Source organism: Lawsonella sp., from assembly GCF_011525565.1.
Taxonomy (GTDB): Bacteria; Actinomycetota; Actinomycetes; order Mycobacteriales; family Mycobacteriaceae; genus Lawsonella; species Lawsonella clevelandensis_A.
The window spans coordinates 57672-115342 of sequence record NZ_WVRS01000003.1 but is presented as its reverse complement, the minus strand read 5'-3'; the positions used below and the strand labels follow the sequence as shown (position 1 = coordinate 115342).

Annotated in this window: 53 protein-coding genes, 3 tRNA genes and 1 other RNA gene (2 of these 57 cut by a window edge); 35 read left to right on the top strand and 22 right to left on the bottom strand. The window is 52.3% G+C overall.

Annotated elements, in window-relative coordinates:
* Both QZV76_RS03400 and QZV76_RS03395 read left to right on the top strand, forming a co-directional pair.
* Nucleotides 1–604: the 3' portion of a DUF3043 domain-containing protein gene (locus tag QZV76_RS03400; RefSeq protein ID WP_290598384.1), read on the top strand. It extends 140 nt beyond the left edge of the window; only the last 604 of its 744 coding nucleotides appear in the window; its start codon lies off the left edge, out of view; it ends in the stop codon at nt 602–604.
* Between the two features lie 127 nt (nt 605–731).
* The gene (locus QZV76_RS03395; protein ID WP_290598383.1) at nt 732–1535 is read left to right on the top strand and encodes an adenosylcobinamide-GDP ribazoletransferase; all 804 of its coding nucleotides are present in this window, start codon (nt 732–734) and stop codon (nt 1533–1535) included.
* A 121-nt stretch (nt 1536–1656) separates the two neighbouring features.
* On the opposite strand, the gene QZV76_RS03390 is transcribed toward QZV76_RS03395, so the two are convergent.
* On the bottom strand, nt 1657–2763 hold the full coding sequence (locus QZV76_RS03390; RefSeq protein ID WP_290598382.1) for a branched-chain amino acid aminotransferase: 1107 nt from the start codon (nt 2761–2763) through the stop codon (nt 1657–1659).
* A 216-nt stretch (nt 2764–2979) separates the two neighbouring features.
* On the opposite strand from QZV76_RS03390, the gene sucB reads away from it, so the two are divergent.
* The 7 genes from sucB (at nt 2980) to QZV76_RS03355 (ending at nt 11274) form a co-directional block, all read left to right on the top strand.
* The gene (gene sucB, locus QZV76_RS03385; RefSeq protein WP_290598381.1) at nt 2980–4809 is read left to right on the top strand and encodes a 2-oxoglutarate dehydrogenase, E2 component, dihydrolipoamide succinyltransferase; all 1830 of its coding nucleotides are present in this window, start codon (nt 2980–2982) and stop codon (nt 4807–4809) included.
* On the top strand, nt 4796–5557 hold the full coding sequence (gene lipB / locus QZV76_RS03380; RefSeq protein WP_290598380.1) for a lipoyl(octanoyl) transferase LipB: 762 nt from the start codon (nt 4796–4798) through the stop codon (nt 5555–5557). The genes sucB and lipB overlap by 14 nt, the downstream gene beginning before the upstream one ends.
* Nucleotides 5554–6561, top strand: a complete 1008-nt coding sequence (locus QZV76_RS03375) for a lipoyl synthase (protein ID WP_290598379.1) — start codon at nt 5554–5556, stop codon at nt 6559–6561. Before lipB ends, QZV76_RS03375 begins: the two co-directional genes overlap by 4 nt.
* Before the next feature lie 149 nt (nt 6562–6710).
* The gene (locus QZV76_RS03370; RefSeq protein ID WP_290598378.1) at nt 6711–7487 is read left to right on the top strand and encodes a DUF4191 domain-containing protein; all 777 of its coding nucleotides are present in this window, start codon (nt 6711–6713) and stop codon (nt 7485–7487) included.
* A 178-nt stretch (nt 7488–7665) separates the two neighbouring features.
* Nucleotides 7666–9102 carry a type I glutamate--ammonia ligase gene (glnA, locus tag QZV76_RS03365; RefSeq protein ID WP_290598377.1) on the top strand — a complete coding sequence of 479 codons (1437 nt, stop codon included), beginning with the start codon at nt 7666–7668 and terminating at the stop codon, nt 9100–9102.
* Between the two features lie 172 nt (nt 9103–9274).
* The gene (locus QZV76_RS03360) at nt 9275–10351 is read left to right on the top strand and encodes an ABC transporter ATP-binding protein (protein WP_290598376.1); all 1077 of its coding nucleotides are present in this window, start codon (nt 9275–9277) and stop codon (nt 10349–10351) included.
* Nucleotides 10348–11274 carry an ABC transporter permease gene (locus QZV76_RS03355; protein ID WP_290598375.1) on the top strand — a complete coding sequence of 309 codons (927 nt, stop codon included), beginning with the start codon at nt 10348–10350 and terminating at the stop codon, nt 11272–11274. Before QZV76_RS03360 ends, QZV76_RS03355 begins: the two co-directional genes overlap by 4 nt.
* 108 nt (nt 11275–11382) lie before the next feature.
* Here QZV76_RS03355 and QZV76_RS03350 read toward each other — a convergent pair whose 3' ends face one another.
* From QZV76_RS03350 to QZV76_RS03340, 3 genes are read right to left on the bottom strand one after another with little or no spacing between them, the layout of a single operon-like run.
* Nucleotides 11383–12189, bottom strand: a complete 807-nt coding sequence (locus QZV76_RS03350; RefSeq protein ID WP_290598374.1) for a heme ABC transporter ATP-binding protein — start codon at nt 12187–12189, stop codon at nt 11383–11385.
* On the bottom strand, nt 12190–13254 hold the full coding sequence (locus QZV76_RS03345) for an iron ABC transporter permease (RefSeq protein ID WP_290598373.1): 1065 nt from the start codon (nt 13252–13254) through the stop codon (nt 12190–12192).
* Complete coding sequence (locus QZV76_RS03340; RefSeq protein ID WP_290598372.1) at nt 13251–14342, bottom strand: ABC transporter substrate-binding protein; 1092 nt, start codon at nt 14340–14342, stop codon at nt 13251–13253. The genes QZV76_RS03345 and QZV76_RS03340 overlap by 4 nt, the downstream gene beginning before the upstream one ends.
* A 243-nt stretch (nt 14343–14585) precedes the next feature.
* Here QZV76_RS03340 and QZV76_RS03335 point away from each other — a divergent pair, with 243 nt between their 5' ends.
* Nucleotides 14586–15062 (top strand): hypothetical protein, encoded by a 477-nt coding sequence (locus tag QZV76_RS03335; RefSeq protein WP_290598371.1) that lies wholly within the window; start codon nt 14586–14588, stop codon nt 15060–15062.
* 82 nt (nt 15063–15144) lie between these two features.
* Here QZV76_RS03335 and QZV76_RS03330 read toward each other — a convergent pair whose 3' ends face one another.
* From QZV76_RS03330 to ald, 5 genes are all read right to left on the bottom strand, one after another.
* Nucleotides 15145–18246, bottom strand: a complete 3102-nt coding sequence (locus QZV76_RS03330; protein ID WP_290598370.1) for a bifunctional [glutamine synthetase] adenylyltransferase/[glutamine synthetase]-adenylyl-L-tyrosine phosphorylase — start codon at nt 18244–18246, stop codon at nt 15145–15147.
* On the bottom strand, nt 18186–19526 hold the full coding sequence (glnA, locus tag QZV76_RS03325; RefSeq protein ID WP_290598369.1) for a type I glutamate--ammonia ligase: 1341 nt from the start codon (nt 19524–19526) through the stop codon (nt 18186–18188). The genes QZV76_RS03330 and glnA (QZV76_RS03325) overlap by 61 nt, the downstream gene beginning before the upstream one ends.
* An 86-nt stretch (nt 19527–19612) precedes the next feature.
* On the bottom strand, nt 19613–21229 hold the full coding sequence (locus QZV76_RS03320; protein WP_290598368.1) for an alpha/beta hydrolase: 1617 nt from the start codon (nt 21227–21229) through the stop codon (nt 19613–19615).
* A 247-nt stretch (nt 21230–21476) separates the two neighbouring features.
* Nucleotides 21477–21707: a hypothetical protein gene (locus QZV76_RS03315; RefSeq protein WP_290598367.1), complete on the bottom strand. Its 231-nt coding sequence runs from the start codon at nt 21705–21707 to the stop codon at nt 21477–21479.
* A gap of 186 nt (nt 21708–21893) precedes the next feature.
* Complete coding sequence (gene ald / locus QZV76_RS03310; RefSeq protein ID WP_290598366.1) at nt 21894–22997, bottom strand: alanine dehydrogenase; 1104 nt, start codon at nt 22995–22997, stop codon at nt 21894–21896.
* A 150-nt stretch (nt 22998–23147) separates the two neighbouring features.
* Here ald and QZV76_RS03305 point away from each other — a divergent pair, with 150 nt between their 5' ends.
* Nucleotides 23148–23621 carry an Lrp/AsnC family transcriptional regulator gene (locus QZV76_RS03305; protein ID WP_290598365.1) on the top strand — a complete coding sequence of 158 codons (474 nt, stop codon included), beginning with the start codon at nt 23148–23150 and terminating at the stop codon, nt 23619–23621.
* A 47-nt stretch (nt 23622–23668) separates the two neighbouring features.
* Here the strand turns inward: QZV76_RS03305 and rnpB are convergent.
* Nucleotides 23669–24068: RNase P RNA component class A (gene rnpB / locus QZV76_RS03300), an RNA gene on the bottom strand.
* 84 nt (nt 24069–24152) lie between these two features.
* On the bottom strand, nt 24153–25025 hold the full coding sequence (locus QZV76_RS03295; protein ID WP_290598364.1) for a Nif3-like dinuclear metal center hexameric protein: 873 nt from the start codon (nt 25023–25025) through the stop codon (nt 24153–24155).
* Nucleotides 25026–25141: 116 nt separating this feature from the next.
* Between QZV76_RS03295 and QZV76_RS03290 the strand changes: the two genes are divergently transcribed.
* Nucleotides 25142–25843: an HAD hydrolase-like protein gene (locus tag QZV76_RS03290; protein WP_290598363.1), complete on the top strand. Its 702-nt coding sequence runs from the start codon at nt 25142–25144 to the stop codon at nt 25841–25843.
* 102 nt (nt 25844–25945) lie between these two features.
* On the opposite strand, the gene QZV76_RS03285 is transcribed toward QZV76_RS03290, so the two are convergent.
* A complete protein-coding gene (locus QZV76_RS03285; RefSeq protein WP_290598362.1) occupies nt 25946–26266 on the bottom strand; it encodes a hypothetical protein in 321 nt (106 codons plus the stop codon).
* Nucleotides 26267–26451: 185 nt separating this feature from the next.
* Between QZV76_RS03285 and QZV76_RS03280 the strand changes: the two genes are divergently transcribed.
* The 15 genes from QZV76_RS03280 to nuoN all read left to right on the top strand — a co-directional run bounded on the left by QZV76_RS03280 (nt 26452) and on the right by nuoN (nt 42408).
* On the top strand, nt 26452–26904 hold the full coding sequence (locus QZV76_RS03280; RefSeq protein ID WP_290598361.1) for a response regulator: 453 nt from the start codon (nt 26452–26454) through the stop codon (nt 26902–26904).
* Between the two features lie 76 nt (nt 26905–26980).
* Complete coding sequence (locus QZV76_RS03275; RefSeq protein ID WP_290598360.1) at nt 26981–27340, top strand: NADH-quinone oxidoreductase subunit A; 360 nt, start codon at nt 26981–26983, stop codon at nt 27338–27340.
* Between the two features lie 50 nt (nt 27341–27390).
* Complete coding sequence (locus QZV76_RS03270) at nt 27391–27987, top strand: NADH-quinone oxidoreductase subunit B (protein ID WP_290598359.1); 597 nt, start codon at nt 27391–27393, stop codon at nt 27985–27987.
* Nucleotides 27980–28681: an NADH-quinone oxidoreductase subunit C gene (locus tag QZV76_RS03265; protein WP_306558915.1), complete on the top strand. Its 702-nt coding sequence runs from the start codon at nt 27980–27982 to the stop codon at nt 28679–28681. Before QZV76_RS03270 ends, QZV76_RS03265 begins: the two co-directional genes overlap by 8 nt.
* Nucleotides 28681–30051, top strand: coding sequence for an NADH-quinone oxidoreductase subunit D (locus QZV76_RS03260; protein ID WP_290598358.1), 1371 nt, complete (start codon nt 28681–28683; stop codon nt 30049–30051). Before QZV76_RS03265 ends, QZV76_RS03260 begins: the two co-directional genes overlap by 1 nt.
* A complete protein-coding gene (locus QZV76_RS03255) occupies nt 30048–30746 on the top strand; it encodes an NAD(P)H-dependent oxidoreductase subunit E (RefSeq protein ID WP_290598357.1) in 699 nt (232 codons plus the stop codon). Before QZV76_RS03260 ends, QZV76_RS03255 begins: the two co-directional genes overlap by 4 nt.
* 1 nt (nt 30747) lies before the next feature.
* The gene (gene nuoF, locus QZV76_RS03250; protein WP_290598356.1) at nt 30748–32058 is read left to right on the top strand and encodes an NADH-quinone oxidoreductase subunit NuoF; all 1311 of its coding nucleotides are present in this window, start codon (nt 30748–30750) and stop codon (nt 32056–32058) included.
* Nucleotides 32058–34388: an NADH-quinone oxidoreductase subunit G gene (locus QZV76_RS03245; RefSeq protein WP_290598355.1), complete on the top strand. Its 2331-nt coding sequence runs from the start codon at nt 32058–32060 to the stop codon at nt 34386–34388. The genes nuoF and QZV76_RS03245 overlap by 1 nt, the downstream gene beginning before the upstream one ends.
* Nucleotides 34381–35670, top strand: a complete 1290-nt coding sequence (nuoH, locus tag QZV76_RS03240) for an NADH-quinone oxidoreductase subunit NuoH (RefSeq protein WP_290598354.1) — start codon at nt 34381–34383, stop codon at nt 35668–35670. Before QZV76_RS03245 ends, nuoH begins: the two co-directional genes overlap by 8 nt.
* Complete coding sequence (gene nuoI, locus QZV76_RS03235) at nt 35667–36206, top strand: NADH-quinone oxidoreductase subunit NuoI (protein ID WP_290598353.1); 540 nt, start codon at nt 35667–35669, stop codon at nt 36204–36206. Before nuoH ends, nuoI begins: the two co-directional genes overlap by 4 nt.
* Before the next feature lie 2 nt (nt 36207–36208).
* Nucleotides 36209–37066: an NADH-quinone oxidoreductase subunit J gene (locus tag QZV76_RS03230; RefSeq protein WP_290598352.1), complete on the top strand. Its 858-nt coding sequence runs from the start codon at nt 36209–36211 to the stop codon at nt 37064–37066.
* Between the two features lie 4 nt (nt 37067–37070).
* A complete protein-coding gene (gene nuoK / locus QZV76_RS03225) occupies nt 37071–37370 on the top strand; it encodes an NADH-quinone oxidoreductase subunit NuoK (protein WP_290598452.1) in 300 nt (99 codons plus the stop codon).
* 80 nt (nt 37371–37450) lie between these two features.
* The gene (nuoL, locus tag QZV76_RS03220; protein WP_290598451.1) at nt 37451–39304 is read left to right on the top strand and encodes an NADH-quinone oxidoreductase subunit L; all 1854 of its coding nucleotides are present in this window, start codon (nt 37451–37453) and stop codon (nt 39302–39304) included.
* Between the two features lie 14 nt (nt 39305–39318).
* Complete coding sequence (locus tag QZV76_RS03215; RefSeq protein WP_290598351.1) at nt 39319–40848, top strand: NADH-quinone oxidoreductase subunit M; 1530 nt, start codon at nt 39319–39321, stop codon at nt 40846–40848.
* Entirely contained in the window at nt 40849–42408 is a 1560-nt protein-coding gene (gene nuoN / locus QZV76_RS03210) for an NADH-quinone oxidoreductase subunit NuoN (RefSeq protein ID WP_290598350.1), read from the top strand.
* A 77-nt stretch (nt 42409–42485) separates the two neighbouring features.
* Here the strand turns inward: nuoN and QZV76_RS03205 are convergent.
* Together QZV76_RS03205 and QZV76_RS03200 are read right to left on the bottom strand one after the other, a co-directional pair.
* Nucleotides 42486–42560, bottom strand: a tRNA-Val gene (locus QZV76_RS03205).
* A gap of 43 nt (nt 42561–42603) precedes the next feature.
* The gene (locus QZV76_RS03200) at nt 42604–43038 is read right to left on the bottom strand and encodes a DUF3052 domain-containing protein (protein ID WP_290598349.1); all 435 of its coding nucleotides are present in this window, start codon (nt 43036–43038) and stop codon (nt 42604–42606) included.
* A gap of 179 nt (nt 43039–43217) precedes the next feature.
* On the opposite strand from QZV76_RS03200, the gene QZV76_RS03195 reads away from it, so the two are divergent.
* Both QZV76_RS03195 and QZV76_RS03190 read left to right on the top strand, forming a co-directional pair.
* Nucleotides 43218–44462, top strand: a complete 1245-nt coding sequence (locus tag QZV76_RS03195; protein ID WP_290598348.1) for a CdaR family transcriptional regulator — start codon at nt 43218–43220, stop codon at nt 44460–44462.
* Between the two features lie 141 nt (nt 44463–44603).
* A complete protein-coding gene (locus tag QZV76_RS03190; RefSeq protein ID WP_290598347.1) occupies nt 44604–44861 on the top strand; it encodes an acyl carrier protein in 258 nt (85 codons plus the stop codon).
* Between the two features lie 25 nt (nt 44862–44886).
* On the opposite strand, the gene QZV76_RS03185 is transcribed toward QZV76_RS03190, so the two are convergent.
* Complete coding sequence (locus QZV76_RS03185; protein WP_290598346.1) at nt 44887–45399, bottom strand: DUF3145 family protein; 513 nt, start codon at nt 45397–45399, stop codon at nt 44887–44889.
* A 351-nt stretch (nt 45400–45750) separates the two neighbouring features.
* On the opposite strand from QZV76_RS03185, the gene QZV76_RS03180 reads away from it, so the two are divergent.
* From QZV76_RS03180 to QZV76_RS03155, 6 genes are all read left to right on the top strand, one after another.
* Nucleotides 45751–45824, top strand: a tRNA-Ile gene (locus QZV76_RS03180).
* Between the two features lie 155 nt (nt 45825–45979).
* Nucleotides 45980–46828, top strand: coding sequence for a hypothetical protein (locus tag QZV76_RS03175; protein WP_290598345.1), 849 nt, complete (start codon nt 45980–45982; stop codon nt 46826–46828).
* Between the two features lie 215 nt (nt 46829–47043).
* Nucleotides 47044–47304 carry a hypothetical protein gene (locus tag QZV76_RS03170; protein ID WP_290598344.1) on the top strand — a complete coding sequence of 87 codons (261 nt, stop codon included), beginning with the start codon at nt 47044–47046 and terminating at the stop codon, nt 47302–47304.
* A 32-nt stretch (nt 47305–47336) separates the two neighbouring features.
* On the top strand, nt 47337–47540 hold the full coding sequence (locus QZV76_RS03165; protein WP_290598343.1) for a hypothetical protein: 204 nt from the start codon (nt 47337–47339) through the stop codon (nt 47538–47540).
* Between the two features lie 215 nt (nt 47541–47755).
* A complete protein-coding gene (locus tag QZV76_RS03160) occupies nt 47756–48142 on the top strand; it encodes a transcriptional regulator (protein WP_290598342.1) in 387 nt (128 codons plus the stop codon).
* 217 nt (nt 48143–48359) lie between these two features.
* On the top strand, nt 48360–49292 hold the full coding sequence (locus QZV76_RS03155) for a cation diffusion facilitator family transporter (protein ID WP_290598341.1): 933 nt from the start codon (nt 48360–48362) through the stop codon (nt 49290–49292).
* Nucleotides 49293–49304: 12 nt separating this feature from the next.
* Here QZV76_RS03155 and QZV76_RS03150 read toward each other — a convergent pair whose 3' ends face one another.
* From QZV76_RS03150 to QZV76_RS03120, 7 genes are all read right to left on the bottom strand, one after another.
* Nucleotides 49305–49934: a bifunctional 2-polyprenyl-6-hydroxyphenol methylase/3-demethylubiquinol 3-O-methyltransferase UbiG gene (locus QZV76_RS03150; RefSeq protein ID WP_290598340.1), complete on the bottom strand. Its 630-nt coding sequence runs from the start codon at nt 49932–49934 to the stop codon at nt 49305–49307.
* Between the two features lie 64 nt (nt 49935–49998).
* Entirely contained in the window at nt 49999–51753 is a 1755-nt protein-coding gene (locus tag QZV76_RS03145) for an ABC-F family ATP-binding cassette domain-containing protein (protein WP_290598339.1), read from the bottom strand.
* 105 nt (nt 51754–51858) lie between these two features.
* Nucleotides 51859–51931 (bottom strand) — tRNA-Asn (locus QZV76_RS03140).
* Between the two features lie 114 nt (nt 51932–52045).
* Nucleotides 52046–54025, bottom strand: coding sequence for a DNA primase (dnaG, locus tag QZV76_RS03135; RefSeq protein WP_290598338.1), 1980 nt, complete (start codon nt 54023–54025; stop codon nt 52046–52048).
* Between the two features lie 61 nt (nt 54026–54086).
* On the bottom strand, nt 54087–55439 hold the full coding sequence (locus tag QZV76_RS03130) for a deoxyguanosinetriphosphate triphosphohydrolase (protein WP_290598337.1): 1353 nt from the start codon (nt 55437–55439) through the stop codon (nt 54087–54089).
* 100 nt (nt 55440–55539) lie between these two features.
* The gene (locus QZV76_RS03125) at nt 55540–56349 is read right to left on the bottom strand and encodes a trimeric intracellular cation channel family protein (protein WP_290598336.1); all 810 of its coding nucleotides are present in this window, start codon (nt 56347–56349) and stop codon (nt 55540–55542) included.
* Nucleotides 56350–56496: 147 nt separating this feature from the next.
* Nucleotides 56497–57671, bottom strand: the 3' portion of a protein-coding gene (locus QZV76_RS03120; RefSeq protein WP_290598335.1) for a glycine--tRNA ligase. It continues 211 nt past the right edge of the window; only the last 1175 of its 1386 coding nucleotides appear in the window; the start codon falls outside the window, past its right edge; its stop codon occupies nt 56497–56499.

Below are 57671 nucleotides of genomic sequence, written 5' to 3'. Positions count from 1 at the left end.
CCCGGCTCCTATGACGCGTAAAGAAGCTCGCGCACGCGAAGATGCCCGCTACGCCGGCATGACGAAAGAAGAGAAAAAAGCCGCCAAGGCACGCGAACGCGAAGAGCGCCGTATGCAACAGGAATATCGTCGTGAGCGGATGGCTGCTGGTGACGACGATTACGTTCTGCCACGCGATAAAGGCCCTGTTCGCCGGTTTGCACGCGACTGGGTGGACTCCAACTGGACGCCTATTTCGTGGCTGTTCCCCGTCGTTCTTTTCCTGCTTATTTTCACAATGATTCCGAATTATTCGATTCAGCGCTTTGTGCAATACCTTATGTATTTCTGCTTCATTGTGCTTCTTGTGGAAACATTCCGCATTTGCATTACGGTTTCCCACCGGGCAGAGAAGGAGTTTCCGAATAAGGGGAAGAAAGAAACCGGGTTCCGTCTGGGATGGTATGCCTTCATGCGTGCTACTCAGCCACGCCATTGGCGTAATCCAGTTCCGCAAACTGCACCCGTTTTTCCCTGGTCAAAGTCCACTGACGGGGAAGAAACTGATACTTCCGCTCCTGCATCTGAAGAAGAAAAACCCTCACGGAAGAAGAATACTGACTAGTTAACGAGCGAAAATCCTTCGGACGGAGCTGTAAAAAAGATACACTCACGTTTAACGAGTACCTACTTGTACTCCACTGGAACATATTTCCCAGCATGGCTAAGTGTATCGATACGAGTTCGGAGGTATGGCGGTAATGATTGGATTCCGTACAGCTCTCTCATGGTTGACTATCTTCCCAGTGAAGGCCCCGGACGACGTTAACCGACACGTAGGAGCTCGTGTTGTGAAAGCCACTCCCTTGGTTGGTGTTGTACTGGGGTTACTGTGCGGACTGGTATCGTGGGGACTCTCCGCCGCTGCTATACCATGGCCCATTACCGGCATCATTCTTACCGTACTGCTCGTTATTCTTACCCGCGGTATACATGTGGACGGTTTAGCCAACACTTTTGATGGATTGACGTCCTACAGGGAGCCGAAAGAAGCCCGTCGAATTATGCATGATGGGCAAGTGGGATCTCCTGGCCTAACCGCCGTTGTCTTAGCTCTTATTGCGGAAAGCCTTGCATTTGGCTTATTGAGTATCCATAACGGTCATATTATGACGGGTACCGTTATTGCCGTGGCCCAATGGAGTACACCACTTATGTGTGCGTCGGGGGCTTCACCAGTACCGCGTGACGGTTTCGGCTTCCTCATGGTGAGCACACAGCGCCCCCTTTTCGGCTGGATAATGTCTAGCATGGGAGCTTTACTGTTTACCGGGGCAGCAGCAGTAACGTCAGCACTGTGTGGACAGATGCCGGATGTATCCGTCGTCATCGCGCTACTGTATAGCGCCATAGCAGTGGGTGTCACGGTATTCTACCGCCAGCAGTGCGTCCGCATACTTGGGTGTGTAGACGGCGATGTGCTTGGGGCAAATGTAGAGTTGCTCCAGTCCTGCGGTGCTGTTATGGCAGTTTGTGCAGTAACGGCGCTTCTCTAGATTACTTCGCACACAATAATTATCGCCCCCGCTGGGTATAGCGGGGGCGATAATATTCTCGTAACAGTGCTTATGGCTCGTCACAATAATTTATTGCATGTGTAATTGTTGTGGTCCGTCACTAGACCAATTTGTACAACCAGTGATGGCTATCGGGACGTTCACCACGCTGAATACCTGTGAGAGTTTCGCGCAGCTGCATGGTAATAGCACCGGACTGACCGTCATTAACAGTAAATTCACCATCGCGGGATTTGAAGGAACCAATGGGGTTAATAACGGCGGCTGTTCCACAGGCAAAGGCCTCCGTAATTTCTCCCTTTGCTACTCGATCAGTGAGTTCGGTGAACGTAATAACGCGTTCTTCCATGGTGTAGCCCAAATCGCTGACCACAGTCTTCAATGAATCTCGCGTAATACCGGGAAGAAGAGAACCTGATAGAGCAGGCGTAATGACGGTAACATCATCACCGTCCTGGGCCACGAACATAGCGTTCATACCGCCCATCTCTTCAATATTTTCGCGCTTAATAGCATCCAGCCACAAAACTTGATCACAGCCTTGTTTGGATGCGGCATCCTGCGCAGCCAATGAAGCAGCATAGTTACCGGCGAATTTAGCAGCACCGGTACCCCCCGGGCAGGCACGCACATACTCGTGGGAAACCCACACCGTTACCGGCTTTATGCCTCCCTCGGAGAAATATGCGCCAGCTGGAGACGCAATAAGAACATAGGTGAACTTCTTCGCAGGATGAACTCCCAGTCCATTCTCTGTAGCAAACATGAAGGGACGCAGGTAGAGGCATTCCTCGCCACCCGGCTGCGGAACCCATTCCTGGTCGATAGTGACAAGTTCCTTGATGGAATCGATGAAATCTTCTTCGGAGAGTCTTGGCATGGCCATACGGTCAGCAGAGGACTGGAAACGGGCGGCGTTAGCGGTGGGACGGAACGTGACAATTTCGCCATCAGCATGACGGTACGCCTTCAGCCCCTCGAAAATGGCTTGTCCATAGTGCAACACCATGGAGGCGGGTTCCACAGAGAAGGGAGCATAGGGGACGACACGGTGATTGTGCCAGCCTTTACCCTCCTCATAATCAATAACCACCATGTGGTCAGTGAAATGAGAGCCGAAGCCAGGATTGGCAAGAATTGCTGCACGTTCCTCATCGCTATGCGGATGGGGAGAACGGTGAATAGTAAAAGTAGAGTGTTGAGCCATGGGCATTATGGTACCTTACTTTGCAGCTAGCGCTGCTGAGACTAGCTTTTTCTTCACATAGTGAGCAAAATTCAGCAATCTCCACTGCGATCTCTAGTGCGATCTTCTTGTGCGATAGCAATGCGAATACTTCACCACACTATGAAGGAGAAAGGAGCCATTCGAATCAACAGGGTAGTCTAAGGACATACGTACCCCTCTATAAGGAGTTGTGGCATGGCTGTCTCTGTAACACTTCCCGAACTCGGTGAATCAGTAACGGAAGGAACCGTTACACGCTGGCTAAAAAATGTTGGAGATACTGTTGCACAAGACGAGCCTTTAGTTGAGATCGCTACAGACAAAGTAGATACCGAAATCCCCTCCCCGGAAAGCGGTGTGCTCGTAGAGATTTGCGCCTGGGAAGACGATACTGTCGAAATTGGCGGGTTGCTGGCACGTATTGCCAGCAAAGATGACGTTACGGAAACCGCGGAACCTGTCTCAAACTCTGCCGCAGAGCCTGTACCGGCGGAGGAAATATCTGCCGGCAGGCACTCACGAAATAGCGAACCGGAAGAACCAAAAGAACCAGAAAAGGAAGACACACCAGACGCAAGCGACGTGCACTACTGTGAAGTCCTCATGCCGGAAGTGACGGAATCTACGGCAGACAGTTCTACTGCCGACTCTACTACCAGCACCATTATTCGTTGGTGCACAAAACTGGGAGACCACGTTCATACACATGATCCCCTTTTGGAAGTCTCTATTAGCACAACTGCTCAAACAGTCACGAAAACAATCCCTTCTCCCGCTAACGGCATACTCGTCCAAATTTGCGCGCGTGAAGATGGCACCATTTCTACCGGGCAAGTATTAGCAGTTCTCCAGACTGATGATGCCGCAACCGCCAACACCAGCGCAGCACCAGCATCAGTAGAGTCCACGACAATAGAGTCAGAGTCAGAGACCCCGAAGCCAGTAGCGACTCCTGTTGCTGAGAAAGCTACTCTGAAGGTTCCGCAAACGTCCCCCAGTTTTCACAATGTTCCCGGCATATCCACTTTTGGGGAAGAACCGTCACACACAAACACTGCGAGTACTGACCGTAGTTATGTCACTCCACTTGTGCGGAAGTTAGCTGCGGAAAAACATGTCGACCTTGCACACGTACACGGCAGCGGACTCGGCAGACGCATCGTGAAGAAAGACATTCTTGACTATGCGGCCACGCAGGAACACCGTCAGGCCTCTGCACAAACACAAACAGTTGGCATAGACTCCGGAGTATTAGGCATTTCTCCTTCTGCTTCTACTCCAATGGGTGACGCCGCTAACCTCCGTGGGACTACTCACCCTGCTTCCCCCATACGGCAATCTGCTGCCGCTGCAGCTCTTGCGGCGGGACAGAGCACTGCGCAAGTTTCTCAAGTATTCGACACGGATGTGACAAATCTTCTGCGTCGCCTAACCTCAATTCGTACGGAGAGCCCTTCCACTACACTGTCTTTGCGCGCATGCGCTATCTATGTGGTATCCCGTCTGCTGCGTCGTCATCCGGCTCTTAACGCCAGCTATGACAAGCAGAATCAGCAGATTACCTACTATGAGGATATTGATCTTTCCATTGGGATTGATACGCCACAGGGTCTCCTCTCCCCCGTTCTTCACCATGCTGACCAGTACAGTCTTAATGAAATTGGACAGCATGTGCAGAATATGGAAGAACGCTGTTTAAACGGCACTCTTACCCCTCGCGATCTTAGTGGTGGTACGTTCACGTTATCCCACCCCACGTCTATGGGTGCCTTATGGGAGACTCCCCTTGTTATTCCACCGCAATCAGCAGCACTGTCTATTGGTACTCCAGTACAGCGTCCCGTTGTTGTGGATGGCGCGGACGATAGCGCTATCGCTATCCGCGACATGGTATATCTCACGCTGAGCTACGACGCATGTCTTATCGACTCTTCCGCGGCGAGCTGTTTCCTTCACGATTTACAGCATGCCCTCCGTGAGGCGAGTTTCCTCGACGATACCGATGATGACAATGGCCTCGCCTAACCCTCAGCCACCACACGTAGCTCCTGTTTCTTCCCGCGCCTCCCACCTACCCTTCGATTTTCAATGGTTAGGAGAGGTTGACTACGACGCATCTTGGCGTCGCCAAGAAGAGGAGACAGCCCGACGCAAAGCTAGTGCGCAAGATCCTCACCAGGCTGAGACTGCGCGAGATGTTGTTCTCCTGTTGACGCATCCGTCCGTTTACACGGCGGGGCGTATGACGGAGGATAGCGATCTTCCCGATAACGGTGCACCAGTTGTTTCTATTAACCGGGGTGGGCGTATTACGTGGCATGGGCCGGGTCAGTTGGTGGGGTATCCCATTATTAAGCTGGCGGAGCCCATGGATGTTATTGCCTTTGTGCGGCGAACGGAGGAAGCCCTTATTCGGGTCGTTAACGATTTTGGTGTGACGGCAGGGCGAGTTGCGGGACGTTCTGGTGTGTGGGTTCCCAGCGATGCGGCAGTGGGGTTGCCGGGTGGTCGTCCTGAACGCAAGATAGCGGCGTTGGGTTACCATCTGACCGGTGGGGTAAGCCAGCATGGTTTTGCGGTGAACTGTTGCAATTCTGTAGAGCCATACAGCCATATAGTGCCGTGTGGGATTAGTGATGCTTCAGTGACGACACTGTCGTTGGAGGTAGGCGAAACTATTACTCCTACTGATATTCTTCCCGCTGTACAGCACTATTTTCAGTTGGCGTTGGATGGTGAGCTGGAGCTGGCGGAGGGAGAGATTCCCCGATGAGTGATCTCTCTGCGGGAAGAAAATTGCTTCGTATTGAACGGCGCAATGCAGAGCATCCTATTGAGAAGAAACCTGCGTGGATTCGTACAACTGCGCGAACTGGCCCGCATTTCCAGGATATGAAGTCGCTGGTAAAAGGGGCTTCTTTGCATACTGTGTGCCAGGAGGCTGGCTGCCCTAACGCCTATGAGTGTTGGGAAGATCGGGAGGCTACTTTTCTGATTGGGGGAAGTCGCTGTTCACGACGGTGTGATTTTTGCCAGATTGATTCTGGTAAGCCGCAGCCGCTTGATCCTGATGAGCCGCGTCGTGTTGCGGAGAGCGTACGACATTTACACTTGCGCTACTCTACCATTACTGGTGTCACCCGTGATGATCTTCCCGATGAGGGGGCATGGTTGTATGCGGAAACTGTGCGAGAGATTCATCGCTTGAACCCTGGTACTGGGGTGGAGAATCTCATTCCGGATTTTCATGCTGATCCGCAGCTTTTAGAGGAAGTGTTTGCGGCACGTCCGGAAGTGCTTGCCCATAATGTGGAGACAGTGCCGCGGGTAATGCGGAAGATTCGACCGGCTTTTACATATGAGAATTCCCTGTCCGTTCTTACACAGGCACGGGATTATGGGCTTGTGACGAAGTCGAATCTCATATTGGGGATGGGTGAAACCCCTGCTGAGGTTGAGGAGGCGCTTGTTGATCTGCGGAACGCCGGATGCGACATTATTACTATTACGCAGTATCTACGCCCGTCTCCGCTCCATCACCCTATTGATCGGTGGGTGCGCCCGGAGGAGTTTCTCCACTATGCAGATTTAGCCCATCAGCTGGGTTTTCCCGGTGTCATGGTGGGACCACTGGTGCGGTCAAGTTACCGTGCTGGGCAGCTCTATGCGCAGGCTATGCATAACTTAGGGCGGGACTTACCTCCTTCTCTAGCACACCTTTCCACGAGTAAAGGAGCATCGCAGGAAATACATAATGTTCTGCATCGCCTACACTAGAGCTAGCGTGTTATACGTCGACCTGCTCAAATGATAGATAGTTGGGTAGGGGAAGTCGGTAAAGGAAGTCAGTAAGAAGTAACTCGCTCATTCCGTTCTATAAATGGCACTATGAATAGAACTGCACCGCACTATCTCAAGGGAGAGTAATGGCGAAGAAGGAAAAATCATTAGCCGAAATGACACGGGAAGAACGCAAAGAAGCTCGCCAAGCTAAGCGTAAGTCCCGTCAGGCAACACTGAAGCAGGTGTGGACTGCCTTTAACGTGCAGCGTAAAGAAGATAAGAAGCTGCTCCCCATTATGATTGCGGTCCTGCTGGTAGTGCTGGTCGCTATTATTCTTATTACGTACTTCTGCATGAATGGCTCGTGGGTGACGTGGCTCTTCATGATGATTGCGGCAATTCTTCTGGCCCTTGTTATTGACATGGCAATCTTTACTCGCCGCATGACCAATACTCTCTACGCCAAAGCCGATGGCCAGCCTGGTATGGCGGGGTGGGTGCTGTCTCAATTAAAGGGGACCTGGCGTGTGCAGCAGACGGTTGCCGGTAACACCAACTTGGATGTTGTTCATCGAGTAGTGGGCCGTCCTGGCATCATTTTGGTGGGTGAGGGCAACCATTCTCGTTTACGTAGCCTTATGCAGAGTGAAAAACGTAAACTTGCCCGCGTTGTTGGCGATACTCCTATCTATGAAATCTATGTTGGGCATGGGGATGACGAAGTGGAGATGAAAAAGCTTGAACGCACCATTAAGCATCTCCCGAAAAACATTGACCGCGATAAGGTGGATTTCATACAACACCGCCTCGATTCTCTTGCCGCTAAATCCGGCGTGATGGGTATTCCGAAAGGCCCTGTTCCTAATGGTGCAAAAATGCGTAACGTACAGCGTTCAGCGCGGCGGCGTACGCATCGTTAAATATTAAAGCCACCCCTATAAGTTCATATTTAGACAACCATCGTTGCTTAACACATGTTGTTAACGGAAAAAGCCATCGTGTAACACGTCGGAAACACGATCTTGACTCCTAAGCAACACCATTCCTCTAGAGTGAAGACATCACCGGATAAAACGGTCTCAATCAAGGAGAATCACCGTGGGATTTACCAGTCCTCAAGAAGTAGTCGATTACATCAAAGCTGAAGAAGTCGAGCTTGTCGACATCCGATTTACCGATCTCCCCGGTATGGAGCAGCACTTCACTATTGACGCTGCCGACTTCACTGTAGACGCCATGGAAGAAGGACTCGCTTTTGACGGCTCCTCCATTCGCGGTTTTGCCACCATTGACGAGTCCGATATGTCACTACTCCCGGATCTCTCCCGCGCACGTATCGATCCTTTCCGCAAAGTAAAAACCCTCAACGTAGAATTCTTCGTCCACAACCCGCGTACCCGCGAGCCCTACAGCCGCGACCCCCGCAATATTGCCCGCAAGGCTGAAGAATACCTGGTCTCCACTGGCATTGCCGACACCTGCTACTTCGGTGCAGAGGCAGAATTCTACGTATTCAACAGCATTCGCTACGCTACCGAGATGAATACGTCCTTCTACGAGATTGATTCCGAAGAAGGATGGTGGAACCGCGGTAAAGAACTAGACGTGGATGGTACTCCCAACCGCGGATACAAGACCCGTATTAAGGGCGGCTACTTCCCTGTTGCTCCTTACGATCACTACCAAGACCTCCGCGACGAGATGTGTCACTACCTGCGCGCTTCTGGTTTTACTCTGGAACGCGCCCACCATGAGGTTGGCAATGGTGGCCAGATGGAGATTAACTACCGTTTCAACACTCTCCTTCACGCCGCGGACGATGTTCAGCTTTTCAAGTACATTATTAAGAACACCGCGTGGATGAACGGCCTCACCGCCACCTTCATGCCAAAGCCGCTCTATGGCGATAATGGCTCCGGCATGCACGCCCACATGTCCCTGTGGAAAGACGGTGCGCCCCTCTTCTACGATGAGAATGGTTACGGTGGCCTCTCCGATCTGGCACGCTACTTCATTGGCGGTATCCTCGAACATGCCGCCGCAGTATTGGCTTTCACCAACCCCACTATTAACTCCTACAAACGCCTGGTGAAGGGCTACGAAGCCCCCGTCAACCTGGCTTACTCGCAGGGCAATCGCTCTGCCTGCGTTCGTATTCCGCTAACGGGTAATAACCCCAAGGCGAAGCGTATTGAATTCCGCTGCCCGGACCCCTCCTCCAACCCCTACTTGGCTTTTAGTGCCATGCTGATGGCTGGCCTGGATGGTATCAAGAACCGTATTGAGCCAATGGCCCCCATCGACAAGGACCTCTACGAGCTACCTCCTGAGGAAGCGAAGAACATTCCGCAGACACCCGCCACCCTTGATGAAGCTCTCGATGCTCTTGAAGAGGATCATGACTTCCTCACCGAAGGCGACGTCTTCACTGAGGATCTCATCTCCACCTGGATCAACTACAAGCGGGATGTGGAGCTTAATGCTGCACGCCTACGCCCCACCCCCGTCGAGTTTGAACTCTACTACGACTGCTAAACAATACGTGCTAGGTAACACCGCACACTATGGAGCGCCGCTCTTTCACACAACATCTATAACAGAATAACCAGAATAATTGTGATGATGGTCCCGGTTTCTTACACACGGAAACCGGGATCATTGTCAAAAATAGTAGATATATCAGCACGTATAGGGTAACATAGGGGTCATGGTTAGTATGGGCGCTACTGGCGCTGCCATTTCTGTTTCTGGCGTGACCAAACGCTTTGATGACATTACTGCCGTTGATAATGTCAGTCTCACTATTCACCCCGGTGAAGTCATTGCGCTTCTAGGTCATAATGGTGCTGGCAAAACTACTCTGCTGGATATGATATTGGGCTTTACTACGCCAGATAGTGGTTCTATTACTGTGCTGGGTGGTGTTCCTGCCGAGACTGCTCACTCTGGCCGTATTGGAGCAATGCTGCAAAGTGGCGGGTTACTGAAAGACCTTAGCGTGCGCGATACTTTGGCGTTTGTCGCCAAGTGCCACGTTGACCATCTCCCCATTCCACAAGTCATTGAACGTGCTGGTCTTAGCGATTTCGCTGACCGCAAGGTTGGCAAATGCTCGGGTGGGCAAGTACAGCGACTGCGATTCGCCCTCGCGCTCCTTTCCGACCCCGATATTCTCATTCTGGACGAGCCCACTGCAGGACTCGATGCTGCCGCCCGGCGCGATTTTTGGGAAACGATGCGTGGTGAAGCCCAGCGTGGCCACACTGTTATCTTCGCTACTCATTATCTGCAAGAAGCGGATGATTTCGCGGATCGCCTCGTTCTTATCCGCTCTGGGAGAATAGTGCTCGATGGGGCCACCACGGATCTTCTCTCCTCCTCCACGCGGCATTTAACGGGTACATGGTGCAGTACTACATCACCTATTGAGGTCGCTGCTGGTCTTGGTCTTCCCCCCACCGCAGTTACTTACTCGGCGGATCGCGACGGCACCACCAGCACTACCACCATCGATACTGTCGACAACACAGATGCTGCCACCGCGGATTCGCACGCTACCTCGCCCGATCCGCACGATCAGTTAGTCACCTTCACATGCGCTGATACTGACGCGCTGGCACTGGAGCTGCTACGTCGGGGTTGTATTCGCGATATCACCATAGCCACTAGTTCCGTCGAGGACTTGTTCTTTGAATACGGTATTGGCGATACGCCAGCGGACAGTTCTGGCGCTACTGCTGATACTGCTGTTACTGTCGACTCTGGTAAGGAGAGCGCACAATGACCAGACGTTCTCAACGCTCTACCCACCGTTCGCGTCAATCCGCCGCTGCATCTTCTACCGTGCACGCTGATAGTACTCCCCTTGTTGACTCCCCTGTACAGCATTCTTCTGTACAACATTCTTCTGTGACGGCAACTACCACGCTCACCCCACCGCGTGTCTTCTTCCGCTATCTCTGGGCGGATTTCGTACGCACTCTACGCATGTGGCGAACAACGGTGTTTGTGCTGTTTCTTCCCGTTGTCCTTTTCCTTATGTTCGGCTTAATGGACGGTATGAAGACGGATTATTCCGCTGGCCATGGGAATGGCACTGCTTACGTGATGGTTTCTATGGCTATTTATGCGGCAGCTACTGCTACCACCAGCGTGTCGGGTGCTACCGCTATAGAAATATCGTCTGGTTGGGGGCGTCAACTCAGTTTGACGGCCTTGCGTACCCCCGGATATTTCATCGCCAAAATATGCTCTGCTGTTCTTATTACAGTGCTTCCCATTGGGCTTCTTTTTATCGTTGGTGCAGCATGTGGTGCTGATCTTATAGGGGCAGGATGCTGGGCAGGAACATTCTTCCTATGCTTACTGGTAGCGCTGCCGTTTTCTCTCTACGGGTTAGGCACCGCGTTGCTCCTCCGCAATGAAGCCGCTAACGGAATGGCCATTAGTTTACTGAGCGTTATGGCATTTTTCGGTAATCTTTTTGCACCGCTGCAGGGTGTACTCCTGAAGATTTCTCGTTTCACTCCTCTCTATGGGGCTGCCACACTAGCGCGTTGGCCTCTCAATGAGGGTGTCTTCCACTTCTATGACGGCTCGGCGGTAACCACCGAAAATATTTGGTGGGCGATCGGAAATATAGTGGCATGGACTGCCATTTTCGCCATTATGTGTGTTTTCGGGGCTCGCCGCCGTAACGACAAATAATCTGGTGGAAAGCAACTCAGCACAATAAACCGGCACAGTAAGCTAACAGAGCCAAGTCAGCAAAATAAGCTGGCAAAATTAAACTGGCAGAGCTGGACAGTAGTGTGCTTAGGCGTGATAGTGGGAGCGGTCAGGAATAACCTGGAGGGATCCTGCTCCATCGTCCATAACACGTACCGGGATGTTATAGACCGTGCTTAGTCGATCTGCAGTAAGAACATCCCGTGGGGTTCCCTGTGCCACTACTCCACCGTCTGCCAGGATAACAACAGTATCCGCATAGGCGGCAGCTAGCCCTAAATCGTGAAGAACAACTACTACGCCAACACCGTCGGCGGCACGTTCCCGGACGACATGCATAAGTCGCTCCTGGTGCTGAATATCCAGTGCGGCAGTCGGTTCATCAAGCATAAGGATAGGTGTTTGTTGCGCGAGTACACGCGCTAGTGACACTCGAGCTCGCTCACCGCCAGACAGTTCATTAAAAAGTTGAGGGAGGAACGCCTCTACATCCATTGCCTGAACCGCTTCGGCAATAGCCTCTTTATCCTTATCTGCTTGTGGTGTACGAACCCAGGGGGCTCTTCCCATTTCGATGACTTCACTAACGGTGAAGTCGAAGCCTACATGGTTGCTTTGGGTAAGAACGGCACGCCGTTGTGCTAAATCGTGTATGGAAAGTTTCTTAAGGCTATCGCCAAGGACGGTGATTGTTCCTTCTGCTGTGGCTAAATCTCCTGCTAACACGCTGAGCAGTGTTGATTTACCTGCACCATTGGGGCCAACAAGTGCAATAACTTCACCAGAGTGGACGTTGAGGGATACTCCGGAAAAAATAGTGCGTTTTGAGCGAACACAGGAAACGTTCGTAGCAGTGAGAATAGTGTCTCCATACTGAAAAGTATCAGTAGTCATTTACTGCCACCCCGTTCCCACAGACTTATAACGGCGCAGAAGCAGGAGGAAAATAGGGCCACCAATAAGGGAGGTCAGCATACCGATGGGAAGTTCTGCAGTACTGATAATGGTACGTGCGCACGTATCCGCGACAAGTAGTACAAAAGCTCCTCCGAAGGCGGATGTTGGTAGCAACCATTTATGTTGTGGCCCAATAATTAGGCGAATAGCGTGTGGAACAATTAAACCGACGAAAGCGATGACGCCGGCAAACGCTACGCCCACACCTACTAAAGCCGCCACCAGAATAATGACGCATAGGCGGAACCTCTCAACATTAACGCCAAGATGCCTGGCCTGATTCTCGCCCAGTGCTAGAAGATCCATCTTTGGGGCGCACAGACACGCTATGACAATACCGATGACGGTAATGATGAGCGTGATAACGGCAGAGCTCCAACCGGCACCGGCAAGTGAACCAAGCTGCCAAAACACCACTTGGGACTGAGCCATGGTGCCGCCGATAAAACTGAAAAGGGTAACAAAACCTCCGGCCATGGCATTAATAGCTACACCCACCAAGATAAGGTTAACGACAACGGTTTTCCCCTGTACTCGGGAAAGTGAATACACCAGCAGAGTGGTCAGTAACGCCCCTATGAATGCAGCAAGTGCGGTGCCCCATTTAAGGAATCCATAGCTGCGTTCTACGCCGGCCAGAGATGCGATAGCCAGTAGGCCGGAGGCAAACACTGCACCACCCGAGGAAACACCAATAATACTTGGCTCAGCCAACGGGTTAGCGAAAATACCTTGCAGTAACGCCCCGGCGCACCCCAGCCCTGCCCCTACTGCGAGAGCAATGACAAGGCGGGGGAAACGGACTTCCCAAAGCGTACTGGTGACAATACGGGGGGTGGTACCGTCGCTCTTCACACCCCAGGACATGAGAATGGTATTGGTGACATCATGTGGGGTGGCGTGCACTTGTCCAACAACGCATGCTACTAAAGCCGCCGCAATAGTGAGAAGGATAAGAACGACAAGGACAATAATGGAGCGTCTTGTCCTGTTTTTCGTCACTTCTCAGCGGACTTTCCGTAGAGAGCATCGGCTAGTGCATCAATAATGGCACCTTCACCAGGGCCGAAGGAGAATAGTGCGGAGTCGAGAATATCGACTACGGAACGATTCTTACCGGCAGGAGTCTGCGCTACACCTGGTGCGGAGACAACACCATCCACACCGCCGGCAGACTTCATACCATCCGACATAACGATAACGGTATCGGGGGCAGCCTTCGCTAGTGCTTCAGGCGTCATAGGAGTGAAGTTCTGTGTGAGACCAGCGTCCTTACTGACATCAACTCCACCGAGTGCTTCGACCAGTTCAGGAGCGCCAGAGCCGGGGCCACCAATGAAGGCGACGTTAGTTCCGCGAATAACGAGGACAGCAATACGGCGTCCATCGGCCATTGCCTGTGCACGTTTAGTAGCCGTGTCAATTTCTTTCTTGGTGTGGTCGATAACTTTATCGATGTCTTTTTGATCGATACCCAGAGCTTTTCCGATTTCAGTGATGGTGGTGCCCACACCCTTAATGGAGCGCTCGGGGGAAATATAGACGACGGGGATACCCATGGAACGCAGTTGACGTAACACTGCTGCGGGACCAACAGTGACGTCAACAAGCACAACTGATGGATGTGCGGCAATCATCTTCTCAGCATTGAGAACATGCGCTTTAGTGGTAACGAGCGGAATGTTCTTTGCTTCTGGGAAATCTGCAGTCTTGTCTCGCCCGATGATGCTCTTTCCAAGCCCAAGAGAATAAATAGTGCGGGTGATGGTACCGGGACGATCAATGCCGATGATGCGAGATGTATCGGTAATAGTGACGTCTTCCCCATCCCAGGATTTCACTTTGGCGGGAAGATGCTGGCGAGGATTCTGGACAACTGTTTCTGGATTGTTGTTCTTGAGAACAGCGTGACGCGGTCCGTGTGCTTTGGGGAACTCAGCGGAGGCTCCATCCCCACCGTTAGGATCCGTACAACCGGTGAAAACCAGGGCAGCTGCAGTAGCAAGCGCAACTACAGCATGGCGACGGGAACGGGAAGTATGTGAGTGAATGAGTGATGTGCCCCTACGGGAATGAGTAAAGCCGGCCACTGCAGTCCTCCAAAGATGCTTTATTGCTTATTCATAGATCAAACAGGGACTTTATCCTCGTGTTTTATACCTACTTCAGATAATTTCTACCCTCAGATCCGCACTCTAGAATAGTCCATTTTAAATATTTAGGGTAACCTGATTTACAGCACAAAAGTTATCTTTTTGTTATCAGACTCTAACTTCTTGTTCCCATGCAAAAGACATGAAGAAGTTAGAGGTCACCACAGAAAGGACATCACAGTGTCGATCTTCACATCTCATGCTTCACGCCGAGCTTCGGCCGTGGCGACGCTTGCTGCCGCCGTTCTTATGCCACTTGCTGGCGCAGGCATTGCACAAGCTGCTCCCACCATTTCCGCAACCCCCACAAAGAATCTTCACGCCGGTTCTGTTGTCAAGGTCACCATGCGCGGCCTCGATCCACTCTCTGGCTACTACGTAGGTCTCTGCCAGAATAAATACAGCGGTAAAGTTCCGCTCTGTACTGGTCAGCGGAAGTCCATTGGTAACCAACTATGGGTTACTAACTCCCCCGGCGGCACCAATAAAATCCCGAAGAATGGCGTCGTCAAGGGGCAGATCACTGTCACTCTTAAAGGTTCCACTGTTCCCGGTAAGAAAGTAGACTGCCGAAAAGGCTGCTCCATTACTCTCTTCCACGATCACGTCAATGGACTTAATATTCTTTCCCGAGTCCCCGTATCCGTGAAGTACTAAAGAGCACTTAAGATCACAATTTCATAACGCATAGTTATGAATGCGATTATATTCATACTTTGTTTATACCTTGTGGAGCGCGTTATTCTTCCCAGAAGACGCGCTCCACAACTTTTCTGGCACGCCGCGTCGACTTCAAATAATTCTCCACATACGCCGCACCCGAGTTCACCGGCCACCCACAAATGGCCGCCACACTCGCCAAAATCTCCCCCTGGATAGGAAGAACGTCCAACGACTTCCCCCTTGCTAAAGCAAGAGCATTCCGCGTAGCCGTTGCCCTCGACCATGCAATCCACAACGTATCTTCATCATCTAAGCTCAACAAACCCGCTTGTGTAGCCGCTTCTAAAGCCGCCCGCGTAGACGTCACCTGTAGCTCAGGATATGTATGCGCATGCTGCAGCTGCAGTAATTGAACCGTCCACTCAATATCCGAAAGACCACCGCGCCCAAGTTTTGTGTGCAAATTAGGATCCACCCCACGTGGCATTCGCTCAGTTTCCACACGTACCTTCATACGCCGAATCTGCTGCGCAAACTGCACCGGTAACTTTTCGGGATACCGAAGTGGATTCACCATTTCAATAAACTTTTGTCCCACCTTCATATCCCCAGCCAGCGGCTCAGCACGTAATAACGCCTGCAATTCCCACGGCTCAGCCCACGTCTCATAGTACGTACGGTAGCTTTCCAACGTACGCACAAGTGGCCCCTTCTTCCCCTCCGGGCGCAGATCAGCATCAATCTCCAAAGGTGGATCTGTGGAAGGCTTCTCCAACAGTTTCTGCAGCTTATCAACAACCTCTGTAGACCATCGCAATGCCTTTTGCGTGGACTCCGCCGCACTAGTGGGCTCACACACAAACATCACATCAGCATCCGATGAATAGCCAATTTCTTTACCCCCTAAACGCCCCATCCCAATAACAGCAATCCGTGCCGGCACATCCTCCTCCGTCATCCCCTTACTCTGAATATGCTCACGAATAGTTACTGCCAAACCAGCATTCAATACCGCCACCCATACAGTTGAAAGGGCGGCACACACTTCCTCAACATTAAGCATGCCCAGTACATCAGCACAGGCAATACGAGCCAGTTCCGCCCGACGCAAAGATCGCGCCGCATTAATAGCATCAGCTGGATTATGATGTCGCCGCGCACTTGCTTCTAATGCTGAGGCAATATCGGAAGAGCTAGATGCGACAAGCCGCCGCCCCGACAACATTTGGATAACATCGGGAGCGTTCATTAAAAGATCGGGGATATAGCGGCTTGTGCCACAGATAATGGCAAGACGTTCCAGCACAACGCCATCGTCGCGGAGTAGCCGCAAATACCATGTTTTATCAACAAGTTTTTCAGACAATCGGCGATAGTTAAGAAGCCCCATATCTGGATCCGGAGTGCGGCTGAGTTGTTCCAACATCATGGGAAGTAACAGTTCTTGGATACGGGAACGCCTGCTACTAGAGCTGGTAAGAGCGCGTAAATGCGTAATAGCATGGCGGGGGTTACGGTACCCTAACGCGGCCAGCTGCCGTTCCATTGCATCATTATCCAAAGAAACAGCGGAGGCATCTGCAGCCGCAATACTTAGTAGGAGCGGCCGGTAGAACAGGCTTTCATGAAGCAACCGGATACGGGATCTCGTACGACGAATACGGTCAGTAAGAACCTGCTCCGTATCCATAATGCCCATGGGGCGGCACCCTGCAGAACGAGCCAACCAACGCCATTCTGCCTCATTATCGTCACTGGGAAGAAGGTGCGTACGGCGCATATGTTGGAGTTGCAGACGATGCTCTAACAGACGCAAAAAATCATACGCTCTGTTTAACTCGGTCCCATTTTTTCGGGAGATATATCCCCCCTTCGCCAGTGCATCAAGAGCCTCACCAGTGGGTCGCACACGTAAACTTTCATCCGTTCGCCCGTGCACCATCTGCAATAATTGCACTGCGAATTCCACATCGCGCAGTCCTCCACGCCCCAGTTTTAATTCACGGGTAGCGGTGGACTCGGGAAGATTGTTTTCTACCCGTTTCCGCATTTCTTGCACGTCTTCAACAAACTGGTCACGTTCACAGGCTGTCCATACCAGCGGATAAATAGCATCAAAATAGGTGCGCCCCAGGTCCATATCCCCTGTCATGGGACGGGCTTTAAGCAATGCTTGAAATTCCCACGTTTTCGCCCATCGCTTGTAGTACGCCTGGTGGGATTGCACGGACCGAACGAGATCCCCCTTCTTCCCCTCTGGCCGCAGTGCCGCATCCACTTCAAAGAAACAGTGGGTACTAATACTCATGAATTCTGCGGCTAGCCGGGCAGCTTTAGTATTTGCTGGCTCTGCTACAAAAACAACGTCGACATCAGATATATAATTCAGCTCGCGAGCTCCGCACTTCCCCATTGCGATAACTGCAAGACGCACCATGTCATCGGTTGGGTCAGGGTAAACCGTGGAGACGGCAACAGCGAGGGCTGCGGTTAAGGCGGCCTCTGCTATTTCTGTCAGTCTTTCTGATGTATCGCGTCGCGGTATTTGCGGCTCAGTATTGTCGACAACATGGGCAACATCAACAGCGGCAATAAGGCACATAATGTCCCGATAGGCACTCCGTAGTTTCACCACTGCTGCAGGCCCAGTGATGCCCGCTCGATATGTTCCGGTAGTAGAAAGATCCGTAGACGCAGTGTCATCAACAGGCGATGCCTCTACACTGTGCAGAAGATAGTGGAGGCTATGGGGGAAAGAGGGAATGGGATTATCTAAATGCTGCGCTACTGCGGGATGCGTCACAAGGTGGTCCCCCAACGCGGTAGAACTTCCTAGGAGAGCAATCAGCCGGCTACATAGGGTTGTATTAGCAAGTAAGTCGTGAGTGTAGTGTTCCCAACTCTGTTCCCCCAGTTCAGTACACATAGCCTCGCGGAGACGCACTAACGTAGCAAGACACAGATTGGGGTCAGGGCTGGCGGAAAGTGCGCGGAGGAGGGGCACGCACTCTTCCTCTAGCCACCCTAACTCACTAAGTTCTTGCTGGGCGGACGGCCGTGAGATTCCCAACCTGGCAGGACTGGGAACAATACGACGGCCAGTATTTCGGGGGCTAGTCACAGGGAGAGATAGTGACGCAGTTCGAAAGGAGTGACGTGGCGAGAATAGCGCGTCCATTCCTCGTGTTTACTACGGATAAGAAACTCAAAAACATGCTCCCCTAATGCTTCTGCCATAAGCTCCGAGCTTTCAAAACAGGCCAATGCAGATGCCAGACTCTTCGGAAGATCCGGATACCCCATTGCCTTACGCTCTTTCGGATGCATAAGGTTGACATCTTCCTCCGCCTCGGGAGGAATTTCATATCCTTCTTCCACGCCCTTAAGACCTGCCGCGAAGATAGCAGCAAAAGCGAGATAGGGGTTACAACCGGGGTCTGGAGTCCGTACTTCTACACGTCGCGAACTGGACTTATTCGGCATATAACGTGGAACCCGCAGCATAGTACAGCGGTTACCGGAAGACCACGTGGCAGATATAGGAGCCTCAAAACCTCCACTAATGCGTTTGTAGGAGTTCACCCACTGATTAGTGACAAGTGAAATCTCGCTCGCGTGTTTTAGAATGCCCGCCATGAATGATCGTGCGACTTTAGACAGTCCCATGGGATCGTTGGGGTCGTCAAAAGCATTAGTATCGCCTTCGAAAAGACTCATGTGGGTGTGCATGCCCGAACCGGCATAGTCAGTGAAGGGCTTCGGCATAAAAGTGGCCCGCACACCATCATTGATGGCGACTTCTTTCACTAAGTAGCGGAACGTCATAATGTTGTCCGCCATACTTAGTGCATCTGCGAAACGTAAATCTATTTCTTGCTGACCGGGGGCAGTCTCGTGATGGCTGAACTCTACAGAGATACCCATGGATTCAAGCGCTTCAATAACGTGGCGCCGATAATGCGGAGCTGTATCATGAAACGCCTGATCAAAATAGCCACCATTATCAATGGGCTGCGGACGCTGTCCTTGGGTATTGAGAGAATTGAGAACAAAGAATTCAATTTCGGGGTGCACGTAGCATGAAAAGCCCATTCCGGAGGCTTTATTCATAACCTGTCGCAGCACGTGGCGTGGATCCGCCCAGGAGGGTGTGAGGTCTGGCATAAAAATGTCGCAGAAGATGCGGGCAGAATGCTGCCGCTCATCTTCATGCAGCCAGGGCATCATCTGGAAGCTAGAGGGATCGGGCATGAGGATGGTGTCCGCTTCCGTAATACGGGAGAAACCCTCAATAGAGGATCCATCGAAACCGATACCTTCTTCAAAGGCTCCCTCTAGCTCTGCTGGGGAAATAGCGACAGATTTCAGATAACCCAGCAGGTCAGTGAACCAAAGACGAACGAAATGGATATCTCGTTCATCTAGGGCTCGAAGGACGAATTCTTGCTGTCGATTCATACTTTTGAGGGTATTCCATGAGCATTACCAGTGTGTTAACTCTGCTCATTGTTGCCGTATTTTGTGACTCTTGTTATTTGCTATGCTCACTTGGATGCTTTACACGTGACATGATCCTTGTAGATCTTCTTATGCACGATGAAGTCACCCACATAGCGGTCTACACACGAATGTCCACGCAGCGCAGCACAATGTCCTTCACCTACATACGTAAGTAATGGGGCATTCATATCGTGAGCTAGCTGTACACCAGACTGGTAGGGGGTAGCAGGATCCCCTGTTGTGGACACGACAAGAATATTCCCGTTGCTTCGTGCCGTAGATTTATGCGATTTAATAGTGTGATGTGCTGGCCACATGGAGCACAGATCGATCGGGGCGTCTTCTACTGCACCACCTGGATCAGCAAATCGCATTTCCTTAACATAGCGACGTGTCATATCAACCTGGCGAGCATGGCCTGTTGCTTCATGATCCATGCACAATACTGCTTGGAAAACGTCCTGTGTGTTGGTGTATGCCCCATCAAGAGAACGCCCATAATACGAGTCAGACAAGGCAAGGAGAATATCTCCACCGGCTTTGAGCTTAAGCTGCTGCAACCCTAATTTCAGAAGGGGCCAGGCAGTATCTGTATAGAGGGCGCCAATAACGGCATAGACAGAGTCGGACCAGCTAAGGAGACGTCCCTTCATAAGAGTGCCAGCAGGCTTTTTCTGCAGTGGCCACACAAGCTTATGGAACTCCTCCGTAGCTTTAGCCGGATTATCTCCAAGAGGGCAAGCTCCTGTCTTAACACACCACTGTGCCCATGCATCAAAGGATTTTTGGAACCCTCTTCCCTGGTTAATGGCAGATTCCACACTATCCTCAGTGGGGTCTACCACACCATCAAGAACAAGGGCGCGTACTTTGTTGGGGAATGCCTCTGCATATTGCGACCCGAGGAATGTACCGTACGAGTATCCAATGTAGGTAAGTTTCTCATCACCAATAGCGGCACGGATAACATCCATATCGCGAACAACGTCACGAGTACCCATGTGGGCCAGGAATGTTGCTCCTACATTCCTTATACATCCGTTCATATAGGCACGGTTTTGCTGGTTTTGATACGCCACCGCCTGCCGTGTGAATGTGGCCTCGCCAAATGTACGCTTCTGGTCAAAGTCCTCATTAGAAATACATTTCAAATTCGGCCCCGAGGAACCAATTCCACGTGGGTCAAAACCTACCAGATCGAAATGGTCAAGAATTTTGGCAGCACTAGCGGGCGACGCCAGACTCCCTGCCATATTAAGTCCTGAGCCACCGGGGCCACCGGGGTTAATAAGCATGCCTCCCCAGCGTTTCCCCTTAGCCCGCACGCGAGACACCGCGATTGTCGCTACCGCAGGTTTACCCTTCTCCACTTTCCACGGGTTCCCCAATGCTTTATCTTGCTTAATGACATCTGGGTAGACGACGGGAACAGTAACGGTACCGCATTCCATCTTTCCTAAATTACGGAATGTTTTATACCGCTCGAGGAAGGTGGATGCCTGTAGCGCATTATCGAGGCATGGCCCCCATTTCACGCGCTGCTTATAGAACTCCTTTAATGCAGGATCCTTCTCCCCCATTGCTGGATTCGTCATGCTGTACACGTCTTTTGCAGACGCCACTGTAACGGTAGAGGCACCCGTTGAGGCCACAAGTCCCATTGACAGCACCAGTATGCCTAACTTTGTGCTTAACCTACGCCACCCGCCACGCAAGCCCCGTCGCATATTTTCTCCCGTCGTTTCTATCTACTGAGACGTAACACGCTCATGGTGTCTATAGTTTCACAGGAGTAACCCTTTTTGGGAGAACAGAACATAACAATATTATTTCTTTTCCTGTAGCCTCTCTCCGGCTAGCATGGAAGCCACCATCAATCAATAGGGTAAATTGACCAGATATTTTGGTTTACTGCTGGTCACGCATATCTTCAGCGTCTGCTTCTGCATTATGACGGGCAATAGAATCACGCCAGTGCGAAGCAGCCTCTGCCGATGGATAGGGACCTAAACGGGTACCCCATTCACGCCGTATACCCTGTGTAATTTCGCCAGTACGCGTGTTGACATACCACTTATCGTTGTTGCTGCCTGTGTCATTACTTTTGTCGCTATCCGTCATAGCGTCATTATCTCTCACTACACAGCACTTGGCAGGTGTATTCTTTCTCCTTCTCACAAATACTATCTGTAGATACTCGTCTGTGGATGCTGTCCGCTAATACAGCCCATAAATACGACGAGACCCGCACCCTTGGGTGCGGGCGTCGTCTCTATCACACAACACGCCTCCCGTTAGAGACTGTCTACGTGAACTTGCTGAGAGCTAGTCCAATGTAGCCAACGGGAGTCCACGAGCCTCTGCCACAGGAGCAGAATAAATCTGCCCCTTATGGGTGGAGAGGCCGGCCTTTAATGCGGGGTTCTCCGCCACCGCTTTTTCCCATCCTTTATCAGCAAGCTGCAGAATGTAGGGAAGCGTGGCGTTGGAGAGCGCCCAGGTAGAAGTATTAGGAACGGCACCTGGCATGTTTGCGACACAGTAGAAAACAGTGTCGTGCACAGTGAAAGTGGGGTCATCGTAAGTGGTGGGGTGCGAATCCTCGAAGCAGCCGCCTTGGTCTATAGCAATATCAATAAGAACAGACCCAGGCTGCATGTGAGCAACCATATCGTTAGTAACAAGCTTCGGGGTAGAACTACCCGGAATAAGGACAGAACCGATCACAACGTCAGCAGTTTCTAGCGCCTTCGCAATTTCGGCGCGGTTGGATACTACTGTGTGAACACGACCCTGGTAGATGTCGTCGAGTCTCTTCAACGCAGCGATATTGATATCAAAAACAGTGACGTCTGCACGCATACCAGCAGCGATAGCAACGGCGTTAGAACCGGCTGTACCTGCACCAAGAACAACCACGTTAGCAGGGCGCACACCACTTACCCCGCCCAGTAGTTTGCCGTTTCCACCATTGTGTTTCATGAGGTACTGGGCGCCTATCTGGACGGAGAGACGGCCAGCTACCTCGGACATGGGGGCAAGGAGTGGAAGTTTATGGTCGGGAGTTTGCACAACTTCGTAAGCAATAGAAGTTGTTCCTGCTTTTAGAAGGGCATCGCAGCAGTCAGTACATGCAGCGAGGTGAAGATAAGTGAAGAGTACCTGATCAGCGCGCATACGATGGAATTCTTCGGCGATGGGCTCCTTTACTTTGACAATAAGATCGCCCTGCTTCCACACATCATCGGCAGTGTCTACCATAGTGGCACCAGCCTCTATGTACTCCTCGTCAGAGAAGCTAGAACCAACGCCTGCAGATTTTTCCACGACAACATCGTGGCCACGGTGTACAAGTTCGGCAACACCAGATGGGGTAACGGAGACGCGGAATTCATTGCTCTTGACTTCTTTAGGAATGCCAATGCGCATTTTTTATTACTCCTGAAAAATATTGTGATGTCCCATATTCTGTTTGCGTATATGGGTCCCAATATGATTCTTGGGTTATGCTCATTCTGGATAATATTCGGTAATATAGCAACTATTCCGAAAAATATTTCTACTCCAGGAATGAAAACTATGGAATCTTCGCTGATACAGCCCCATCAGTTAGATGACATCGACCGCAAGATTCTTCGTATTCTTGAAGAAAACGGGAATATCGCCAATAAAGATTTAGCGGCAGAAGTAGGAGTAGCACCTTCCACTACGTCCGCCCGCGTAAAAGCCCTCACCGACAACGGTATTATCCGCGGTATTTACGCTGATATTGACCCACAGCTTGTTGGCCAAGGATTGCAAGCAATGATCGCAGTACGACTGCACGCGGGTTCTCGCATGGATATGGATACCTTCGGGAAAACAATGGCCGCTCTCCATGGTGTGCAGGATGTGTATTTTGTAGGCGGGCTCGACGACTACCTCATTCACGTCTGTATGCGTGACACGGCTGAGCTTTCCGATTTTGTATCCCACCAGTTGAACAACAATCCGGCGGTGGCGAATACACAAACAATGCTCATCTTTGAGCATCATCATCACTCAATATTGTGAAGCGCGGTGACGGTTTCCCTACCTCTTGAAAGGTCTCTAGCGAGAGGTAAATGAGTCAGCCGATAAGCCGGATTCTGTTCCTACAAGCACCGCTCACAGGCGACCGTCATCCATCTGGATACATCGTTGCCGAGTACCTCAAGCGATCCACCCGCGCACTTCAGCGAGCAGCCGTCAACCATGCGCGCAGCCTCACAATCGTGAAGCCTTTGATCTTGCTCCGAGTGGGGTTTACCAAGCTACTGCCGTCACCGACAATACTGGTGCGCTCTTACCGCACCTTTTCACCCTTACCACCGAAGTGGCGGTTTGTTTTCTGTGGCACTATCCCGCGGGTCACCCCGGGTTGCCGTTAGCAACCACCCTGCTCTATGGAGTCCGGACTTTCCTCGACGGGGACTACTTAGGTTATAAGGTTTCCCCAACCGCGACAGCCTAGCTGACTCATTTACCGGTGTTTAGTGTACTAGCTACTCCCCCATTTACCGCAGCCGGCCCATGAGCTATCCCGTAACTATCTGGAGCATGCAGTTAGCTATCCTGTGATGGAGCATGCAGCGTCCAGGGATCTGTAACAATAGGAAGAACTGTAACGTCAATACCAAGTTGCGTGTGCAGTAACTGAGCCACCTGGGCCAACCACGGATATTCACTGGCAGCATGCGCAGTATCAATGACTGCCGTTCCACCAGCCTGGAGAAAATCATCAACGGGATGGTGACGAAGATCAGACGTCACGTAGCAATCTACCCCGGCTTCTCGTACCACATCCAGAAAACTACCCCCTGAGCCACCGCATACCGCAACGGTTTCAATACGTGTTTGAGGGTCTCCTGCAGCTCGTATTCCCCATACTGTGCGGGGAAGTGATGCTGCGACAACATTGGTAAATTCGCGGAGTGTTAACGGTTTAGTAAGAGTGCCAATTCGTCCTAAACCAGGAGCATGCTTGTCTCCGTTATTGCCCGGAGAGTGTGGGATCAGTGGTCCGGTGACGGTAAGGCCCAGTGCTTCTGCGAGGGCATCGTTGACACCCGGATTTGCGCTATCAGCATTGGTATGTGCACAAAAAAGTGCGCACCCTGCAGAGATAGCGCGGTGGATAAGTTTTCCTTTGGGAGTGTTAGCAGCCACGGAATGGACAGAGTCGAAAAGGACCGGATGGTGAGTGATAACCATCTGTGCATGTTCTGCCAATGCTGCATCCAAAGTAGCCGGCGTAAGGTCCACCGCGCAGCAGACGTGCTTAACGACCGCAGTAGGGTCACCACACACCAGTCCAGGGTGATCCCACTGTTCGGCAAAGTCCGGTGGATATGCTTCTTCCATAACCGCCATAACATCCTGAACAGTGCACTGTCCCTGTCCCCCAGGCATATTCGTCATATCCGTCATCTCTCCCATTTCCGCCGGTTCCTTCCCATCCGTCCCACAACGAATAGCCTATCGTCCTTACTTCTATCCTTATCGCTATCCTGGTCTCCTCTTCCTGATTTCATACAATGTGAGACACTGAAAATATGAGTAATCCTCAACCTTCTGTTTTCCAGACATCTGCCCCTATTGTGCTTTTGGATCTTGATGGGACTCTTATCGATTCACTCTCAACTGTGCAGGACACCCTATGTTTAACTGCTGAGGTATTGGGCAAAGAACGCCCCTCAGATGAATTTCTTTCTTCTGTAGCAGGCCCTCCTATGCAGGTAACAATGGCTCGGCTAGGGTGGAGCCCCGCAGAAATAGAAGAGGGAAAACGCTTCTACTTCAACCACTATGACACGTGCATGTGGGACAAACCAGAACTTTTTACGGGGATAAAAACTGCCCTTAATAAGCTTTCCGCCATGGGATACGAACTGTATTTGGCTACTTCAAAAAGAGAAAAAGTTGCCTCTAAAACTCTTCAGCACGTAGGGATTCACTCTTATTTCACCGAAATAGTTGGTGCTCATGACGATGGGCGTACGAGGCAGACGAAAGACGAGGTTATTGCCGAGGCCCTACGTCGTGCTGGAGATGAGCCAGCGGCTCCACAACGCCGCTATGTGATGGTCGGTGACCGCATCCATGACGTGGAGGGAGCCAAGGTTTTTGGGATTAAAACGATTCTGTGTACGTGGGGTACGGGTTCTCCGGCAGAGTGGGATCACGCTGCCAGCACTGTCAATGATCCCGCAGATCTTCCTGCCGCTATTCGCGCCCTTTTACCGGTTTCCTCATAGATACTCGATAGACACATATAGATGCAGAATTAACCAAAAAGTTGGTTAAAGAGTTCACTTGTACGAACTCATTAACAAATACAGAAGAATACAGAGAGACAGCTAACGGGCGTACCCGAAGTAGTATCCCAGGATAACAAGGAAGAAAATTACTGCCGCAGCAATCATTCCGTACGCTAGCGTCGCTGACGGATGGCGGGAACGGATAATGCCAACGGATCCACCTGTCGTTACAACAGCGGCAACAAGTCCGATAAGTGGGACAGCAAGAGTCCATTCTGTGGGATTCATAATTGAATGTGAAACTGTCGAAATTAGTGTCACACCGAGGATAAATAGCAACCCAGTGACAGCTGTCCCCGCGAGAAGTCCTGCCAGAAAAAGACCAATGTTAACAAGTACATACCTGGTCTGAGTGCTCATTTACACCCTCTCACTGCGAAAAAGATTACCCTTAGAGTATCGAAAAGATTCTATTGCTGCTGAACTCAGGTAGATGTCTCACAATGTCATTTATTACTACTTAGGGTCGCCTAACCTGCATATTTGTCCAAAACTCTTTACCTATTGATGCATAAAATAATGTCAAAACTAGGTAGGCTAATCACATGTCCGATAATACTGTGACTCTCCACACAGAACCGTCTCATGCGCAATTACGGATTGCGATTTATTCAGACAGACCACAGCTACGCGAGGACGTCCACTCAGCATTCGGCACCTCTATAGCACCAGACCTGCCTGCCGTTGACGTCATCGATTTTGCTACGGGCCCCGCACTAATCCGTGCGCTACACAACAAAGAACTCGATCTTTGTGTACTCGATGGAGAAACCGCCCCCCTCGGCGGCATGGGTCTCAGCTATCAAATCAATGCTGAAATCGACGATCATCCACCGCTTCTTGTACTTCTGCAACGCCGTGATGACGCCTGGCTATCAACCTGGAGTAAAGCCGACGCCGTCTACTTACTCCCAGTTGACCCCATTAGTCTCCCCCGCGCCGCTGCAGCTCTTCTTCGACCGGAGATAGGGGAAACCTCGAAGATATCAGAGACATAGACAGACATACTGCACTGCTGCCTATAAACGAACTTCTTGACTTTTTAATAACGCTCACGTGTGAGAGGAAACCAACGTGTCGTATTACATTCCCATTCTGGCAATGGTAATTCTTGCAGCACTGTTCGTGCTGGCGATGGTGGCCGCATCCGTTTCTATCGGTCCGCACCGTTACAACAAATCCAAGTTTGACGTTTATGAGTGTGGTGTAGATGCAGTCGATCGACCTGAAAACGGCGGTCGCATGTCTCTCAAATACTTCACCATTGCCATGATGTTTCTCATCTTCGACGTTGAGACCATCTTCCTGTTTCCCTGGGCTATCACCTTCGACAAGATGGGCTGGTTCCTCCTGGTAGAGATGCTCCTCTTCGTTGCCACTCTGCTAGTTGCCTACCTTTATGTTTGGCGCCGTGGAGGACTGGATTGGGAATGATCGACACCCGCTTTTGTACTACCTACTCAATCAAGTGACTGGAATTCGATATGGGAATTGAAGACAAACTTTCAGGTGGGTTCGTTACCACCACCACAGAATGGCTGTTTGGCCTCACCCGCGAGTGGTCAGTCTGGCCCGTCACCTTCGGTCTCGCCTGCTGTGCTTTCGAAATGATGTCTTATGCGGGTCCGCGCTTCGACTCATCTCGTTGGGGACAGGAAGTATTCCGCGCCTCCCCCCGTCAGTCCGACCTCATGATTATTTCTGGTCGCGTCAGCCAAAAAATGGCCCCCATTATGCGCCGCGTCTATGACCAGATGCCAGATCCCAAATGGGTTATTGCCATGGGTGCTTGCTCTTCTTCCGGCGGCGTTTTTAACAACTACGCCATTGTGCAAGGTGCTGACCACATCGTTCCAGTGGACCTCTACATCCCCGGCTGTCCCCCACGCCCCGACATGCTAATCGATGCCTCTTTCAAGCTACGCGCCATGATCGCCAAGAAAACTCAACTTGGTGAAAAGCACATTATCGCAGATGAAAAGGCTAAGGAAGCAGCTGCACTAGCCGGCGAAGTGCGCGTTGCCGACGAAAAGCTCATTCACTTTAAGAAGAAAGGCAAGAAGGGAGGGGCACATGACTAATAACCCTCACAACACTGATAATCAGTCTGATATGTCCACCACTACGGGTAACAGTTGGACTCCCTTCGCCGCCAAGCAGGGCATGTGGACCGACGGTACAGGAGATACCTCTGGTTTTTCCCACATTGTGCGACTACCTGCCCGTATTGTTCCCCTTGCTCGTCCGTTTGGCGGGGATTTAGACGCGATTTTTGATCGTCTCTTCACACTCGTCCCCGAAGTTGCTGACGCCCCCGTCACCACCTTCACTGACATGCCCACGATCTATATTCCCCGCGAGCACCTGCTGAAAACCATGCAGGCATTACGCGATGATGAAGAACTCCGGTACGAACTGTGTACCTCCATCTCCGGCGTACACTACCCCACAGAAAAAGACGCCGAACTGCACAGTGTCTACCACCTGCTCTCCATGAGCCACAATCGACGTCTTCGTGTAGAAGTCGTATGCCCGGCCGCAGAGCCTCATATTCCCTCCGTTGTCAGAATCTATCCCGGCGCTAACTACCATGAACGCGAAACCTGGGACATGTTTGGCATTATCTTCGACGGACACCCCGGCCTTACCCGCATTCTTATGCCGGATGATTGGCAGGGACACCCGCAACGGAAGGACTACCAACTCGGAGGAATACCAGTTGAATTCCATGGCACAGAAGTGCCACCTGTGGAGGAACGGAGGAAGTACCGCTAATGACTACTCCTAAAGAAAACCTCGCGTCTCCCACCGGTGTGAGCTCTATCGAGCAACTTTTCGACGCTGACCCCGATGCTGTGGAACTCACCGCAGAAGACGGCGACTGGCAGGAAATTGTCGACTACCAGATACAAAAAAACAGTAGTCGCATGATTATTAACATGGGTCCTGCTCACCCCTCGACTCACGGTGTTATGCGCCTATGCCTCGAACTGGATGGCGACATCGTTACCAACCTGCGTCCCGCCATCGGCTACCTCCACACCGGTATTGAAAAAACCTGTGAGGCCCGCACCTGGACACAAGGTTCCGCATTGGTTACCCGCGCCGACTATGTGGCACCACTCTTCAACGAGGCTGTTTATGTTATGGCGGTTGAAGAACTTCTTGGCATTACCGACAAGATTCCAGAACGCGCCCAAATTATTCGCGTCCTTATGCTTGAGCTCAACCGTATCGCCTCCCACCTTGTTGCCATTGGCACCGGCGGTAACGAACTCGGTGGCGTAACGCTCCTGACCAACGGTCTCCGCGAACGCGAAATGATCCTCGATTTCTTCGAAGCCGTCACTGGTCTGCGCATGAATCACGCGTTCTTCCGCCCCGGCGGCGTCGCCAACGACCTGCCGGACTACGGACTTGAGAAACTTGACGAAACACTCAAGTGGCTCGACGAACGTCTTCCTGACTTCGACAAAATGTGTAACGAAAACCCCATCCTCCGCAAGCGCATGCTGGGCATTAGCTACCTTGACCTCACCGGTTGCATGACGCTCGGCGTGACTGGTCCGCGTCTGCGTGCCGCTGGAGTTGAATGGGACCTTCGCAAGAAGCAACCCTACCTCGGCTACGAAACCTACGACTTCGATATTCCGGTGTGGAATACCTGCGATGCTTACGGAGCTTTCCGTGTCCGCCTCGCTGAAATGTATGAATCTTTGAAGATCTGCCACCAGTGCCGTGATCGTCTTGCCGACACCCAGGGACAGCCTTTCATGATTGAGGATCCTAAGATCTCTCGCCCCGCCAACCTGGCTGTTTATGACGATGGCCAGGGTAACTCCTTTGAACATGTCCGCAAGATTATGGGCGAAGACATGGAAGCCCTCATTCACCACTTCAAACTCGTGTCTGAAGGCATCACTGTTCCTGCCGGGCAAGCCTATGTCGCCATTGAAAGCCCTAAAGGCGAACTGGGGTGCCACGTGGTCTCTGATGGCGGAACTCATCCTTACCGTATTCATCTACGTGACCCTGGATTCCACCACCTGCAAGCCCTTCCCGCCATGTGTGAAGGTGGCATGCTGTCCGATGTTGTCGCTGCGGTCGGTAGTATCGACCCTGTTCTGGGAGGTGTTGATCGGTGATCGAAGCCGAATTTATCTCCAAATTTGATGATGCTGATGCTGTCGATATGAGCGACACAACCACCAACATCACTGAGGAAAACATTAAAGAACTGCACATTCTTGCAGACCGTTACCCACAGGCACAATCCGCCATTATCCCCATGCTGCACCTGGTGCAGAGCATAGATGGGAAAGTAAGCGGTGAAGGTGTTCGCCATATTGCGCGCATCCTTGACCTCCCCGAAGCGGTCGTCCTGGGGGTAGTGACGTTCTACACCATGTTCCACAAAGAGGCAGTGGGTAAGCATCTTATTGGTGTTTGTACCACGTCCCTCTGCGCCGTCATGGGCGGCGACATGGTGTATGAAACCGTCCGTAAACACCTCGGTCTCGATGGCGAAGGCACCACCGAAGATGGTGCTTTCACACTGGAGCGCGTGGAATGCAACGCCGCCTGTGACTTTGCCCCTGTCATGATGCTGAACTGGGAGTTCATGGACAATATGACTCCTCGTAAAGCCATTGAGATTATTGAAAAACTTCGCAACGACGAAGAAGTCCACTCCACTCGTGGCCCACAGATTACCTCCTGGCGCGATAACGAACGCGTCCTCGCTGGTTTTAATGATGGCCGCGGCAATGACGGCCCCGCCGCCGGACACTCCTCCCTAGCTGGCTGGCGCATTGCCAATAACGTAAAGGAAGGCGAGTAACGTGACAGGACTCCTTACTCCCATCCTCTCCGAGCACTGGGGCGAGGCCACCCCGTGGAAACTGGACACCTACCAGTCCAACAAGGGGTATGAAGCACTCCGCAAGGCCCTCACTATGGAGCCTTCTGAGGTGCTCAACCTTATTAAAGACTCCGGACTACGCGGTCGTGGTGGTGCAGGCTTCCCCACTGGGGTGAAATGGTCCTTTGTTCCCCAAAACAATCCCAACCCCAAATACCTTGTTGTTAACGGAGACGAATCCGAACCCGGCACGTGCAAGGACATGCCGCTCATTATGGCAAGCCCGCACACGCTTGTCGAAGGTGCTCTTATCTCCTGCTACGCTTTCGGATCCGAGCAGGCTTTCATCTACCTCCGTGGAGAAGTTGTTCAGGTAGCCCGGCGCCTGCAGCAGGCAATTCAAGAAGCATACGATGCTGGCTTCGCCGGCGACAACGTTATGGGAACCGGCAAACGCCTTCACGTTATGGTGCACTCCGGTGCTGGTGCCTACATCTGCGGCGAAGAAACCGCCCTGCTGAACTCATTGGAAGGAAAGCGTGGGCATCCGCGCCTCCGTCCACCGTTCCCCGCTGTGGAAGGTCTTTATGCCTGCCCCACGGTTATTAACAATGTGGAGTCTATTTCTTCTGTCCCGGCGATTGTTCGCAATGGTGCCGACTGGTACCAGTCCATGGGGACAGAAAAGTCCAAGGGAGCAACTATCTATTCCCTGTCTGGCCATGTAAAGAATCCTGGCCAGTATGAGGCTCCTTTGGGTATTACCTTGCGTGAGCTTCTGGAACTATCCGGCGGTATCCGGGAAGGACACGAACTAAAGTTCTGGACTCCCGGTGGTTCCTCCACCCCCATCTTCACTGCAAAAGAACTTGATGTTCCGCTGGATTATGAAGGTGTGTCGGGTGCCGGCTCCATGTTGGGTACAAAGGCCCTCCAGATCTTTGACGAAACTACCTCGGTTGTTCGCACTACGACCCGTTTTGTTGAGTTCTATAAGCATGAATCGTGCGGTAAATGCACTCCGTGCCGTGAAGGTACTTGGTGGCTCGTACAGCTTCTGCAGCGTCTTGAGCGCGGCGAGGGCAAGCCGGGCGATGTCGACAAGCTATTGAGTATTGCCGGGAATATTGGCGGTAAGTCTTTCTGTGCTCTTGCAGATGGTGCTGTCGCCTGTGTTACTAGCGCTGTTAAACACTTCCGTGAAGAGTTTGAGGCCGGTTACACCACCCCCGCCTGGGAGCTCCTGCCATATGAGGCTAGTGCGCTCTTTAGTGATGAGGAGAACGTTTAATGAGCGATAACACCTCGACCACTCCCCAAGATAATCTTGTGACCTTGGAAATTGATGGTCAGTCCGTATCTGTACCGAAGGGAACGATGGTTATCCGCGCTGCGGAAAAGCTCGGAATTCGTATCCCCCGCTTCTGCGATCATCCTCTCCTTGATCCTGTCGCCGCTTGCCGCCAGTGCATGGTGGAAGTACCCGATGCTGGTAACGGGCGAGGGTTCCCCAAGCCCCAAGCGTCCTGCTCGCTGGCCGTAGCAGAAGGCATGGTTGTTAAAACTCAAGCATCGTCCATGCTGGCGAAAGAAGCACAGCGTGGCATTATGGAGCTTCTCCTTATTAACCACCCATTGGATTGCCCCATCTGCGACAAGGGTGGTGAATGTCCACTACAGAACCAGGCCATGTCCGATGGGCAGGGTGAGACGCGCTTCGATTGCGAGAAACGCCACTTCCCCACGCCGCTGCCGCTTGTCAGCAATGTCCTTCTTGACCGGGAACGCTGCGTTCTCTGTACACGGTGCACTCGTTTCTCCGAGCAAGTTTCCGGAGATCGGTGCATCGCCCTTGCCGAACGTGGCGCACGTCAGCAGATCTCCTCCGTACCGGAATCGGATGCTGGATCCTACTTCTCCGGCAATACTGTACAGATCTGCCCCGTTGGTGCTCTTACCAGCGCTGACTATCGTTTCCAGGCACGCCCCTTCGACCTCGTCTCCACCGAAACCACCTGTGAGCACTGCGCCAGCGGCTGTGCCCTGCGCGTTGACCACCGTCACAGCAAGATCACTCGTCGCTTGGCCGGTGAGGACGCTGACGTCAACCTCGAGTGGAACTGCGATAAAGGCCGCTACGGATTCCGCTACGGAACCCTTCCCGACCGCATCACTACCCCGCTCGTGCGCCGTGACGGCAAACTTATGGAAGCCTCCTGGCCAGAAGCAATTTCTTTGGCCGCTAAGGAACTCACGGCCGCAGGCTCTTCCGTAGGCGTTCTCACAGGTGCTTCCCATACCGTGGAAAACGCCTACGCCTACGCTGCTTTTGCCCGCAATGTTGTGGGAACTAACAATATCGACTTCCGTTCCGATAAAGAAACTGCGGAAGAAGCCGCATTCCTCACCCAGTACGTTGCTCACACAGCAGCAGGTGACACCATCACCTATCAGGATCTCGACGAGGCTAAGAAAGTTGTTCTTGTCTGCCTTGATCCGGAAAATGAAGCCGCTAACCTCTTCTTGCGTCTGCGCCGAGCCGTCCGTAAGAAGGGACTGCAGGTTGTCTCTATTGCCAGCCACCGCACTATCGGTACTGACAAGCTGAATGCTGAGGTTGTTACCTGCAAGCCTGGTACTGAAGCTGAGGCACTTACCCAGCTCGACGGCCTCGATAGCGACACCATCATTCTGGTGGGCGCACGCGCTGCCGCATCCACAGGAACCTTCAAAGCAGTAGTTGCAGCGGCCGACAAGACCGGTGCTCGCTTTGCATGGGTCCCCTTGCACGCGGGAGATCGTGGCGCTCTGGAAGCTGGCTGCCTCCCCACTGCAGACGGGATACCAACAAAGGCCATGCTGGAGGCCGCCGCCGCCGGAGAACTGCAGGCGCTAGTGTTAGGTGCACTGGATGAACGCGACTTCGCCGATATCCAGCTGCTGCGCAAAGCTGCCGACACTGCTTTCACCATCCAGCTGGCACAACGCCACACGGAGCTCAGTGACTGTGCGGATGTTGTCTTCCCTGTCAGCCTTATCTCTGAAGTGACAGGTCATTTCTTGAACTGGGAAGCACGCTGGCGAAACGTACAGCCACTCCACGGCGTACCCGTGACAACGATGTCTGATCGCCGGGTGTTGGGAACTATCGCCCAAGCGATGGGAACGAGTCTGAAGATTCCTGCCAGCACGAAGATTGCAGACCTTCTGCGCACCGCCGCCACTGGTACAGCAGGTGGCGCTATGCCACCCGTTGCGGATTCCGCTTCGCACGGACTTGTGCTTGATAGTTGGCGTGAGCTCATGGGAGACTCTGCTGCCCTTGACGGAACCATTTTCAAAGGTAGCGACCATCGTCGCGGCCGTCTGCGCGTCAGCCCTGCAACGGCTGCCGCCTATGGTCTTACCGCCGGTGGAGCCGCTACTGTGGCCACGTCACAAGGATCCATTACTCTTCCCGTTTCTGTTATCCCAGAGATGGCAGATGATGTTGTGTGGGTTCCCAGTAACGTCCCGGGCAACCCGCTCGCGGTAACCGGCGCAGAGCCTGGTGACCAGGTCACTCTTGTTCCATCAGACGATGCTCACACTGTTCGAATGGAGGTGCCATCCCGTGTCTGAAGACAACATTGGTGTGTGGGGTGACCCATGGTGGCTCGTTCTTGTTAAAGTCATCGTAATCTTTTGTATTCCCCTTTTCTTCGCCATTTTCTGTGTGTGGTTTGAACGGCGTATTCTCGCTTTCTTACAGCAGCGTGTCGGACCAAACATGGCAGGTCCCGCGGGTCTGCTACAGCCGTTCTCCGATGGTATTAAAACCATCATGAAGGAGGACTTCGCACCAGATAACGTTGATAAGTTTGTCTTCACCTTGGCGCCTATGCTGACCGGTCTGGCCGCCTTCACCACATGGGCAGTTATTCCTATTGGTGGCCGCGTCTCCATGGGTGGTCACTACACTCAACTTCAGCTGGGTGATCTCCCGGTAGCCGTTCTCTTCATTCTGGCTGTCGCATCCATCGGCACCTACGGCATCGTCCTAGCTGGTTGGGCATCTACCTCCCGATACTCACTCCTCGGTGGTCTCCGCTCCGCTGCCCAGATGATTTCCTACGAAGTCTCCATGGGGCTCGCCATTGTGTGTGTTGTGCTGGTCAGCCGCACCATGTCCACTGTAGGAATTGTGAATCACCAAGCCACCACACTGACCCTGTTTGGCTGGGATTCCCCCTTCCCCGCCCACAATTTCGTCCTTCTCACTCCCGCTTTCTGCATCTATGTTGTAGCCATGCTGGCGGAAGCGAACCGCGCCCCCTTCGACATGCCGGAATGTGAATCTGAGCTTGTTGGCGGTTATTCCACCGACTACTCCGGTTTCCGTTTCGCACTGTTCTACTTGGGCGAATACATGAACATGACAACATTGTCGGCTATCTGCGCCACCCTCTTCCTGGGTGGTTTCAACGCCCCCTGGCCACTCAACAACACGGCCATTGACGGAGGCTGGTGGGGTCTCCTCTGGTTCCTGCTGAAGGTTATTCTCTTCCTGTTCTTCTTTATCTGGGTTCGCGGTACTGTCCCCCGCTACCGCTACGACCAGCTGATGGCCATTGGGTGGAAGACTCTCCTGCCGCTTTCTATTGGCTGGCTCGTCCTCCTCGGTATCTATCAGAAGGCACGTGCTATGGCCGATCCTGGCACCTGGCTCACTGACGATGCCACTGCCATTGGTCTCGTCCTTATCTACCTTGCTATCTCGGCACTGGTTCTCTACTGCCAGCGTCGCCCCGTCGACAGTATGCTCAAGCCTGCTGCTGACACTTTTAACGCCACCTACCCGCTACCGATTTTCAAGGATAATCCCGCGCCTGCCGGTAAGCAGCGGAAGGAGAAACTGTCATGAGTATCTTCTCGCGCTGGGCGGGCCTCGGAGTAACTTTCCGAACCATGTTCCGGAAGAAGTTCACCGAAGAGTACCCGCTAAAGCCGAAGGTCACCGAACCCCGCTTCCATGGCCGTCACCAGCTGAATCGTTGGCCTGACGGACTAGAAAAATGTGTTGGTTGTGAGCTCTGCGCTTGGGCATGCCCAGCTGACGCTATTCGCGTGGAGGCAGCGGAAAACACTGAAGATGAGCGTTACTCTCCCGGTGAGCGGTACGGAGCTGTCTACGAAATCAACTATTTGCGCTGTATCTTCTGCGGCATGTGCATTGAGGCATGCCCCACGCGCGCACTGACCATGACCAATGACTTCGAGTTGGCCAATGCCTCCCGTGAAGCATTGATCTACGGCAAGGATAAACTTCTTGCCCCGCTAGAGGACGGCATGGAAATGCCGCCGCATCCGCGCCGTCTTGCCGATAACGAAAAGGGATATTTCATGGGACTGCCCTTACACGCAGACTCACGTGAATCACAGCAATTGGAGGAAGGATAACCATGGCGTTTACTCTCGCTTCTTCCACCACTATTGCGCCAATGATGACTCTTGCCGCTGGCAGCAGTGCTTCCCACATCTGGGGACAGGTCCTTTCCTGGATGTTGGCCATCGTCATTGTGGCAGCCGCAGTCTGTATGGTGCTGTCGAGAAAACTCATTCACTCGGCGTTGTACCTGCTGTTTGTCATGATTGGTATGGCCATCGAGTACGCAATCCTGCAGGCGCCTTTCGTCTTTGTCGTCCAGATTGTTGTTTATGCGGGCGCCATCATGGTGATGTTCCTCTTCATTGTGATGATGGTCGGGGCGAACGCGGACGCTGGGAAAGGCGATCCTATCCCCGGCCAGCGTATAGCCGCTATCCTTATGGCCCTGGCCATGATTATCATCACCGCTGTTGCAGTGTCGCTAGTGACATGGCCAGACCCCGTGGGACTTGATAAAGCCACTCATTCTGCTGGCGGTAATATCCCTGGACTTGGGCAGCTTATCTTCAACAAGTACGTCATTATCTTCGAAGTTCTCTCGGCGCTTCTCATTGTGGCCGCAGTCGGGACTATCGTTCTCACTCTCCGTACTCGTTCTAAGAAGCGTCCCAGCCAGCGTGAAACCATGGAAGCTCGCTTCCGCGCTTACGCCGAAAAGGGTACGGATGTTGGTGCCATGCCGGGTGCTGGTGTTTATGCTGCTAGCAACGCCATGGATGTTCCTGCTCTTCTCCCCGACGGTACAGAACTCCACTCCTCCATCTCTGATGAGATGTACGAATCTCGTGAAGCTCGTTCTGGACAAGAACTTGCTGAACAGACACAACAACATTACAAAGCTCTTGATAAGCACGAAGGAGAGGATGAGTAACATGATGTCCACAAGTTTCTACCTAGTCCTGTCCGCGATCCTGTTCGCCATCGGTATTATGGGCTTCCTCGTTCGCCGCAGCACACTGCTTGTGTTCATGTCCGTCGAACTCATGCTGAACTCCTGCAACCTGGGCTTTGTTGCTCTCGCACGCCAGTTTGGCAATCTTGACGGGCAAGTAGCTGCACTGTTTGTCATGGTGGTAGCTGCTGCTGAGGTAGTCGTTGGTCTTGCGATTGTGGTCGCAATGTGGCGCACCCAGTACACAGTGTCCGTCGATGAAGAACGTTCACTGAAAGGCTAGGCGCAGTGATATCTACTCTTCTTGCAACTGGACAGTCACTGACTGTCGCCCCACCCGCTGCCACGACAGCGGCCACTGTAGTGGCATGGCTTATTATCGGTCTGCCCCTCATTGGTGCTGCCCTACTCCTTATCGGTGGGCGTCTCCTGGATAGTTGGGGACACTGGCTAGCCGTCGTGCTGAGCTTTGCTTCCTTCGCCTGCGGCCTTACCCTCTTCATTCAAATGGTGGGCCGTTCTGCCGCGGATCGGGCACAAACAGCGTCCTTCTACACATGGATGTCTCTTCCCGGAATTCAGACGGATCTCAGTCTCCGGCTTGATCCCCTCTCCATTGTGTTCGTCCTCCTTATTACCGGCGTTGGCAGCCTCATCCACCTCTACTCGGTGGGTTACATGGCACACGATGAAAAACGCCGCAAGTTCTTCGCTTACCTCAACCTCTTCATGGCGGCCATGCTGCTACTCGTTCTTGGTAACAGCTACCTTGTCTTGTTCGTCGGTTGGGAAGGCGTCGGCTTGGCGTCCTACCTCCTTATCGGGTTCTGGGCACACCGTCCAGCTGCCGCGAATGCTGCTAACAAGGCTTTCATTATGAACCGTATGGGCGACGTGGGAATGATGCTTGCCATCGTCACCATGTTCAAGTATTTCGGTTCTACGGAATTCTCCACTGTGAATGCCCACATTAACGGCGTTGATAGTTGGATCCCCACGTTCCTCGGATTCATGCTCCTCCTGGGTGCCTGCGCTAAATCCGCACAGGTTCCCTTCCAGGCATGGCTACTTGACGCTATGGAAGGCCCCACCCCCGTGTCGGCCCTCATTCACGCCGCCACTATGGTAACCGCCGGTGTCTACTTGGTTGTCCGCAGTGGCAGTATCTACCAGCGTTCCTCGTCAGCTGCCCTGGCAGTTGTCATCATCGGTACTATTACCCTCCTGGTTGGTGCCTGGATCGGTAGTTCTAAAGATGACATCAAGAAGATACTTGCCGGTTCCACCATGTCGCAGATTGGTTACATGATTCTTGCCGCAGGAATTGGCCCCGCCGGCTACGCGCTGGCCATCTTCCACCTTGTTACGCACGGTTTCTTCAAGGCCAACATGTTCCTTGGTGCTGGCTCCATCATGCACGCAATGGATGACAGCACAGACATGCGTCGCTTCGGTGGATTGCGCAAGGCAATGCCCTGGACCTTCTTCACCTTCGCGGCAGGCTACCTGGCCATTATCGGTTTCCCCGGATTCGCTGGCTTCTTCTCCAAAGACCCCATTATTGAAGTCGCTTTTGACCGCGGCTGGGTCTTCGGCCTGGCTGCCCTCATCGGTGCTGGCGTCACTGCTTTCTACATGACCCGCCTTATGATGATGACGTTCTTCGGCGAAAAGCGCTGGGAAAAGGGCGTAGATCCACACGAGGCTCCCGTCACCATGGTTATTCCGCTTGTTATTCTCGGTATCTTCTCCGTAATCGGCGGTTTCCTCCTGGTCAACAGTATGGGTGACTGGCTCAACCCGGCAGTGGGTGGAACCGCTGAACTCAGCATGGGTCACTTCAGCTGGGATTCGGCAGTCACTCTGATAGTTGTCATTATTGGTGTCCTTATTGGCTGGCTGGTCTTCCGCAAGCCCATTCCCACGACCCGCGAGAATGCTCCTCTGTACACCCGCATTGGCGACAACGCTTTCTATGGCGACACCATCAACGAGTACATTGCAGTGAAACCCACCAACGGACTTTCACAAACTGCAGCTTTCCTCGACCGTCGAGCCATTAACCCTGCGGTTGATGGCGGTGGACGTGGCCTGATTAGTCTGTCCGGCGTGTTGTCGCGTCTTCAGAATGGTTTGATTCGTAGCTATGGTCTCCTCATGGTTGTAGGCGCGGCAGTTCTTGCAGCTGTTGCACTCATCCTCGGACAGCTGGCATAGGGAGGATTTAGAGAATGTTAATTACCTCAGCTGCACTAATCCCCCTGGTTGGTGCACTCCTTCTGACAGTCATTCGAGGAGTTGCTAGCCGCGTCATAGCGATGCTTGCCTCGGTGTCAACGCTCGGTATCGCCATTGCTATGGCCATAATGTTCAACTCTGGTGACGGTATGCAGTTCACCGAGCAACATCAGTGGATTCCCCAGATTGGCGCGTACTACTCGCTTGGTGTTGACGGTATTGGGCTCACCCTTATCCTGCTAACAACCATCCTCACCCCGCTCGTGTTGCTCTACGCTTTCACAGAGCACTTCCGTGAGGATCAACTGGGCGAACGGGCTTTCCTGGGGCTCACGTTGGCCGTGGAAGGTTTTTCCCTCTACGTTTTCACGTCCACTGACGTTCTCCTGTTCTACCTCTTCTTCGAAACCACTCTTATTCCGATGTTCTTCCTCATCGGTGGTTTTGGGGGAGAACGCCGCCGCTACGCCGCTATTAAGTTCCTCTTGTACTCCTTGACGTCCGGTCTTGTTATGTTGGCGGCCGTCATCGGACTCTACGTCAATGCCCACAACAATGGGCACGGAACATTCCTCCTGAGCGACCTCATGAATATGAGTATGGGGACGAACACGGAACGCTGGCTCTTCGTTGGCTTCATGATTGCTTTCGCAGTGAAAGCCCCCATGTTCCCGGTTCACACATGGCTCCCTGACGCCGCTGAAAACACCACCCCGGGTGGCGCGGTGATGATGGTGGCCATCATGGATAAAATTGGCACATTCGGCATGTTCCGCTTCTGCTTGAGCCTTTTCCCGAAGGCCGCAGATTGGGCAACCCCAGTCATCATTGTGCTGGCTGTTATCTCCATCATCTACGGGGCATTAGCGGCACTGGCACAGGAAAACATGATGCGCTTGGTGGCGTATACGTCAGTGAGCCACTTCGGTTTTATCGTGCTGGGACTCTTTGCCCTCACCCCAACTTCTGTGGCGGGCGCCAACCTCTACATGTTCAACCACGGTATCTCTACCGCAGCGCTTTTCCTCCTGGTGGGATATCTCATCAAACGTCGCGGATCCACCCAGATCAGCGACTTCGGTGGTGTCCAAAAGGTGGCCCCCATATTGGCAGGTTTCCTCCTTATTGCGGGGCTGTCGTCTCTCTCGCTTCCTGGCCTAGCACCGTTCATCTCTGAATTCGGTGTTATTGCGGGAACGTGGACGAAGTACCCGTGGGCAGCGGGGATCTCCGCAATTGCGATGGTGCTTGCTGGTTTGTACATCATGCGTATGTATAAGCGCACGATGACGGGTCTCCCCTCCCCCACTGTAAAAGAGAAAGTATCCGAGCTATCCATGGCTGAACGCTGGATCATTATTCCGCTCCTGGCACTTCTCATTGTTTTCGGTGTGTATCCCACACCGCTAACATCAGTTCTTAATCCGGATGCGGAGCAGACTGTCAGTTTTGTGGAAAAGGCGACGGGCCCAAATAATGCTACTTCCGAACCGACCACTATCACTCAAGGAGGTGCGCACTAAATGATCCAGCACATTACTGCTATGAATGTATTGGCTAGCTCCGCTGGAACTGAAGCTCCTGCGCTGGATTACCGCACCCTTGCACCGTTGCTCATTATGTTTGGCGGTGCCTGTGTGGCTCTTCTCTTAGATGCTTTTGTTCGCCGCACCGCCCGTGCTGCTGTGCAGTTAGTGTCTGTTTTCGTGATCCTCATCGCCACGATGGGTATGCTCATTGCCAACTGGCATGACGGACGCTTTGGTGTTATCGGTAATGGCTTAATCTCCATGGATAAGCCCACCTATGTTGCCCAGGGCGCACTGATTATCTTCACTGCTCTATGCATGATTCTCTTTAGCACCCGGCATACGGAGCACCGGAAGAATATTTCCGAGAGTGAACGGACTGGATACACCGAGGTTTATGTCCTCGCCCTGTTCTCCCTCTTCGGTATGATGCTCTTCACCGCAGCAAACAACCTCCTCATGTTGTTTGTTGCTTTGGAGGCCATGTCCCTGCCTCTCTATATTCTGTGTGGATTGTCGCTGTACCGCCGCCGTCTTAGCCAGGAGGCTTCTTTGAAGTACTTCCTGCTGGGTGTGTTGGCAGCCGCCATTATGCTGTATGGCATTGTGATGGTGTACGCCGCCACCGGCGACTTCACTTTTGCAAGTATTGCGCAGCAAGCTGAGCACACTGATCGCCCTGCTATCTTCATCTTGGGCATTGTTTTCGTGGTCATTGGGTTGCTTTTCAAAGTTGGTGCCGTCCCCTTCCATAACTGGGTTCCAGACGTCTACCAGGGCGCTCCCACCCCCGTGACGGCTTTCATGGCCATCTGTACGAAACTCGCTGCTTTTGTTGCGTTAGCACGAGTGCTGACAGCAGCTGTCCCCTTCAGTGAGAGTCAGTGGGAAATAGTCATTATTGTTTTGGCCATTATCTCCATGCTCTTCGGTAGCATTCTGACGATGACGCAGACTGACGTCAAACGACTCATTGCCTACTCCTCCATTACTCATGCGGGCTTTATTATGACCGCTTTAGTGGGGGCAGACCAGGGACTTCTAAAAGTCGGCAACCTGGAATTCAGTGTCGTCTCCGCGATATTGATCTACCTGGCGGCCTATGGTCTGGCCACGATTGGTGCATTGGCTATCGTTACGCTAGTACGCCGTGACAGTGGCGAAGAAGCAACCTCCATTACCGCATGGGAAGGCATGGGGCGTCAGCATCCCTGGTTGGGTGCTGCCTTTGCCCTCTACTTCCTAAGCTTTGCAGGCTTCCCCATTACCGCCGGTTTCATTGGTAAGTTCACGGTTTTCTCCGTGGCATGGATTGCTGGCTACAGCTGGCTCGTTGTGGTGGCATTGCTGGTGTCTGCACTGGCTGCCTACGCTTACCTGCGCATGGTTATCATCATGTTCTTTAAGCCCGCGAATACGACGACTGTCGTGGCGAAGCCTGGTGCGGCCGTCATCATTGTTGTTGTTATTACGGCAGTGCTTACCGTCCTCATGGGTATTCTGCCCGATCCGGTACTGCACTTAACCAACACCCTAGGCGGCTTCATGTTCTAGGAAATATTCCATAGCGGACATAGAAAAGGTCCCCAGCCAGAAGATACTGGTTGGGGACCTTTTCTTATATGTAATCCTGGTGCGTGAGGAGGGTTTCGAACCCCCGACCGCCGGTGTGTAAAACCGGAGCTCTACCCCTGAGCTACCCACGCGGGACGTTAAAACTTTACCCCACGAAGGGTCATTATCCCTAATTCAGCGGCGAGGTGCGCCGTGTCGGGCTTGTACTAGCCGCGTCACAATCCAATCGTTAACAGCGGATGTGGACGTTTGGGAAAGGCCGGCAGTGTGGGCACTCTCCGCAATTTCAGCGGGATCGACAGCGTCTGGCTGCCCAGTTTTTGGAGTGGTGAGCCACACGACTCCCCCATCGGAAAGCGGAGCTACAACATCGACCAGATCATCAGTCAGATCGCCGTCACCATCTCGCCACCAGAAGAGGATGGCATCACAGACGTCATAGGACGTGTCCTCAAGTAATGCGGAGCCAATAATATCCTCAATGGCTTCGCTAATCGATGAGTCGCAATCCTCGTCCCATCCAACTTCCTGAACGACCATATCGTCTGAAATTTCAAGTTTGTGGGCCAAGATAGTGTTGAAGTTATTACCCTCGGAGCTGGCGCTCACTGCGTCGGTCCTCCTAGCTAGAGTTCGTTTCTCGATGACCCCATTAGTCTACCCATGAAAAAACTATTACACAGTGCTTTTCTCTGGCAACAAGGTCTTTCCTGAAAAAAGACTGCGTTTATGGCCTCGTTAATGGAAATACTGCTCACACTTTTTCACAAACATGTAACAATTATCTTGTGAGTAATGAACAAATTTCTTCGCAAAGTTCACCAGCTGAGTTAACGATACTAAGTGCAGTACCGCCTTACCTCTTACACCACATTCGTGGAATTTCTGGCGAACTGACCCGCACCGTCATGACTCACATGAATGACACCCTCCCCTTCTTCGCAGAACTAGATGCCAAGCACCGCGCTGGCATTGGCGCACTAGTGCAGTCCGCCATTCGCTTTTTCGCAGATTGGGCACAGCACCCCGAAGATGAAGAGGAAGAACTAGATTTCGGAGACGCTATTGGCTCAGACTCTGTCCATATTGTTGACGGCTTAAGCCTGCAACAGTCCGTCTCTATTCTTCACTCCACTATGGAAGTAGTGGAACAAGCCGTCATCACCATGAATGACGCACCCGAGGCAAAGGCAACACTGCTTGTCCACGCTCTCCGCTACAGTCGCGAGCTTGGATTTTTTATTGCTGATTATTTCGCCGCTGCCGCGGAACAGCGTGGTGCGTGGGATGCACGGATGGAGACGGCTCTCGTTGATGCCGTAGTACGTGGTGCTAAATCTGAGGATATTCGTTCCTTCGGTTCCGCTTTAGCGTGTGATGCGTCTACACCCGTTACCGTCATAGTGGGAACACCGCGGGCAGAGGACCACCATGAGCGCATCATTTTGCACCTGCACCAGATCTCCGCAGACATGGGTTATCGTTCCCTAGCAGCCGTCCAGGGTCCCTATCTTGTAGGTCTTATGACGGTCCCCGCCGACCAGCTTTTAGACCCCCACTGCCCCATCTATGAAATCTTTTCAAGCGACCAAATTATGTTGGGCCCCACCGCGCGCAACCTCGCTGAGGCATCACGCTCCGCGGAGGAAGCGTTTGCAGCATTGCGGGTAGCCCAGGCTATGCCCAATATCCCTCATATAGCTACCGCAGACATGTTTATTCCGGAACGTGCTATTGCAGGTGATCGCAGAGCTATTCAACGGCTTTTCCACGACATCATCACACCACTGCAAGAATCTGCGAGCGACGCTATTCGGGATACTCTCCGCCTCTATCTATCCGTCGATGGTGGTGTGGAGGAGGCTGCTCGGCAGCTTTATGTACACCCCAATACAGTGCGCTACCGCCTTAAGCGTGTTAATGACATTACCGGCATGGATCCCCTCGATTCCCGCATGCGTTTTACCCTGCGCATTGCTAATGTTCTGGGAATGCTGGAAGACATTAACGAATCACATAGTAAATCTTGGTAGCGTCAGGATTTGGTAAAGTCAGAATAGTACTGGGGTACTGCTGGGGTATTACCGAGTGCTGCACCAGTCCCTTTCCCGTATATATGCTGTAGATATAAAAAGATATAAAGAGTACGTGACGGCAAAAGGAGAATACGACACATGGCCACAGCTGAAACAGATATTGTTAGTGGTCTTGCCGAGATTGTTGAAGAAGTTACCGGCGTCAAAAAAGACGAGGTAACTCCAGATAAAAACTTCGTCGACGATCTGGATGTGGACTCTCTATCCATGGTGGAAATCGCTGTCCAAACCGAAGATAAATACGGTATTGAGATTCCCGATGAGCGTATGCGGGGCATGCGCACAGTACGAGACGTTGTTGACTACATCAAACGAGTTACAATAGGGCGCTCATAGCTCCACGCATAGTAGCTACCTCGCGCTATCCTACAGCCGAGAGCCACGTGACCTCCCTACCGCATGGGGACCCGTGCCGGTGCGGCTCTAACGACTCATCCCAGGCAGTGCCAAGCGCTTGTTCTAAACCGCCTTCAATATCGCCGGAGCGCATTAATCCACGAAGTCGGTTTTCAGAGACAACAACATCTCCAGAGGAATTTATCTCCCCCTGCCATAGCCCCAGTTCAGGAGTATGGCTAAACCGCTGACCGTTACAGCTTTCCGTCGTATCCTCAATAACATCGAAGAGGAGAATTGGCCACTCTGCAAGAGCTTCGGCAAGGGCTCGGCCACTTCCCACCGGACCAATCCAGTCCACGGTAGTGCTAAGCATTCCGGGGTGCTGATCGAGGGTATGCCACGTAAGCCGCCGGCTGGGGACAGCTTGCAGTGTATGGGCTAAGGCTTGTTCAATTCTTGGGCACAGTGCAGCGGGAGCTGCATAAATAGACACCACACCTGTAGTGGCGTCAACAAATGGCGTAGCGATATTCACACCGCACCTCCTTTTTTCTAGACGTATGACGTCTTCCCCAACGCAATACGTTTCTGCAAGAGATGATGTGTGTTTTCTCAACTTGTCACCGTTAAGTCTGCACCATAAGTTGAGACTTTTCTGTCATTGAACCCGCGACACGCCGAAAAAAATTTTTAAAAACTGGCAGGTCAAAGCACATTTATCACTTTAATTAACTTTGACAACTCTATTAACACCAGTTATGGGGACAATGACGGAACAATGGAGAAATAGTGGAGGGCTAGATATCCATGCCAAAAATGGAGTTAGCGACACGATGCGCTACACTGATAAAGCCCACAAGCGTTCTTCACGCATATATGTGGGTATGTGCCCGTAGCTCAGTCGGTTAGAGCAGATGACTCATAATCATCCGGTCCTGGGTTCGAGCCCCAGCGGGCGCACTTTTTATCGTGGCTAATGGTGTCATCCTTTCCAGATAATCCCGATTAAGGATTTGCAATAGTGAAGTAAGGCCATTTCGAGGGGAATAGTCAGCGTTGTACTGTCAATCGCAGCACTTGCGGATAATTTGTTTCGACACACCTGGAGATTTTTTATGACGACACCTACTTCTCCCCAGAATGAAGGTTCAGAATTCTACCCTCAAGACACCTATGTACAGGGCGCTTACCCGCAAGATACCGAGCAGCAGTTCTACCCACAAGATACATACTCCCAGTATGTCTACCCGCAGGACACCTATTCTCAAGGTGACGGGCAACAGTTCTATCCACAGAGCGACTATCCACAGGATGACTATCCGCAAGGTGTCTACCCACAAAGCGACGAGCAACTCTACTACCCGTCGCAGAATTATTCACAGCAGGGTGAAGAGACCAGTTCAGGTGATGGCGAACAACAGGGGAAGAAGTCGAAAAAAGGCCGCATTATTGGATTTTCCGTGGGTGGAGCGGTTTTAGTCATCGTTATTGCGGTTGTATGCGTTCTCGTGTTTACAGAGGGTTCAGTAAGGAGCGTGGATAAGCTTGCTGAAGGCATTCAACACAATATTCAGGAAGGCAGAGATATTAGCGAGTATCTCTGCGAGACACCTAAAGAACGCTTAGTATATGGAGCCTTCAGCCCGTATGAAGATGCAGAGACATGGCAAGGCGCCAAAGATGAATTGGCATACCTGCCTGTTATTGATGACATAATGCGGGCGCTATCGCACAACCCTAATGCGAAAGTGAAAGTCACTAAAAAAGATGGTTCCACAGCCGTTTTGGACTACCACTACAGCGGTAATGACGTCAAAGGAAAAATTAGCAATTCTTCTCTTTCTGCAACTGGACTAACAAGGCAGCAGTCAGACCTCCTCGTTGATGACACATTCAATAGACAGCCCACAATTACCTATCATGCAGAAAAGCGCAATGGTAAATGGTGCGTCCTCAATAAATAGCTACATTTTCGTCATAATGCGCTGCCAAGATAGCAAAGACTAAATTTTTTAATAAATTTTCCTGCTAAGGCATGGTCATTCCCACGACTAGGAGTCTGAACGCACGCATATCCAACATAAGCATCGCAAAACACCATAGAAAGAACTGTGTGTAAACCTTGATGGAGATGTATTCCACGCCATGAAAGCCCGAAACCACAAAATCAGGTAACGATATGAGAAGCGACGAAGAACTACTAAAAGAAATCGAATCTCAAGATTTCGACCCAAACGCGGGGAAAACATATACAAAAAAAGAAGACGTACAGCTCATCGTAGCTCACCTAGAGCAGCTATCAGCCCAAAAGCGAGTAAATGAAGCAGTGGCAGCAGCCAGAAAATCTGGGACAACCTGGGAAACAATAGGGGACATACTGAGGATGAGCAAACAAGATGCCCAACAAAAATACGGAACGGCAAAGGGCGAAAAGCAGTAATAGACCTCGATAATGGCTACTACGCTACTACAATGGCCAAAGAGGAACTCGACAACGGCCACACCATGCAAGTCTTCCTCGCTGTCAACGCCAAACTTGAAGAAGCACGAATCACCGCCATTGCCCGCGATGAGGATGATGAAATCAGCGATTATTACAAAAGTCTGATACTGACGATTTGCCGGAGCTTGATGGTTTGTTTGATAGACGCAAGAAGTAACAGAAGTTTTGCTTGAAGAAGTACAAGGCTATAAACGGTAGGTAAAAGTAAGTACCTCTGCCGCCATCGGAATGACAAGGGCACCGCATAAGCCTAAACAACAGACAAACTTGTTTGACGATAGCTCTAGCGGAAGCCCTTTTTATTGTTACAGGTGGATAGTATTCTGCTTGATATGAACTGCATCTATCGCAGTTTTTGCATGGTTGTGCGGACGAGGAAAAACAAACAATGGAAAATACTTATACAGCTATTACGGAACAAGGTGATGACTGGTGGGTCATTCAACTCGAAGAATATCCGGAAATTATCACTCAAACGCGACGGCTAGACCAAATACCAGATATGGTACGTGACGCTTTAACCTTGTTCCCGGAGATTACTAAAGATCCGGAGAATGCAACCATTGTTATCCAGGTACAGGGAGAAGTAGAAGAACTAGCTAAGCAGGCACGTGAACTTGACCAACAAGCAAAAAAGTTGCAAGAGCAAGCCTCAAATTGTATGAGAGATACAGTACAAAAGCTCGTAGAACATGGTCTAAAACTCCGCGATATAGGAACTTTGTTGAATATCAGTTCTCATCGTGTCCAGAAACTCTCAAAGCTGCAAGACTGACGGTAATTAAGTAACAAATGCAGAGCGAAGGGTGATCTGGCATAGCCAGATCACCCACAGCATGGTCATATCATGAGAAATGACGAAGAACTACTAAAATTACTGATCACACGCATTTCAAATATCTCTTTAACAAGATTATCCCCTCATATTCTCTTGCTAACGTGAATACAACTCTCTAATATATGCATTATCACGCATATATTAGAGAGGGATCATGGACTCTTCCATTCACACGCACGGTCACATCCATGGCCACACTCATGACCATGCCAATACCGAACAACTCTCTCACACTCCACAATGGCGCATCGGCGTAGCAATCGGTCTGGGACTCGTTACCGTCATCACCCAAATTATTGTTGGTATTCTCTCCGGCTCACTCGCCCTCCTCTCAGATTCAGCACACGCCTTCACCGATGTTTTTGGACTATGCACGGCCCTCGTCGCTATTCGTATTGGCTCTAAAACCTCCCCCACCCCGCAACATAGCTATGGACTTCGCCGCGTAGAAGTCATTGCCGCCGGATTCAATGCCCTATTACTTCTAGTGGTAGCCGTCATCATTGTTGTTGAGGCCGTAAAACGACTCATTAATCCAGTAGAAGTACAGGGCCTACCTGTCGCCATCGTGGCGGTTGTCGGCCTCCTCATGAACTTCTTTGCCTTCCTCGCCATGCGAGGCGGAAAAGACGAGTCCATCAACGTCAAAGGCGCTTATCTAGAAGTTCTAGCCGACATGATCGGCTCCGTCGGCGTTCTCATCTCCGGCGCTATCACCTATTTCACCGGCTGGGTCTATGCAGACATTGTCGCCGCAGTTCTCATTGCACTGTGGGTTCTCCCCCGCGCCTTCACACTGCTACGCCAAGTAGGTAACGTCATCCTCCAAGGAACCCCCGAAGACATTGACACGACGGCACTCCGCGACGAGATTTTAGCCCTTGATGGTGTCCAAGCTGTCCATCACTTCCATGTATGGAGTCTCACCACCGAGGACAATATCGGATCTGTCCACGTTGTTAGTACTAATCCGGATACACGCCGCGACGTGCAGACACTCATGGAACAGAAATACCACCTACACCACGTCACAGTGCAGATGGAAAGCCCCACAGAATGCTGCGACACCGCCAAAGCGTGCTGCTAGTAGCTTGTTTGGCTAGCCCCAGTTTTCTGCGTGCAGGAGAACATCTACAGCCTGCGCGTGGCCCGCTGGGCGCACCATGTGTTCCAAGCGAATAACGCGCATCCCGGCGCTAGCACTAGCCAGATCCGCCACCGTTGGCAAAACCGCGGAGTCCTGCGGGCCACCAATACCATGCCGTAGATTCTCTGCCGCATGACCCAAATAGAGAAGCGCTCCCTGTGGCTTCAACCATGCCTGACTGCGCTTCAGCACATCACGCAACTGCTGCATGGGTAAATGCAGATAGGCCCCCAAAACAAGGTCAAACTTCCCAGATTTGAAGCGCTCATCTTCCGTCACCTGGGCGTCATAAACCGGCACCCACGTGCAGACGTCACCAACTGTGTAGATGATCTTCGGACCAAGCGAATCATGCTCCTGCGCAATCCGAATAGCCTCCGGGGAAAGATCAACCCCCACAACATCCCAGCCCATCTGCGCCAGCAAACGAGCATGGCGGCCATCACCACAGCCCAAATCAAGAGCTGTTCCGGGCTCCATAGTAGAAAGGCGCTCCACGACTGCCGCGGCAGGGGTCCCTCCCCACGGAGCAGGTGTAGCACTATAGCGAGCGTCCCAGTCTGCAGATGTATGGTCTGTCATGGTTTCCAGAATAGTCCGAACTATGCATCTCTACCGGCCACGCACGCCCCCAACAAAGACAGTGTTACGAAAAGACGTCCGGTATTACCCCACGCGGAAGTTCCTCCACAACACCATCTTTCACAACAAGATGACGAGCCTCAATACGGTCAATCATGCGCTGATCGTGCGTCACTATCACCACAGTGCCCTCGCACTGTTCAACAGCGTCCTGTACTTCCTCAATAAGATCCACACTCAGATGGTTAGTGGGCTCATCCATCAGCAGAATCTCAGGCGGATTCGCCACCAGGAGAACCAACGCCACCCGGCGCTGCTGTCCCAGGGAAAGGTCACCGACAGGGCGTTTTGCATCTTCTGGCGTGATAAGGCCCAGTTCATCAAGGTCAAGTGACTGCGGCGTAGCAGCAAAGTTATACAGCTCAGCAGCACTCTTCGTAGGATCATCCCACTGCTGCACCTGTTCCAGAATAGCCAGTCGAGCCCCCTGCCCTATCTTCACTTCCCCAGCTTCCGGCTTAAGCGCACCGGTAATAACATGCAGCAGGCTGGATTTACCCGCCCCATTAGGACCCGTAATAATGACGGTCTCCCCCGGACGGATAGTGAGCGAACCGACTCGCAGACGCTGTGGTACCACCACACCACGCAGTTTCAGGTGGTAATCCTCGTCGGATCCGGCAGCCACGCGTTTACCACTAGGAGCCTTTGCCAGAGGGGCGTGGAAACCCAACAGCACGGGCGGCTTCGCCACCCCATTTTCATCCAAATCAGCAAGTTTTTGGCGGGCTGCGCGAACACGTCGAGCGATCTGCTTTTCTACCCGGCCACCGGCCTGGTTATAGGACATTTTGTCATTATCGTGGCGGGCACGCCCGGGGGAAACGTCACGCGCATCCTTCTCAATCGTGGTTTCCAAGTGGTCCCGCTGGTGTTCCTCCGTACGCCACTGGTGTTCCCAGAGTTGTCGTTCATGGCGGCGGTGTTTATCGTATTGCGTCCAGTTACCGGTGAAGAAGCCCATGCCTTCCCGGTTGCGAACAATATCGCCAATGTGGGTACAGGTTTCATCCAAAAAATCGCGGTCGTGGGTAGCAAGAATCACAATGCCGGGGTGTTCACGAATCGTTTTCGCCACAAGTTCACGGCCACGCCCGTCAAGATGGTTTGTGGGTTCATCCAAAAGCAAAATCTCGGGGGCACGAATCAGAGCCAGAGCAAGTCCCAAACGGGCCCTCTCGCCGCCGCACATATCAATAGTGCGCTGGTCAAGTAAATCTCCGGTGGATCCTTCCCCGGTAAGACCAAGGTTGTCTAAAACTACTTCCGCGTTATGTTCAGCATCCCATGCATCATGCGCTACTACATCGTTATAAATGTCCGTGTAGCGTCGTTCCGCCTGTGTAGCAGCGTCAGGGTCGTCGGCGGTGGCCATAGCATTAGCTGCCTCCTCCAAGGCCTGTAGACGGCGACGAGCCGGCCCTAAGGCCTCCTCTACCAACATACGGCCAGTGGAGTTGAAGGGGGCTTCTAGTTCTTGCGCACCCAAGACACGTGTTCCCTGGTGAGTAACACGTCCGGCAGTGGGTTTTAAGCGGCCAGAGAGAATCCACAGCAGTGTCGATTTACCGACCCCATTGTCCCCCACCAGCCCTAAGACATCGCCAGCAGAAAGAGCGAGGTTGATGTTGTTGAGAACCGGACTTCCGGGATAGTCATAGTAAATATCGGTAGCAACAAGCTGAGTGTCTGCAAAATCCACTGACGCGTCAGCAGAATGCTCAACAGGATGCTCAGTGGGATATACAGACTTAGTCATAAGAGGCTCCTGAAGAAGCAGGAATAACACTAATGTGTGTTACGTGTTCTGCCGCCAGTATAAGCCGTAAAACTATAGCCGGAGAGATGAAGTGAAATAAAAAAGCTCCCCCAGTTGGACTCGAACCAACAACCCTTCGATTAACAGTCGAATGCTCTGCCAATTGAGCTATGGGGGATTAAACACCTTGGTGTTACGAATGGATAGCTTACCTATCTACCCCACTACTCTCCAAATTGCCAGGTTATTACGGGTAAACAAATAGCATTAAAACGCTCTACTACAAGAACGACTAGAACGTCTCAATCGCAACTTGTTTCAAAGTCCTGCGATACTCCTCTAACGCAACCAAGTCTTTAAACATATCCTGGTATTCCGGATCGCTAGCGGGATTCTTGCGTTGCAAAGCAGCTTTCAACTCCGCTACCTGCTGCCCCACCCATACTTCTTCTAACCGGGCGAAAAGTCCCTCCGCATAGCTCACTATATGTTCCTGATCCACAGGGATAGCTTCCACCGCCAGTTCAGATACAACACCTTGAGCTACAAGATCATCAATATGCCCCTGGATAGTGGGTACCCAATTGTGATCCACTACTGCGTTCGTGCAGCCACCACTGGCCTCTATAGCGTCACGAATAGTCCTGTATAGGGGGTAGGTAAAAGCGTCAGAACCGAGCGCGTCAAAGCCCGCTCCAGCCGTCTTAGGGTACTGGATAGCCAAGCGCACAGCTGCCCGCTGACGGCCCTCCTCACTGCCTTCTAGTGGCTTACGGGGACGAATAATACGGGGCTTATTCTGCCCACTGGAGGCAGATACAGTTTCTCCAAAACGAGAAGAAGCGTCACCCGAGCTATTTCCCTGCGACTGAGGTGCCCGCAGCTGTGTTTGTCGTGAGTGTCCCTGCCGTGCCCCGCGGGATTGTTGGCGTTTACCGTAACGCGCTTCCTTCCGCACCCGGTTAACGATCTCCGTAGTGTCACTCCATCCCAACCAGCCGGCCAGCTGACGGGCATACTCATCTCGCAAAGCGGAATCTCTAATATCCGCAACAACGGGAACAAGACGCGCGAGTGCCGCTACGCGCCCCTCCGGAATAGACAGATCAAATTCTTTCAACAAGGATCTGAGGGCAAACTCAAACATGGGGATACGCCGCGCAATCAGATCCCGCACGGCTACATCTCCCTCCGCCTGGCGCAGCTCGCAGGGGTCCATACCGCCCGGCGCAATGCACACAAACTTTTGTCCGGCGAATTGTTGGTCCCCGGTGAAGGCTCGCATGGCGGCTTTTTGACCGGCCTCGTCCCCATCGAACGTGTAGATAATTTCCCCACGGTAGTAGTTGTCGTCCATGAGGAAGCGGCGCAAAATAGCCAAATGCTCGTCGCCAAATGCTGTCCCGCAGGCGGCTACAGCGGTTTTCACGCCAGCCGCCCACATGGCCATAACGTCGGTGTACCCCTCCACAACGACGCATTGATGAGATTCGGCAATGTATTTCTTGGCTTTGTCGAGACCGAAAAGGACTTTCGATTTTTTGTACAACATGGTCTCGGGTGTGTTCATGTACTTCCCGAGCTTGTCGTCATCGTAGAGTTTACGTGCGCCGAAACCCACGACTTCCCCGCTGGGGATGCTAATAGGCCAGATAAGACGGCGGTGAAAACGATCAATGGGGGTTCCCCGCGACCCCATCTTGGAGATACCTGCGGCTTCTAATTCTTCAAATGTAAAACCTTGTTTTTGCAGATGCCGGGTGACGGTGTCCCAGCCGGCGGGGGCATATCCACAGGTGAACTCTTTAATGAGTGCTTCGTCGAATCCGCGTTGTAGAAGCATGTCGCGGGCGTCTTGGGCTTCTGGGGTTTCGAGTTGTTCCTGGTAGAACTTGTGAGCTGCGGCATTGGCCTGGAGGAGACGGCGGCGGGTACCGCGCTGCTGTGGTGTGGTGGATCCGCCGCCTTGGTAGTTGATGCGGTAGCCGATACGGTCGGCGAGTTGTTCAACGGCCTCTACGAAGCTGATGTGCTCCATCTTCATGAGGAAGCTGAAAACGTCACCGCCTTCACCCGTGGAGAAGCAGTGATAGTAGCCATGGTTGGGGCGTACGTGAAAGGACGGGGTTTTCTCGTCGGTGAAGGGACTGAGGCCTTTGAGGGAGTCTACGCCGGCAGGCTGGAGAGAAACGTACTCCCCTACGACATCTTCGATGCGTACCTGGTTACGGATCTCTTCAATGTCACTTTCTGGAATCCGTCCCTTAGCCATGGTTCGAGGATACTCTATATTGCTCGCACCAGTGTGGTACAGCCATCATATTCTCTGTGTTCTATCCCCAACCGGCCTGAATACCTGCCGCTGCCCGGTCGACGCGTTCCAGGCGAGTTTCGGTGTAGGAGGCTATTTGGTCAACAACGACACGCATACGTGCCGCATCGTCGTCTGCCTGGCAGGCAGCTTTCCAGTCATCCCAGAAAACAGGGTCAAGACCACCTTCACCAGCGTTCATGAGCCAGTTAGCAACGCGGAAGATACGGTCATATTGGCGTTCTTGTGCCCGCAGATGGTCCACATTGTGCATGACGTAGCGCACAGCCACCGTTTTCAGTAATCCCACTTCTGCTTCAATATCACGCGAGATTTTCAGTTCACCATGGTAGCGACCCAATTCTCCGGAGTAGTGGGCACGGGTGGTGGCAATGGTGGAATTGACGAATCGTCCCACCAGTTCCGAGGTGAGTTGTTTCAGGGCAACAAGGTTAGCGCGGGACCCAAAATACTTCTTGACGGGGATAGAGCCGGCAGGGACAGCATTAGCAGAAGCAGTGTTAGATGGTGGCATTGAATTGGATACGCATGATTCCGCAACGTCACGAACATGGGGAAGTTCCCACAAGCGAGAAGCAGCAGCGGCAACACGATCTGCGGACAGTCCAAAAGTTTCGTGCGCATCGGCGGCAAGCGCGGAGGATTCTGAGGAATCCCCAAGTACGCGCAGATCAATGCGGCCGGAGAGGATCCCATCCTCAACATCATGCACAGAGTAGGCAATATCATCCGACCAATCCATAATCTGTGCTTCTAAACATTTTCGATGCTGCGGTGCGCCCTCCCGAACCCATGCGAGAGTGGCGGCATCATCTACATAGGCACCGAATTTTTTGTTTCCGGGTTGGCGAGTCCATGGGTATTTACAGATAGCGTCAAGAGCTGCACGGGACAGGTTAAGCCCCCGTGATGAACCATCGTCTGCCAGTACTTTTGGTTCCAGGCGGGTAAGGATACGCAGTGTTTGCGCATTCCCTTCAAATCCACCGCACTCTGCTGCAAGATCATCAAGGGCGCGTTCCCCATTATGGCCATAGGGCGGGTGGCCAATATCGTGGGCAAGACCCGCCAATTCTGCAAGATCCTCATCAACCCCCAGACCGGCGGCAATACCAGCGGATATCTGTGCTACTTCCAGGGAATGGGTAAGGCGTGTACGTGGCACATCGCCTTCCTGCGGCCCAACCACTTGAGTTTTATCGGCAAGACGACGAAGCGCACCACTATGCAAGATACGTGCGCGGTCGTGGGAAAAGGGACTACGCCGGTCACAATGGCCAGTTTCTCCCAGTTGCGAAGCCTTGGGATGTTCTGGTTGTTGCCGGGCTAGATCGTGATCGGTATAAACACTCATGTTGGTTTTATTCTACCGAGCATTTTGACAGGTACTCTAGCAGGACATGCAGCCATTATTGGTGTGCCACAGGGTTATTCTTAGCTAGGGTTGTTCTCCCCTAGGCAGTCTTGTTGCCCTTCTCACTGGTATCAGAGTGATCCGCAGTTATTGGAGGGTGAAGATCCTCTGTACCGTCATTTCCAGTGTTATTACCTGCCTGCTGCGAGCGGCTGACGTGCTCTTCCATTCGCTGCAAATTACGGAGGTGGGATTTCGCCCGATGGGATTTATCACCTTTAATCTTGCGGAGAAATTGTGCCGCTGCCGAATCAATACTCCAATCGGGTAAATCCGGAAGGGACCATCCGAAAAGCCGGGCAGGTAGGCAGAGAGCACCCCCGGTGATAGTGCCCGCAATCATACCGACGCCAGGATAACCAATGCCATGCACCATGGTGACCACGGCAGCACCGGCTAATGCTGGTGTCGCATACAGTGTATTGCCGCCAAATACCTCAGGTGTACGGCCTACGAGCACGTCACGAATAATTCCCCCGCCAATAGCGGTAACAACGCCTAGCAAGAGGGCAGGTCCTACCCCTAACCCGGCAGCTAATGTTTTTGAAGCGCCCGTGGCTGCCCATGACCCAACGGTCAATGCGTCAATAACACTGAAAAGATTAATCCAGAATTTTCGGTCATCGATGCGGAGCACCATGGAGATAAACACACCACAAACTGCCGCTATAAGGTAGGAACCATTGGTGAGGGCAATAGGCGTGAGGTTCAGCATGATGTCACGTAGTACACCGCCACCGAGAGCTGTACTAATACCCAGAATAAGGAATCCGACGAAATCAAATTTATGGCGGCGCGCCACGGTGCCGCCCAGACAACCTCCACAGAATACGCCCGTCAAGTCGATCACTCGAAAGACGAGCTCCTGATTCAGGAGAACGCCATCCATCTAACCTCGTCGATTCCTTTAAACGTGGGTGTACAAATAAGCCGTGAGGCACACACGTGCCACGTACCTATTGTCCTACGGGAGGACGCAAATGCACAGGGTTTTACGCTAGCAGCCACATAAACGTTCTGCGAGGTAGCTCTCCACATTATCGAGGGAGACGCGTTCCTGGCTCATCGTGTCACGCTCGCGAATAGTGACGGCTTGGTCATCCTTCGTATCGAAGTCGACAGTGACACAGAATGGGGTACCAATCTCATCCTGGCGACGGTAACGCTTGCCGATACCCTGCGCATCATCAAAGTCCACATTCCAGCGCTGACGCAATTGCGCAGCCAGATCACGGGCTACCGGGCTGAGCTCTTCATTGCGAGACAGCGGCAATACGGCAGCCTTCACGGGGGCAAGTCGGGGGTCAAGATGCAGCACAGTGCGCTTATCAATCTTGCCGTTTGCTTTCGGAATTTCCTCCTCCTCATATGCGTCAACAAGGAAGCACATGAGGGAGCGGGTGAGTCCGGCGGCCGGTTCAATGACGTAAGGAATGTAGCGTTCACCAGTAGCCTGGTCGAAGAATGAGAGATCTTCGCCCGAATGCTTGCTGTGTACGGTGAGGTCATAGTCGGTGCGGTTGGCGATACCTTCTAGCTCGCCCCACTTAGAGCCCGTGAAGTGGAAGGCATATTCAATATCCACTGTGCGCTTAGAGTAGTGGGAAAGTTTCTCTTTAGGATGCTCGTAGAGACGCAGATTTTCTTCCCGCACACCCAGGTCGGTGTACCACTTCCAGCGCTCGTCAATCCAGTACTGGTGCCATTCTTCGTCTTCCCCCGGCTTGACGAAAAATTCCATCTCCATCTGCTCGAATTCACGCGTACGGAAGATGAAGTTACCGGGAGTGATCTCGTTACGGAAGGATTTACCAATGTTGCCAATACCGAAAGGCAGCTTCATGCGGGATGTCGTCATGACGTTCTTGTAGTTGACGAAGATACCCTGGGCTGTTTCTGGACGCAGGTAGTGCAGGCCTTCTTTATCGTCTACTGGGCCGAGGTAGGTTTTCATGAGGCCGGAGAATGCCCGCGGCTCCGTCCAGTTACCGGGCTGGCCGGTTTCCGGATCGGGAATGTCGGCTAGCCCATTGGCGGGGGCGTGGCCATGTTTTTCTTCGTAGGCTTCCAGAAGATGGTCAGCGCGGTAGCGCTTGTGGGTGTAGAGAGATTCCACGAGCGGGTCGGTGAACACTTCAACGTGGCCGGAGGCTTCCCACACTTGACGCGGCA

Bases quoted from the DNA above. Each gene is read 5' to 3' on its own strand.
- QZV76_RS03395 (WP_290598383.1), top strand. From the start codon at position 732: ATGGCGGTAATGATTGGATTCCGTACAGCTCTCTCATGGTTGACTATC.
- QZV76_RS03390 (WP_290598382.1), bottom strand. From the start codon at position 2,763: ATGGCTCAACACTCTACTTTTACTATTCACCGTTCTCCCCATCCGCAT.
- sucB (WP_290598381.1), top strand. From the start codon at position 2,980: ATGGCTGTCTCTGTAACACTTCCCGAACTCGGTGAATCAGTAACGGAA.
- lipB (WP_290598380.1), top strand. From the start codon at position 4,796: ATGGCCTCGCCTAACCCTCAGCCACCACACGTAGCTCCTGTTTCTTCC.
- QZV76_RS03375 (WP_290598379.1), top strand. From the start codon at position 5,554: ATGAGTGATCTCTCTGCGGGAAGAAAATTGCTTCGTATTGAACGGCGC.
- QZV76_RS03370 (WP_290598378.1), top strand. From the start codon at position 6,711: ATGGCGAAGAAGGAAAAATCATTAGCCGAAATGACACGGGAAGAACGC.
- QZV76_RS03360 (WP_290598376.1), top strand. From the start codon at position 9,275: ATGGTTAGTATGGGCGCTACTGGCGCTGCCATTTCTGTTTCTGGCGTG.
- QZV76_RS03355 (WP_290598375.1), top strand. From the start codon at position 10,348: ATGACCAGACGTTCTCAACGCTCTACCCACCGTTCGCGTCAATCCGCC.
- QZV76_RS03350 (WP_290598374.1), bottom strand. From the start codon at position 12,189: ATGACTACTGATACTTTTCAGTATGGAGACACTATTCTCACTGCTACG.
- QZV76_RS03330 (WP_290598370.1), bottom strand. From the start codon at position 18,246: ATGGACGCGCTATTCTCGCCACGTCACTCCTTTCGAACTGCGTCACTA.
- glnA (WP_290598369.1), bottom strand. From the start codon at position 19,526: ATGAATCGACAGCAAGAATTCGTCCTTCGAGCCCTAGATGAACGAGAT.
- QZV76_RS03320 (WP_290598368.1), bottom strand. From the start codon at position 21,229: ATGGGACTTGTGGCCTCAACGGGTGCCTCTACCGTTACAGTGGCGTCT.
- ald (WP_290598366.1), bottom strand. From the start codon at position 22,997: ATGCGCATTGGCATTCCTAAAGAAGTCAAGAGCAATGAATTCCGCGTC.
- QZV76_RS03305 (WP_290598365.1), top strand. From the start codon at position 23,148: ATGGAATCTTCGCTGATACAGCCCCATCAGTTAGATGACATCGACCGC.
- QZV76_RS03295 (WP_290598364.1), bottom strand. From the start codon at position 25,025: ATGGGAGAGATGACGGATATGACGAATATGCCTGGGGGACAGGGACAG.
- QZV76_RS03290 (WP_290598363.1), top strand. From the start codon at position 25,142: ATGAGTAATCCTCAACCTTCTGTTTTCCAGACATCTGCCCCTATTGTG.
- QZV76_RS03285 (WP_290598362.1), bottom strand. From the start codon at position 26,266: ATGAGCACTCAGACCAGGTATGTACTTGTTAACATTGGTCTTTTTCTG.
- QZV76_RS03280 (WP_290598361.1), top strand. From the start codon at position 26,452: ATGTCCGATAATACTGTGACTCTCCACACAGAACCGTCTCATGCGCAA.
- QZV76_RS03270 (WP_290598359.1), top strand. From the start codon at position 27,391: ATGGGAATTGAAGACAAACTTTCAGGTGGGTTCGTTACCACCACCACA.
- QZV76_RS03265 (WP_306558915.1), top strand. From the start codon at position 27,980: ATGACTAATAACCCTCACAACACTGATAATCAGTCTGATATGTCCACC.
- QZV76_RS03260 (WP_290598358.1), top strand. From the start codon at position 28,681: ATGACTACTCCTAAAGAAAACCTCGCGTCTCCCACCGGTGTGAGCTCT.
- QZV76_RS03245 (WP_290598355.1), top strand. From the start codon at position 32,058: ATGAGCGATAACACCTCGACCACTCCCCAAGATAATCTTGTGACCTTG.
- nuoI (WP_290598353.1), top strand. From the start codon at position 35,667: ATGAGTATCTTCTCGCGCTGGGCGGGCCTCGGAGTAACTTTCCGAACC.
- QZV76_RS03230 (WP_290598352.1), top strand. From the start codon at position 36,209: ATGGCGTTTACTCTCGCTTCTTCCACCACTATTGCGCCAATGATGACT.
- nuoK (WP_290598452.1), top strand. From the start codon at position 37,071: ATGTCCACAAGTTTCTACCTAGTCCTGTCCGCGATCCTGTTCGCCATC.
- QZV76_RS03215 (WP_290598351.1), top strand. From the start codon at position 39,319: ATGTTAATTACCTCAGCTGCACTAATCCCCCTGGTTGGTGCACTCCTT.
- nuoN (WP_290598350.1), top strand. From the start codon at position 40,849: ATGATCCAGCACATTACTGCTATGAATGTATTGGCTAGCTCCGCTGGA.
- QZV76_RS03190 (WP_290598347.1), top strand. From the start codon at position 44,604: ATGGCCACAGCTGAAACAGATATTGTTAGTGGTCTTGCCGAGATTGTT.
- QZV76_RS03175 (WP_290598345.1), top strand. From the start codon at position 45,980: ATGACGACACCTACTTCTCCCCAGAATGAAGGTTCAGAATTCTACCCT.
- QZV76_RS03170 (WP_290598344.1), top strand. From the start codon at position 47,044: ATGAGAAGCGACGAAGAACTACTAAAAGAAATCGAATCTCAAGATTTC.
- QZV76_RS03165 (WP_290598343.1), top strand. From the start codon at position 47,337: ATGGCCAAAGAGGAACTCGACAACGGCCACACCATGCAAGTCTTCCTC.
- QZV76_RS03160 (WP_290598342.1), top strand. From the start codon at position 47,756: ATGGAAAATACTTATACAGCTATTACGGAACAAGGTGATGACTGGTGG.
- QZV76_RS03155 (WP_290598341.1), top strand. From the start codon at position 48,360: ATGGACTCTTCCATTCACACGCACGGTCACATCCATGGCCACACTCAT.
- QZV76_RS03150 (WP_290598340.1), bottom strand. From the start codon at position 49,934: ATGACAGACCATACATCTGCAGACTGGGACGCTCGCTATAGTGCTACA.
- QZV76_RS03145 (WP_290598339.1), bottom strand. From the start codon at position 51,753: ATGACTAAGTCTGTATATCCCACTGAGCATCCTGTTGAGCATTCTGCT.
- dnaG (WP_290598338.1), bottom strand. From the start codon at position 54,025: ATGGCTAAGGGACGGATTCCAGAAAGTGACATTGAAGAGATCCGTAAC.
- QZV76_RS03130 (WP_290598337.1), bottom strand. From the start codon at position 55,439: ATGAGTGTTTATACCGATCACGATCTAGCCCGGCAACAACCAGAACAT.